We start from the raw sequence: 45,046 nt of genomic DNA, 5'->3' as shown, positions 1-45,046 counted from the left end.
TCGCAGCATGATCGGACAAGGAACGTCTGCCGCCCCGACGGCCGAACCGTGATGGCATCAGATCTGGTTCGCCCGCAGGTCCTCTATTGCGCCGCTGCGAATGCTGACAACGGCCGTGTCCAGCGGGTCGGTCCGACCTTTCGCGAGGCGGTACGCACCTAGCGTCGCCTCGGGGGAGCGGACGACGCGTTCGTTTCGGCCGGCTTGTCCGACGTTTTCTTTCTCTTGCTTCGCAGCCGGCGCGGGGTGCTCTCCAGCGAGGTCGGAAGCCGTCTGAGGTCGTCGCGATCTTTTTTGCGACCTGTCGCCTGCTTGTTCTTCCGAAGCGCAGCGAGTCCGATAACCGGCAAGCGTTCGCCGGCGATCTCGATCGCCAGCGCGTCCACCTGCGCCTCATCGAAGCTGACGCCCGTGATGTCCGAGAGCAGGTCGATGCGCACGGGAGGCGCTCCGAATTGCGTTACCCCCATCGGAGCGGAGAGCTGATCGCGATTGACCACGCTGCCGGGGGCGCCGAAGGCGGCCATGGCCTGCATCAGACGTTCGACATTCTCCGGCGTTGTCCTGTAGAGGAAGTCGATGTCGGCCGTCGCCCGCACGTGCCCATAGAGCCCGACGGCATAGCCACCCACGAGCAGATACTCGACGGCATGGGCGTTCAGCTCGTGGATGAAGTCGCGAAAGTCGCTCGGGAAGTCTTCATCTCCGACGGCATTGGGGCGCCCTTCACCGGCAGGCGTCATCGGATACGGCGCTTTCTGCCGGCCGGTGTTTCGCTCTGGCGCTGATACGCCGCGCGCAGCCCGACCGCGAGCTGCGAAGCGGCGGCGACGGCCGTCAGGCGCTCCGCCAAATGCGGCGAGGGGGCCGGGGGCGATTGTTCCGACAGTGTTGCATACGAACCGCGCCATGTGCGACGCCGGTGGGCAGCCCGGTCTGCACGAGCGGCGGCCTCGTCGGCGACCGGCGGCATTGCCGGGAATACCGGAGCGCCGACACTCTGCAGGAGGCGCATGGCCGTCTCGAGCGAGACATTGGGGCGCTTCCCGCGCTCGAATTCGCTGACCAACCGCGGGCTCACACCGACCTGTGCCGCCAGAGACACCACAGTCACACCACGCGCTTGCCGGTGCGTCCTCAGCAGGGCGGCCAGCCGATTCACGACCTCGTGGGGGGAAGACATGACCGGAATTTACGGCCACGTGACGCTGCCCACCATCCCTTTATGTATGGCCAATCGGACAGAGAACTTGTTTCGCTTGCGTGCTGGGAAGATCGCGATGACACCGAGACCGCTTCCGTCTGGCACCGAAACAAAAGCCCGCCAACGCGCTAAGTCGTTTACGGGCTTCTTATTGCTCCTCCTGGGATCGAACCAGGAACCTTCTGATCCAGAGTCGATCTGAAAAGGTCGAAGGCGCTCAATACTTGGGATTGCGGTCACACTAATCGATCTGACTCCGAAAATCACACGATAGCCAGACGCAATCCCGCCCCCATATTGTGAGATGCGGTCAACAATTTTCTGCCCGCCCGTGTAACGGACTCCTCGCTCACAGCCGCAAGCGCAGCCATAAAAAGGATCAGTTGATACACAATGTCAAATCATGTTGACATCGGAATGAATGGTGCGTATCTTTTGATACACACATCGTCCGGGTGGAACACCCAATGGCTCAGCCGCTGAATTTCGGACCGTTCTATGAGCGACGACGAACCGCCGAAATGCGCGAGCGCACGCCGACAACTCGCGTCGGCGTGCTTGGACCCGAGACGAAGGACCACAGCTTGGTCACCCAGCATCCCTACCGAGTGGCAACCGGTGAACATCGTCAATCCAGACACGATTGGCGACGGCTTGTCTGGCATTGCCTTCACGGAAACGTCAGCTTGGGCATACGTACACGGGTTGCTTGTGGCGGGGTTCCCCTTGGAGGTTGTGCCTCTCGACAAGCCCCCCGATAAAGTGGGCTACGTGATGAAGGTGCCAGTTGGGGGTAGAGTGCTCTACATCAAGCTGATGCTAACAAACGCCGGCGTGCACGGACGCAGCTTTCACTGGAGCGACCGTTGAGCCGACCGAACCTGCGCGAGCTGTACAGCGACGCTGGATCACTCTCGCTGAGCCGGCGATCTCGTTCCTGAGAGAGATATGAGTCACCCAGAAAGAGACCAGACTGAAAGCGACGCGCTCCTCAAGAAGGCGTCTGAAATTGCGCACCAAGTTGAGGACCTGATCGCTAGCAGTGCTCTGGATATCGTCGGAACGCAGATTGACGCTCTCGCGTGCCCCTTATGTGAGGCACGCGCTTCAAGCCGCTGGCAGTCACATTCGTTTGAGTATCTCGACGGGGCGAAGACCGTGCTCCTCTCGGCGGATGTACCGGTGTACACCTGCGAGGAATGCTCTTACGAGTTCTTGGACTGGAGAGCGGAGGTCGCAAAGCACGAGGCCGTTTGCCGCTATCTCTGCGTTTTGACACCTGCGGAGATTAAGAGCGGCAGGAAGCGCCATTACGAGGCGAATCGTGCCATGTACGCGAAACTTACCGGCATCGGCGAGGCCTCTATCGCACGGTACGAGAGCGGGTCGCAAATACAGACTCGTGCCATCGACAGACTAATGCGGCTCTCGTTCGATCCTCACAACGTGAGGGCTCTCCTCAAGCTCTCAAGACTCGACCCCCAGTCTCGCGTGGAAACACGGCGTAGAGCTGTTACTAGGGCACTTGAGAACCCGGACCAGGTACGCGCTTCAGCGTCATTATTCGCTCTGACGATCACCCGCTCCATCACCGTTCCAGCGGCCTAACACCTCATGGAAAACGAGGAAGTCGTCCGCGCACCGAGCTCCAAGCGGGCCAGCTCGATGTACGTGGTCACGTTCTACTCATTCAAAGGGGGCGTGGGTCGAACCATGGCCCTCGTGAATGTCGCGGCGCATCTGGCGAGCATGGGTTCCAGAGTTCTTATCGTCGATTTCGATCTCGAGGCGCCTGGACTCGACACGATTGGCCTCGGTGCTGATGCAGTCACCGTAAGCCGGACTCGTGGCGTAGTCGACTTTGTAACGGAGTATAGAAAGACTGGTGAAGTCCCAGACGTACGGGATTTTGTCTACGATTGTCCTGTACTCGAGAACAATGGCCAGATTTTTGTTATGCCCGCGGGACGCGATGACGATGGCTACGCGGAACGCTTATCTAGCATCAGTTGGTCGACTCTCTACGAGCAGGAAGACGGCTTCGTTCTCTTCGAGGACTTGAAGGCGCAATGGCGCGACGCATTACGTCCAGATTATGTGCTGATTGACTCACGAACGGGCCACACCGACGTCGGAGGCATTTGTACTCGCCAGCTACCTGATGCTGTGGTTGTTGTTTTTATCCCAAATCAGCAGAACCTTCGGGGACTTGAGCGCGTGGTGCAGGACATTCGCCAAGAGGAGAACGGCCCAAGGGAAAAGAAGACCAACCTGCACTTCGTGATATCGAACGTTCCGGATCTGGATGACGAGGAACGCATTCTTGCTGGTCGAATCAATGCTTTCCGTCGCGACCTTCAGATAAGGGAACGGCCTACAATAGTTCACCGCTACGACAGCCTTTCACTTCTTACGCAGTCAATCTTCACAAAGGATCGTCCGAGAAGTCGCTTGGCGAGAGAGTATCGACAGCTTTCATCCGTCATCCAAAGGGCAAATCCGGCCGACCCGCGAGGAGCTATTGACTTCCTAGAGCGAGTCCTTCGCGACCGCACTACGCACGATGTCGCCTCTATCGAAAGCAGACTCGACAAGATTCGAGAGCGTCATGGAGATAACCCAGAGATTCTGCTCCTGCTTGCCGAAGTACGCCAGCGGCAGGGGCGCGCTGAGGAGGCGTTAACACTCCTGCAGCGTCCGGCCGCTTCGCGCGCATCGGCAGCCGAGCGTATTCTCGCTATTGCAGAGGCTCGCAGGAGCCTCGGTGAGTCGGACGCCGCGGCATCCGATGCACTGCGTATCTTCGATCTTGCAGATGTAGATGCATCCACCGTTTCCCGCGCACTGCAGATTCTTCTGACTGCTGACGAAGCTGACGTTTCCGGGATCTCCACGAGTAATGCGCTGAAAGCTATCGTCGATGTCGATGAGCTTTCGTGGATCGCTAGTCAGCTCAACGGCTCGAAGACTGCTCTTGGTGAAGCCAAAGTTCTGCTGGACAAGGCTCGTCAGGTTGCATCCGAAGAAAGAAGCGGCACTTCCGTGCTGCTTCGAATCGAGTACGAGCTCGGCCTAGTTCACATCGGCCTTGGTAAGTTCGAAGATGCCACCAAGATCTTCTCTCCCAGAGCGATGCTTCCGAGCGCGGAGATTTCGGACATGTTCAACTTGGCGATGTCCCGCTGGGGCCGAGACAAGCGACCTGACCCCGAGGCGTTCATCGCAATAGCTCAGAAGGGGGAAACTGAGACGAGCCTGCACGGAGGCGCAAACTTCCACCAATGCATGTTCATTGCTTGGTGGATCGCTGGTCACAGGCAAGCTGCTTTAGCGAACCTTCACGCGGCACACGAAGCGGCTCTTAACCAAGGAGTAGCAGAGTTCAGTTGCTGGCGCTACATGCGCATTGCACTGCCGAAGTTTCTTGAAGATCTCTCTGAGATGAAGACTGCGGCGAGAAGAGAAGAGGCGTTGTATCCGCCATTCATCTACCAACCATAGCGGTCGAACATATACCTAATCGCAATCGACAGAGACGCTTGATCGAGGGCGTGCCGCCCAGCTTCGATGCTAGCTCGCCCGTTACGACGTTCGCACTGCTGCTCGGCTCGTTCCATTTGGACGTTCGCTTGGTTGGCAAAGCCCGTGGGTAATCCCCCCGTTTCTAGGGGGCGTCAGAAGTGGAGCGAGTTAGGCAGCTTGGGCGCGTTTCGTCGTGAGCCGCATCAGCCAGTCAGCGATGACCGCGTTTCATCGCCGTGCTTCGCGTGATAGCGATAACAGGTCTCGCTCACGCCAAACTTCGCGCACGCGTGGCGGATCGTCGTGCGCTGCGCTTGGACCGCGGTTCGGGCCATCGCACGCCGCTGCGATGGCCTCACCATTTTTTTGCGAGGGCTTCCTTCAGCAGGTCGGTACTGAGCTGGGCCTCGGCGTACATCTTCTTCAAGCGCCGATTCTCCTCCTCCAGCTCCTTCATGCGCGGCACCATGGACACGTCCATGGTGCCGAACTTGGCCCGCCATTTGTAAAACGTCGCCGAGCTGATGCTATGTGTCCGACAGAGCTCCGGGACGGGCGTCGCCAGCTCCGCCTCCTTCAACACCGCGATGATCTGACTGTCAGCAGAGCGCGACTTGTTCATGGAATCCTCTTCGAACAAACGGTACGAGAAATTTCCACTTCTGACGACCCCGCTTTTCAGGGGGAATTACCGTTTAAGCTGATCCCAAAACTGATAGGATTGAGAGCGACGACTCGGCGCACGATGGCGGTGTAAGTCTGTCGAACGCCTAGGTGATGTGCCGACGGGGGTATGGTTCTGGTCACGGCGGTAGCTGGCTACCGATTGGCAACGGTAAAGCCCAGACGGTAGGCCGACCGCTTAGTGCGCTGCTGAAATACCGGAGGCCTGACAGTAGGCCCAAAAATGACCAACTCCTTTCCCCGGCGCACTTCGCGAGCAGAATAGCTCAGCTCACTCTCGAGTACCTTTCGAGACCGATAGAGCTCGCGGATTTCATTGCAGGCGTCATATGTAGTGATCCAAGGCTGCCTGTAGGTGTTCAATGCTGAGGCGATCTCCGCATGATCATCCGGCGAATAGAAGTTGAGGTAGAGGTCCTGCCCCTTCACGTAGTATGGAGGGTCCAAATAGGTGAAGGTTGGAGGTGCTTCATTGATCGACCGCAAGAATTCGAGAGCATCTAGGCGCGTAACCGAGACCTTTCGGCGGAATCGCCCCAACACCCTAATGCGTGCTGCGAGCTCCTTCCTGTTGAAGCGGGCGTCCATCTTGTAGGGACCGGACTGGTCGCGGCCGCCGATGACACCACCGTTCATGATACCAGAGCGATTTGTCCGATTGAGATAGAAGAATGCAAACGCTAGATCGATGCCCATATTGGCTTCGAGATAGGTCGTTCGCTGCCGCACCCATTCCGCCACTGTCAAGTTGGCGTTTTCAACCTTCCGCGCGAGCACTTCTGTCTGGGTGAACACCGAACGCCAAAAAGACACGACGGCGCGATCAATGTCATTGAGATGAAAATGTGAGGCGTATCCTTGAATCAAGAGTGCAAGTCCCGCACCTGCTCCGCCGGCGAACGGCTCTGCGTAAGCCGCTTCGATAAGTCGGTTGCTTCGCATGACCTCTACTAGATAGCCGGACATCTTGCTCTTGCCGCCGGGGTATCTCAGCGGAGTGAACGTGCTTGGCATAGGCTACGCGTGCAGATGAGGAAGAACTAGCCGAAGGACTTCCAGAATATGTAGAGTGTGTTGCAGCTGTGGAACCGCGCTCAGCCGATGCACCGCGTCATTCAACTGCGCTGGAACTTGATGCTCATGAATGTGGCGTTTGATGGTATTGCCATCTTTCTGATCGAGTAGCTTCTCGGCGACCATGTTCTCGATAGTCAACCGCAGTCGCTCCTCAAGCGTCAGGGTCGCGTGGTCTGCATATCGATCGAGTGCGCGACTGATAGAATGAGGAATCTGCACTTTCGCCTGATTTGCCGACTTGCGAAATGCCTTCACTTCTTCTTGGACCACAGGATCCTTGTCACCCGCGAAAGTCAACTGTTTGGTTCTGGCGTACGCTTCAACGCTTAGCTCGAGGTAGACACGCAACAGAACGAGTGCGGCATCTGGCATGTCTTGCTTGGCGGCCTTTACCAGCTGATCGACGATCTTCCCTGGTCGCCCGTCTACCCGTTTGGGTAGGAGCGCTCGTATCCCTGTCGCCTTCGGTGCAGGGCGTTCGGGTCTGGGCTCGTCCGCTAATGGACGAGGAACATCTTGTACTGGCGAGGCAGTAAACGGTTCGGACTCGAGTTCCACAGGGGCATCGCGCTCCACTCTATTGACGTAGCCGGCGATTGCATCGCTGTTGTTCAGCGTGCGGGTATTGATGCGCCCCTCCTTCGCCGTCGGCTTGCGCATGTCCCGCAGAATGGTCTCCACCATTGCAAGTGAGCGAGCGCCCTTTGTGAAACGGACAGTCTCCGTATCAATGACGTCGATACCGATCGTTGTGCGAGCATGTGGATTCTCCACTAGGCGCTCCAGCGTTGAGAACCCGCGCGTGTCCGGCAGGATGTCGCGAAACCTTTCAGCGTCTACAGACATCAGGGCGTCGATCAGTGCCTGCGTCAGATTGAGCTTGCCCTGTTGCATCTGTCGGCGCGCTTGGGCGTTGCGATTCCAGCCAATTATGCCAACGCCTCCCTGTTCACCCATGTGCCGCCGATCAATCCAAGCATCGTCACCCGCCGCAACGACTACGGTGAAGTACTTCGGGAGGCTATCCACGCGCGCGTCTGCCGCCAACTTCTTCCATCGACGACGTTCGTCCGATTCTGCGCCCGCCAAGTTTGGGTTGCGGAGCAGCATCAGCGCCACAAGTCGGCGGTTCCCTTCCTTCACGACATACTTCCCATTCACAAATCGTACCATCATCAAATCCGAAGGACTGAGACCTCCCTGTTCCAACACATCCTTGGCCAATCGATAGATGGAGTCGCCCTCCAACTTCAGCATGGCATCGATCGTTTCTCGAGTAGTCTCTTGCTCAGTGATGCGAGGATTAGCCGTGTCTGGCAACATGGAGCTCAGCGGCAGCTTCAGATACCGATTGCCTTTCGCATCCGTGAAGAGCGGTTTGCGCGGAATTAGCGCCATTGCGGTGTCTGAAAATTGGGTTGTGAAGTACGCGGCGCTAACACGCGCGCCGACGCTGCAACATGACGGCCCTACGGACTTAAGCCGACGGTTGTAAGCCTTGCCGATCAAGAATCAGCTTTGCAGGCACCTCCATCAGGAAGTTCCCTCTTGGCAAGTGCAAGTGCATTTCAGACAGTGCGTTTCGAGACCATGAGAGCGTCGCTGAACAGTAGAAGCAGACTCAAGAGATAATGCACCCTCCCCGTCCCGAATCGATAGATCCGGCCACCGCAGCGCTGTGGGGAGCATTCGGCGAAGACCCCGTCATGCAATTCGCATATCTGCGTGAGCCATCCGGTTTCGCGGTGCGGTGGTCCCTCGGCCAGGAGCTACAGGGTCTGCCCGGACGGCGGCCTGGGAGTGATTGTCCCGCGGCGCACCTGTGGCGAATGGAACCCGACGGAAATGCCGGCTGATCGGTTCTTCCGTCATCACGCACCGGACGCGAGCCTCGATCTGCAGGGTGTTGAGGAAGACACGGGCTACATCGGTCGAATCGAAGCACCCAGCGGCGCAGCGCTGAGCGGCTGGTACGCCGCCAGCGAGCTCGAGCACCTGCACCGGAGGCTACACGAGGTGGCTGCGGACCTGCTCGGGCCCATTGGAGATTGGCCTGTCCAGTTTGACGACCAATAGCTGCTCCCGAGCCTTCATCCCATTCCGAAAGTTCCTGCGGCGTTCCTTTGCACAAAACTGAGACGAAACACAGAAGCCCGCCAACGCGCTAAGTCGTTGACGGGCTTCTTATTGCCCCTCCTGGGATCGAACCAGGAACCTTCTGATCCAGAGTCAGACGCTCTGCCAGTTGAGCTAAGGGGCAGCTGGCTTCCCGCACCACAGAGGTGGGGGAGCCCACAAATATAGAGCGTGCCCGACCGGATGGTAGTGGGGCAGCGAATCCACCTCGAACCGAGCGCCGGACCTACCTGATCACCTCAGTCCAGATGGCCGGAAGCTCAAGCGACAGCGGCGCAGCGAGCCCCTCCCGCTCCCAACATACACGCTCCACGCAGATCTCCGGACACTCCGCGTCTGGCGTCCACCGCTCCACGAGCTGCGAGTCGATATCCACCAGCCAGCACTCGATGCCAGCCCGCTGGTAGCGCTGTCGCTTGAGCAAACGATCGTTCCGCGCGGTGTTTGGTGACAACACCTCGACGACCAGAAGCGGCATCGGAGCCAGTGCGTCGCCTCTCAGCACCTCCTGCCCCACCGGTGGCAGTACCAGCACGTCCGGCTGCACCAGCGTACGCGGATCGAGGATCACATCGAATGGTGCAAACAACACCAGCCCCACGTCGTGTGTCTGCACCAGATCGAACAGCGCACGGTACACCGCGGCGACTGCCGCTTGGTGTGGAAGGCGAGGCGCTGGTGTCACCAGCAACTCCCCGTCCACCGTCTCATAACGGTTTCGCGGATCCTCGGGCAGCGCCTGTACCTCTTCGACGCTCCAGCGGCGTTCCTGAATCGCAGGCATACCCATATTGTGCTCGGCTCTCGGCGAATTTCGCAACTCGGCAACATCATGCGCCAACATGCGAAAGGGGTGACGGATCACCGTCACCCCCAGTACGCCGCCATCATCGAAATGGCGCTCAGCCCTTCTTCACTTCCTTCGCCCAGCTGTCCCTGAGCCCCACGATCCGGTTGAACACCCGCTTCTCCGCGGTGCTCCCCTCCGGCTCGGCGTAGAAATAGCCCACCCGCTCGAACTGGTACCGCGATCCCACGGGGTCGCTCAGCACGCTGGGCTCCACCTTGGCGTCCGCGATCACCACCAGCGAGTCCGGGTTGAGCGTGGACAGGAAGTCCTGCCCCTCCGGCACGTCGTCCGGGTCGGCCTGCGAGAACAACCGATCGTACAACCGCACTTCGGCCGACACGGCGTGCGCCGCACTGACCCAGTGAATGGTGCCCTGCACCTTGCGGCCATCGGGCGCCAAGCCGGAGCGCGTGGCCGGATCGTACGTGCAGTGCAGTTCGACCACCTCGCCGGCGTCGTTCTTCACCACATCGGTGCAGGTGATGAGATAGCCGAAGCGCAGACGCACTTCGCGGCCCGGCGCCAGCCGATAGAACTTCTTCGGCGGGTCTTCCATGAAGTCGTCACGATCCACATACAGCTCGCGCGAGAACGGCACCGTGCGCGAGCCCGTCTTGGGCACGTCGTGCGGGTAGTCCTGCGCCTCGAGCTCTTCCACCTGCCCTTCCGGGTAGTTGGTGAGCACGACCTTGAGTGGATTGAGCACACCCATGCGGCGCGGCACTTCCATGTTCAGGTCGTTGCGCACCGCATGCTCGTACGTGGCGTACTCCACGCGCGCATCCTTGCGGGCCACACCGATTGTTTCGGCAAACGCCCGAATGGCCTCCGGGCGCACACCACGACGACGCAGACCCGCAATGGTAGGCATGCGCGGATCATCCCATCCACTCACGTGCCCTTCGTTCACCAGGCGCAGCAGCTTGCGCTTGCTCAGCACCGTGTAGTCGAGCTCCAGACGCGCAAACTCGATCTGCGTGGGCGGATTCACGAAGCCCGCCTCGTGCACCAGCCAGTCGTAGATCTCGCGCGCGTCCTTGAACTCGAGCGTGCACAACGAGCGCGTGATGCCCTCGATGGCGTCGCTCAACCCGTGCGCAAAATCGTACAGCGGGTAGATGCACCAGTCGTTGCCACGACGGTAATGATGTGCGTGACGGATGCGCAGCAGCAGCGGATCGCGCATGACCATGTTGTGATGGCCCATGTCGATCTTCGCGCGCAGCACCCGCGAACCATCGGGGAACTCACCAGCCTTCATGCGACGCAACAGGTCGAGGTTCTCCTCCACCGAACGCTCGCGCCACGGACTCGGCGTGCCCGCCGATGTCACCGTGCCACGATTGGTGCGGATCTGCTCCTCGTTCTGGTCGTCGACGTACGCCTTCCCCTTCTGCACCAGCTGTTCGGCGATCTCGTACAGCTGCTCGAAATAGTCCGACGCGTAGTACAACCCGTTCCACTGAAAACCGAGCCACTGCACGTCGCGCTGAATCGACTCCACGTAGCGCACGTCTTCCGTGGCCGGATTGGTGTCGTCGAAGCGCAGATTGCAGGTCCCCCCAAACTCCTGCGCGATGCCGAAGTTCAGGCAGATCGACTTCGCATGCCCCATGTGCAGGAAGCCGTTCGGCTCGGGGGGGAAACGCGTGGCCGGCCCCCGGCCGAAACGGCCGGTTACCAGGTCATCCGCCACCATTTCGCGAATGAAGTCGCGGCGCGGAGACGGGGTTGTATCGGAGAGCACGGAATCGGACACTGATGTACGGGTAAAGAGGACCTTCAATCTAACCAGGCGGGGTATATATCGGCGTGACCCTACGCCGACTGCTGCCCCTGGCTGTATGTGCTGTTACTCCTCTGGTGAGCGGCTGCCGGGCGGCCGCTCTCGGCGGCGGCTCTGATGCTACGACCGCCCGCTCACACCTCGACGGCGTGGCCTCCGCGTTTGAAGCGCGGTTCACCAACGTCACCCGCACGCCGAAATTCGCCAACGCGCGCATGCGCCTGGGGCGGTACGCGTTCTCGCCCTCCAAGCTGGTGAGCGACACCGCCCTGTGGACGGGGATGCAGTCGACCACCCGCGGTGCCGAACGCGAGCTCGATATCCATGCACAGCTCTCGGGCAACGCCTACCGGTTCGATGCCCGGCCCAACGCCCCCGTGCCCACCCGGCCCGGCGAGCAACGACACACCATTCGCCTCACCCAGCAGGCCGAGAGCGACTGGTTGTGGCACACGGCCGTGCAACACCATGTGGGGACCATGCCGCCGCAAAGCCTCAATGGCATCATGCGCGGCTTGTTGCTGTCTGCGGAACGCCCGGCCACGACGCTGCGCAACGACTATCGCACCACATTGCCCCGCACGACGGCGGCATTCGGACGGGTGGTGTCGCTCGACTCCATTGCCACCACCGCACAGGCTGACGGGTCGACACTGGTCAACCTGAAGTTTCGCGTTGATGCCGATCGCATCAAGGAGACGTTCCCGGCCTACGCGAAGTTCCTGCGCAAGTATGTGGAGTCGTCCAAGTGGCGCTATCGCCTCACGGATCGTACCGGCGCGGAATGGTTCGACGTGCAGTCGGCGAACAAGGTGGTGACCATGCGTTTTCGTTCACATGACGGACGCCTGCAGCCCATCGCGGGCGCCGCGCGTGCCATGCCCGATACGCTGCAGATCACGGCCGACGCGCTCGCCAAATTCGGCCTGTTCACGGTGGGCGCCACCAACTTACGTGGCGATTTCATTCACATCGACACACCGCAGGAACGGGCGTGGCTGCTGCGCTTCACCCATGAACCCGAGTGGCACCTGCCACTCATCGGCGAGCGACTGATGCGCACCCCACTCAAGCACCTGTTTGCGGGCGAGGGCGTGAAGTTCAAACTGGGATTTCGCGCCACGCCCGGGGGCACGCTCAGCGAACGTGCGCTCGACCTGCCGGTACGCGAGAGCGCCATCATGCGCTTTCTGGGCAACCTCGGATTCACCGCGATGAGCGATTTCGCTGGCGCGGTCGAGGAGGAAGAGAACCGCTTCCTGGCCGATACGTTCAAGGCGATGCGGGCGGATCTGGCCGCGCTGCCGCAGGTGCCCTGAGTGCCGGGAAAAAGTGAGCCCCCGCACCGCTTTTCAGCAGCCGGGGGCTCTCAGATGTGCCGCGCTCGCCGTCATTGGAACTCTCCGTCCTACCGATCGGCGGCGGGCTCAGCGTCTTCGTACACTGGACGATGCACCGGGTTCCCGCGTCACGCCAGCGCCGGATCCGTCACGATCCGGTTGTGATTTCGTACACGGGATCCCACGAAGAGTTCCCGAAAGTGGAGCTGAGGGGGCTCGAACCCCTGACCTCTGCAATGCGAATGCAGCGCTCTCCCAGCTGAGCTACAGCCCCAAGTTGTGTTGACCCGATAAAAATAGCCCCGCTCCGTAGCGCGGGGCCGTTCGGGTAACGAACGGGAAGCTAGCGGCCATCTCCTTGCTGTCAAGGCACATGGACGCGCCTGGCGCTTCGCGCACCAACTCCACGATGCCCCTCCCTCCTGCTTCGCGGGAGAATCCGCCAAGATTCCAACGTGCCCCGCCCACACGCCCTCACCGACGACTACGTCCGCGACCAGCTCGTCCCGCGCACCGTCGACCTCAATGGCAAGACGTACCGCCCGGACGGCGAATACGTGCTGTACTGGATGCAGTCGACGCACCGTCTCGACGACAACTGGGGGCTGCGGGCCGCGGTGCGCACGGCAGACCGCCTCAATCTGCCCGTGGTGGTGCATCAGGGACTCGACCCCACCTATCCGCACGCCTCGGCGCGGCACCACACGTTCATCCTGCAAGGCGCTCGCGACACGGCGCGGCAGGCCGAAGCCCTGGGCATTCACTACCAGTTTGTGCTGCGCCCACGTCGCGCCGACGATGCCCGCGTGGTGGACCGACTGGCCGCGCGCGCCTACGTGGTGTTCACCGATCTCTTTCCGACGGCCGGCATTCGTGAGCGGCTCGTGCGATTCGCCGAGCGTGCGTCGTGTCGCGTGCTCGCGGTGGACAGCGTGTGCACCGTGCCCAGTGGCCTGTTCGAGAAAGCGGAGTACGCGGCGCGCACGATCCGGCCCAAGCTGGGGCGACTGCTCGCACATGCCATCGAGCCGGTGAAGGATGTGACGCCGCGCAGATCGGTTTCTGCGGCGTTGGCCAAGTCGCTGCGCGCGGTAGTGCGGGAAGGCGGTGGACTCGAGCCACTGACCATCGCGACGATGGATGACGAAGCCATCGCACGCGCGGTGGCGGCGTGTGAAATCGATCAGCATGTGCGTGCCGTGCCGCTGGCTGGTGGCAGCCGCGCCGCCGATGCGCGATGGACACAGTTTCTGCACGACGGATTGCGTCAGTACGACGAGCGTCGCAATGAGGCGAGTGACGATGATGGAACATCGCGCCTCTCACCCTATCTGCACTTTGGGCAGATCTCATCGGCGCGCGTGGTGCGGGAAGCACAGGCGGGTGGCGTTGGTGCGGCCAATCTCGACGCCTTCGTGCAGCAGATCACGACATGGCGAGAGTTGTCGTACAACTGGTGTGTGCGCACGCCGAACTTCGACCAGATCGCGGCGCTTCCTGCGTGGGTGCAGCGCACGATGCAGGAACACGAGCACGACCCGCGTCCCGTTCTGTATTCGCTGGAACAGCTCGAGCGCGCGCAGACAGGCGATCGCCTCTGGAATGCCGCGCAGACGGAGCTCGTGCAGCAGGGCATCATCCACAACTATCCGCGCATGTTGTGGGGCAAGACGGTGCTCCTCTGGACGCACACCTACGAAGAAGCGCGGAACTGGCTGTTTCACCTCAACGACAAGTACGCGCTCGACGGGCGGGATGCCAACAGTGTGGGGGGCATCATGTGGTGCCTGGGATTGTGGGATCGTCCGTGGGGCAACAAGCCCATATGGGGCGGCCTGCGTCCGATGGCCACCGCGCGCGCCAAGACCAAGTTCGATGTGGAGGGATACATTGCGCGCGTGGGCGGTGATGCCGATTCACCACCGCGCCTGCTCTGACGTTCGTCTCACACCCGGTGACTCATGGCTGCCTTCAATCCGGCTTTCGATCCAACCATCGTTCCCAGCGTCGACGCCGTTCGTGAGGCGGCCCTGAACGTGCGCAGCTTCATGCCAGCCAGCCGGCTCGAGCGCAGCGACGTCCTGACCAACGAGTTGGGTGTGGAGGTCTGGCTCAAGCTCGAGCTCGAGAACCCGACAGGTTCGTTCAAGGTGCGCGGCGCCTTCAATGTGCTGGCCGGACTCTCCGCCGAAGAACGACGTGCGGGTGTGGTGGCCTCGAGCGCGGGGAATCACGGATTGGGCGTGGCGTATGCGGCCAAGGCGTTCGAAACGCCAGCCATGCTGTACGTGCCCCGCACGGCACCACAGGTGAAGAAGGACGGCATTCGTACGCTGGGTGCCATCGTGAACGACGAAGCGCTCGACTACGACGCGGCGATGGTGCTGGCGAAGGCGCACGCCGAGCGACATGGCATCCGGTTCATCAACCCGTGCCTGGGACTGGACTTGCTGGCTGGGCAGGGGACGGTGGCGCTGGAGTTGCTGGAGCAATTGCCCTCAGTGGGCACAGTGCTCATCTGCACCGGTGGTGGTGGCCTGCTGGGCGGCATGGGCGCTGTGCTGCGCATGCTGGCCCCACAGGTACGCATTGTTGGCGTACAGAGCGAGGAGACCGCAGCCATGACCAAGTCCGTGCACGCAGGTCATGTGGTGGACTCCCCGGTGACACCCACACTTGCCGACGGACTGGCCGGACAGATCGACGCCGACGCGCTGCACATTGGACAACAGTGTGCCGACGAGATGCTGCTGGTGACCGAGGCCGAGCTTGGGGAAACCATCGCGTGGCTACACCGCACCCTCGACCTCAAGGTGGAGGGCGCAGGCGCAGTGACCGTGGCGGCGCTGCGGCATGGCCGTGTGCCGTCGCTCAGCGGTCCAGTGGTGGCGGTGGTGAGCGGCCGCAACATCGATGAGTCACGATTGCACACGCTGTTGTCGACGTACTGACGCGTCGCGGCACTGACGCGTCGCGCAGACCGACAGACAAACGACAACCGGCGGAGCACCACCCAGGTGCTCCGCCGGTTTGAGTTTGTGTGTCGATGGGTCAGCGCAGCGAACTTTCGTCGCTTCGCATCGGCATCGTACGCGGACGCTCCATGGGCATCGAGCGCCCATGTTCCGCAGCGTCACGGGACAACATCATCGGCACCTCACGTTCTCCCATGCGAGACACCCGGGCCTGGCGAGCCGCGGCACTGCGCGACTCCCCTCCCTCTCGTCCGATGGCAGCCATGTGGGCCCGATCGCGACTGACGGTCACACCGCCCTTGCGACCCGCTTCCCGCGCTTCGTCAGAAGACCATTCATGTGCAGTGCCCTTTTCATGTGCAGCGCGCCCGCCCTTGCTGGCAATCTCACGCTGACGATTCGGGTCCATCGACGCGAAACCACGTCGGCTCTTTCCGGTCATACGCCCCCCGGCCGTCCGGAAGTTCTTGATTGAGTGCGACAGGCAGTCGGTGAGCGAACCCCTCGACGGATCCGTTACAGCGAGTGCATACCGCGGCGAACCTGGCATACCCTACTGCAAGCGCCGGGCCGCTCATGTGTCTGGTTGGCAAGAAGTCACAAACCCTCTCTCTCTGTAATGAGAGGTTGTCCGTCACGGTGGCGGCATGGCGAGGCCTGACACCGGGATTTCGGCGATCCGGTCTATATTCGGAGCCATGCCGCTTCTCGTACGATTCCTCGGTACCGCTGCCTCCCGCCCCACTGTCGAGCGTGGCGTGAGCGCCATTTCCCTCACCCGGGAGGGGGAAACTCTTCTGTTCGATTGCGGGGAGGGTACCCAGCGCCAGATGATGCGGTACGGGGTCTCCTTTGCGGTGTCCGACGTCTTCTTCACGCATGTGCACTCGGACCACCTGTTGGGGATCACCGGGCTCCTCCGCACCATGGCGTTGCAGGGCCGCACAGAGCCCTTACGGCTGTGGACGCCTCGCAGCACGGGCAAAACGTTGCGTCAGTGCATCAACATTGGTGGCGAACGTACAACATTTCCCGTCGAGATCTGTGAGCTTGAGGCAGGCTCGAGCATAAGGCGTGGAGAGGACTACCGTATCGATACCTTCGCGGTCGACCATCGAGGCACCGCGTCGCTGGGCTACGCGGTGGTCGAAGAGGAGCGGCGCGGGCGATTCAACCCAGACCTCGCCCGTGAGTTGGGCATCCCCGAAGGTCCGATGTGGGGGCGCATCCATCGCGGCGAAGCCATCACGCTCGACGATGGCCGCGTCATCGAATCGTCTGTGCTGGTGGGCGAACGCCGCCGCGGCCGCCGTATTGTCATCACGGGCGACACCCGGCCCTGCGAAGGCACGATCGCCGCGGCGCAGGATGCGGACCTGCTGATCCACGAGTCCACCTTCGCTGACGATGAAGCACCGCGTGCTTTGGAGACCGGCCATTCCACGGCGCGGGAAGCGGCCGAGGTGGCGCTCAAATCTGGCGCCCGCCGCCTGGTGCTCACGCACATCTCGGCGCGGTATTCACGCGACACACGCGAACTGGAACAGCAGGCACGCGCCGTGTTCGCCAATACCATGATTGCCCGCGACGGCACCGAGATCGAGCTCGCACTGACCGAAGAGCTGGCCGAGACGCATACAGAAGCAGCGCAGGCGACGGAAACACAGTCGACGGAAGCGCGGTCATAGGGCTGCGCGTGCGTGGCGTGTTGCGGTGACAGATCCACTTCACCGGCACCACACGCGGAGTCCGTCATGACACCACCAGCATCTCTTCCATCGCGAGCGCCGGCACGGCGTCTGCCCTTACATGCGACCTCACACACGCCGCGCCGCTCCACCATGTGGACATTGGCAGCAGGCCTGATGCTGGGCGCATGTGGCACCGACGGCGGTGAACTCACGTCTCCCACTGACGACAACGGCTCTACCACCGGCACGGGCAACAGCACTACGTTCACCGTATCCAGTCCGAGCTGCAGTGAAGACGCAAAGCTGACCAACGCCTACACCGTGGCATCGGCGATGGCGAAGAACACGGTCGATCACGAAGTCACGAGCGACTACAGCATCGATGGTGTCACGGCGACAACGATCGCACTGAATGGCACGACCGCGACCGTCACCGGCAGCGGCGCCACCGTCAGCGGCAGCACGGTCACGATCGGCTCAGCGGGCACGTATCGTCTCAGCGGTACAATGACAGATGGTCAGGTATTCGTGAGTACTGCCGACACGGGTCTCGTGCGCCTCGTGCTCGATGGCGCGTCGATCTCACGCAGCACGGATGCGCCGCTCTATGTATCCAAGGCCAAGCGCGCGGCGATCGTGCTGGTGAGCGGCACGACCAATGTGCTGCAGGACGGCACGTCGTATCCGACAGGCGCCGAGCAGAATGCGCCGCTCTACAGCAAAGTGAATCTGTCCATCGGCGGCGAAGGCACGCTCAACGTGACGGGCAAGATTGCGCACGGCATCCACTCCAAGGATGGCCTCGTCATTCGGTCAGGGCGCATCACGGTGACGGCCGCCGACGACGGCATTCGTGGCAAGGACTATCTCGTGGTGCGCGGTGGCACAATCGGCGTGACCGCTGGCAGTGACGCGCTCAAGTCCAATGAAGATGGTGATGCCGCGCTGGGCTACGTGCTCATCGCCGGTGGCACATTCACCTTGGCTGCGGGCAATGACGCGGTGCAGGCCGAGACCGATCTATTGATGACGGGCGGCACGATCACCGCGGTCACCCGTGGCGGAAGCTCCACCGTCATTCCCGATACGCTGTCGGCGAAAGGACTCAAGGCCGGTGTGATGTTCGTGGCGGATGGTGGCACGGCCACGCTGAACACGGCCGACGATGGTCTGCACTCGAATGCCAACCTGGTGGTGAACGGCGGTACCTTCACGATCAGCACGGGTGATGACGGTGTGCATGCCGATTCCGCGGTGACCATCAACGGCGGCAGCATCGACGTGACCAAGAGCTATGAAGGCATCGAAGCCGGCAAGGCCGATATGACCTTCAACGGCGGACGGGTGCGTGTCGTGGCCAGCGACGACGGCATCAATCTGTCCGGCGACGGTGATGGCGCGCGTGGCACGGGCAACTACACCATCCGCATCAACGGCGGGCGTATCACCAGTCTGTCGGGTGGCGATGGCATCGACTCCAACTCCGCCATTGCGATGACGGGGGGCTGCCTGCTGGTGGCGGGTCCGCCGAGCGGGCCCAATCCGGCCATCGACTACGACCGCACCTTCGTGATGACGGGTGGCTTCCTCGTGGGTACAGGCACCACCAGTATGGCACAGGCACCGGGCACCGCGTCCACGCAGCCGTCCATCCAGTTCACGTTCGGCACCGCGCGCGCGGCGGGAGGCATCATGCACATCCAGACCAGTGCGGGTGCTGCGGTGTTCGATCTCGCGCCGGTGAAAGGCTATCAGTCGCTGGTGGTGTCCTCACCTCTGCTCACCGTGGGCGGCAGCTACAAACTGTATGCCGGCGGCACGGAATCCGGCACGGCGACCGATGGTCTCTACACCAGCGGTCAGTACACGCTGGGCACGCTGGTGCAGACCTTCACACTCTCGGCAATCACCAACCGTATCACCGTCCCCTGAACACCAACGCGAGCGGGGACACCGCGTTCAGGTGTCCCCGTCCGCCTTGGCTTCGGCCTGCCGTTCTTCGAGCCGACGACGGCGGCGGGCCTGCGCCGCATCATACCGACGCGACTGGTCGTCGTCTTCCGGCTTGACCAGCGCGACCGGCACAGGGCGGCCATTTCGGTCGATGGCCACGAGGGTGAGGTAGCAGGTATTGGTGTGGCGGCGCGCACCGGAAATGAGATCTTCCGCCTCCACCCGCACGCCCACTTCCATGGACGTATTGCCCACGAAGTTCACGGACGCCTTGCAGGTGACCAGATCGCCCACATGAATGGGCTCGCGGAAATCGACGCGATCGATCGACGCCGTCACACACGCGGTGCGTGAATGCCGGAACGCTGCCACGGCCGCGGCCTTGTCCACCATGGCCATGATGGCCCCACCAAAGGCATGCCCGAGAATGTTCGCATCATGCGGCATGATGAGTTCACTCGTTTCATGCTGCGATGCGGACACGGGCCGTATGGCGCGTTCGACTACGGGACGCTCGCTCACGGCGCCATCCTTGGGGAGTTCAGACGATTGGAAGTGAGCCGCCAGCGCATGGCGGCTTCCGGCGCGCGACGCGGTGACGCGCCGCGATAGCGCGCCCGCTGCACCATGCCATCGAGCGCGGTGGACACATCGAATGCCCGCGCCAGCGCCGCACGCGAGGCACTGTCCAGCGGCGGTGTTTCGAGCGCGATGAGCTGATATGCTGGTGCACCTACCGTGGCCACCGGCCATTCGTGCTGACCGCCCATCCCACTGCGCGATGACAGCACCAGCGCGAGCGCATCGCCCTCAGGTGATGGACGCGCGGCAATGCGGTAGCTCGACCGGTCCCACCGCACGATGGAGGAATCCGCACTCCACTCGGGCAGCGTCGACTTGACCGACTTCCACCATACCGGCACGTCCACCGCAATGGGCGGCAGGTGCAGGGCCAGCGCCTCCCCATCGAGCCCATGGCCGGGCACCATGAAGGTCACGGCCGGTTCGCGCGACAAATCGGTGATACCGAACGAGGTCGAATCGAAGGTGAACGTCTCGAGCGTTTCCATGGCGATGGCGGCACGATCATCGCCCCCATTGCCTGCTGTGCGAATCGAGTCGATCAACTGCGTGAGCGACGCACGGGCACGCGTGGCCACATTGGTCGCTTCTTTCGCCCCCAACAGATCGCCCAACCCCATGATGCGTCCCGAGCGCACGTCCACCACATACCGTCGGCCGCTGTGGATGTGTTCGGGTCCACCATCGATATCGACATTGAGCAGGTGCTCGAACGTGAGATACGGCCCGTGCACGTCGAGGATTTCGATGTCGTCCTGCACCACGGTTTGCGGATCATCGATCACGTCTTCATCCGACGGATCGATCTCGGCCTGCTGCGGATGCCGGCGACGCCACGCCACGAGTTCGCGCAGCACCGTGCTGTCTGCGAACAGCAGCGTGCTGTCTTTGGCCTGGAGCGATCGCGCCCACAGCCGCGCGGTCGCAAACGAGGCCTCGGGATACTCGGCGCCGTCGTCCCCGATGAAGATCTCGAAGAGCCGGCCATCCACCTGTGTGAGCAGGATGGGGGCGCTGCGCACGCGCATGCCCTCTCCACCACTGCGCACCCAGTAGGTGGAGTCACCGGCCGCGAACAGGAACTCCGCCCTAGGCAATGCCTGGCGCAGTTCGCCGGGCGCATCACACGCCGCTGCGAGCGCCGTGGTGCCAAGCAGCGTCGCGGCAGCCAGCACCCGCCAACCCTTTCGGACCATGCGCATTCAGGCCGCTCCCCGTACCACGGTCTTCACGCCATCGATGAGTCGTTCGATCTCTTCGGCGGTGGTGTAACACGCACATCCCACGCGCACGAACCCCTCTTCGGCATGTCCGAGGCGCTGCGCCACCGTGGTGGCGTAAAAGTCGCCGTGTGAGACATACGTGCCCTGCGCAACGAGCGCCCGTGCCACGTCTTCACTGGCGTGCCCGTTCACGCGGAACGACAGTGTGGCCGTGCGTGGTGTTCCCGGCGGGGGACCATACAGCGTCACACCATCCACACGCTGTAGTCCCTCCCACAGTTGCACGAACAACGCGTCACCGCGCACCTGCAGCTCCGACATCGCCTGCGCGAGCCGCGCCCTCCGACTGAAGGCCAACGTGTCACCCGGCACCAGTCCGGCCAGAAACTCCACGGCCGCCGCAGCCCCCGCGATGCCCTCGTGATTCTGCGTGCCGGTCTCGAGACATTCAGGCACCCAATCCGGTGCGGGCTCAAGACGCGGCAGATCAAGCGCCGCCGTGGCGTCGGCCCGGCCGTACACCACGCCCACATGCGGACCGTAGAACTTGTACGCGCTGCACAACAGGAAATCGGCGCCGATGGCCTGCACATCGACCAGATGATGCGGCGCGTAGTGCACGGCATCCACCACAGTGATGGCACCCGCCGCGCGGGCCTTCGCGACAATCGAGGTCACATCGCTGATGGTGCCGAGAATGTTCGACGCCGCACCAACCGCCACCACCCTGGTACGGGGGGACAGCAGGCGCTCGAGTGCGCCCTCTTCGTGACGGAAAGTCTTCACATCGAGCGGCAACCAGCGCAGGACGGCGCCACGCTCGCGCGCGACTGCCTGCCACGGCGCGATGTTGGCGTGGTGATCGAGCTCCGTCACGATGATCTCGTCACCTTCCCGCAGCCCGCGGCCAATGGCACGCGCGATGTGAAAGAGCAACGTGGTCATGTTCGCACCGAACGCGATCTGGTCGGCGGTGGTACCCAGAAAGTCGGCGAGCACCGTGCGCGAACGCAGCAGCATCTCGTCCGTCTCCACGCTGGTGGGATAGGCCCAGTGTGTGTTCGCGTTGTGGTACAGCAGGTAGTCGCTCATGGCATTGACCACGCGTTGCGGCACCTGCGTGCCACCGGGCCCATCGAAGTAGGCCACCGCGTGATTGCCTTCGCGACGCTGCAGTGCCGGGAACTGCGCGCGAATTTCGCGCAGACTGGCGATCACTGGCGGCACCGACACCAGCCCGTCCGTTGCACCGATGCTGCTCATGCCTGTCCTGTTCCGGCTTCCGGTTTCCCGCCGATGACCACACCGGCGAGTCGCTCGACCACCTGCACGGCTTCGACGTGATCGGCTTCCTCGCCGAGTTCGCGATGCGCCTGACGGAACAGCTCCGACGTGAGCTGCAACAGCGGCGCGACGATCTTCTGCTCGCGCGCAATCTCCGCTGCAATGCCCACATCCTTGTCGAGCAGCGCCAGGCGAAACGTACGCGGAAAAGCCCGGGTGAGCACGCGCTCCGGGAACAGGTTCATGCTGGCGTTGGAGCGGCCGCTCGAGGTGTTGATCACGTCGAGCGCGACATCGCTGCGCACACCGGCTTTCTCGAGGGCCGACAACCCTTCCGCTGTGCCCCAGATGTGCATGGCCAACAAGGCGTTGTTGACGGCCTTGAGAGCGTCACCGGCACCGATGGCACCACAGTGCACGATGCGCTTGCCGAAACACTCGATGACCGGCCGCACCCACTCGAGCAGCGCCTCATCGCCGCCCACCATCACGGTGAGCGCGCCCTGCACCGCCCCGCTCACGCCGCCCGACACTGGGGCATCGAGAAATCCGATGCCTCGTTCGGCCAGACGAGCGGCCATGCGACGGGAAGTCGCCGGATCGCCCGAGGTGCAGTCCACCAGCACCGATCCCGCCGGCATCGTCGCCAGCAATCCATCGGGTCCGTCGAGCAGGCTTTCGACATCGGACGAGATGGGCAGACAGGTCACGACCACGTCACGATCACGGGCAGCGTCAGCCGGCGTCGCGGCCACCCGCACGCCCTGCTCTGCCCCAAAGTCCGTGGCGCGGGCCGCCGTGCGATTCCAGATCACGAGATCGTGCTCCGGGCGCGCGAGGTGCCGGGCCATGGGCGTTCCGATGGCTCCCAATCCGAGAAAGGCGACGCGAGGCATGCAGCAGGGCGTAGGCTGTGTATTGAGGCGACAGGGTGCCGGCAGTTGAGCGGCGTCTCCCCCTCGTGGAGATTGAAAGATGCCACGCTACCGCGCCTACGTGGAGATCGACGGGCTCATCGCCGTACATGCCGTGCGGGCGGTCTGGACCGCCCTGACGGCCGTACCGGGAATTCTCAGCGCCGAGGTGTCCATGACCGGGGCGGTTCTGGAGCTGGAGGCCCCCGTTGACCGGGACGCTCTGGCCGCCGCATTGGCCATGGCCGGCGTGACCCTGCGTGACGTGCGCCAGGAAAGAGGAACGTTGCCGTTACTACCGGGCGACACCTAGGCCTCCGGGCCAACAGGCCCATGGAGCGGGTTCGCTTTGCGCCCCGCATGGGCCGTACTAACTTGCGCGCCAGACCGCCGCCCCTTCGCCGATGACGCCACGCGCCAACGAAGACCGGCCGCTTGCGGCGCTGATTGTGCCGGACCTGCTCGAACTTCTCGAAGAGCATCCGGAAAGCATCGGCCCGCAAACGGAAGAAATGCATCCGGCCGACCTCGCCGACGTGGCCGAGGCGATGCCGGAGGAGCAGGTGCGCGCGTTCCTCGCGGCGCTCCCGCGGGAGCGCGCGGCCGAGGTCATGGAGTACCTCAACGAGGATCTGCGCACGCAGGTGCTCGAAGAGTTGCCGGTGCAGGAAGCGGCCGAAATCGTCGCTGAGATGACGCCCGACGAGCGCGCAGACGCGCTCGATGAGCTCGACGAAGAAACGGCTGACGAGATCCTGCAGGAACTCGAACCGGCGGACAAGGCCGAAACCGAGCGGCTGCTCCAGTACGATCCGTACACCGCCGGCGGCCTGATGACCACCGAGTTCGTCTCGGTGGAAGAGACGCTGACAGTGGAGGAGTCGCTGCGCGCCGTGCGCGCGATGGCCCGGGCCGGCCGCCGCGAAGCGATGTACACGATTTACACCACTGACGTGAACGGCCGCCTGCGTGGCGTGCTGTCGTTGCGCGAGTTGCTGGCCGCGCCGGAAGGGTCGCGCATCAGCGAACACGCGTGGAGCGACGTGGTGAGTGTGGCACCGGACACACTGCAGGAAGAAGTGTCGCAGGTGACGTCCAACTACGACCTCGTGGCGCTGCCCGTGGTCGATCAGGACCATCGCCTGCTGGGCGTGGTCACCGTCGACGACGTCATCGACGTCATCCAGGACGAGCAGACCGAGGACGCGCAGAAGTTCGGCGGCATGGAAGCGCTCGAAGAGCCCTACATGCAGATCAGTCTCTGGCAGAACGTGCGCAAGCGCGCCGGCTGGTTGTCCGTACTCGCGATCAGCGAGATGTTCACCGCCTCGGCGATGGCGCACTACCAGACCGACATCGACCGTGCGACGATGCTCGCCCAGTTCGTGCCACTGATCATCAGCTCGGGCGGCAACTCGGGATCACAGGCCACCTCACTGATCATCCGTGCCATGGCGCTCGGCGAAGTGCGGCTCAAGGACTGGTGGCGTATCGTGCTGCGCGAACTGCCCGCAGGCCTGATGCTGGGCATCATTCTTGGCCTGCTCGCTGTGGGGCGTATTCTCACGTGGCAGAAGCTCAGTCTGTACGACTACGGCACGCACCACCTGCTGATCGCGCTCACCGTGGGTGTGTCGCTGGTGGGTATCGTCGCATTCGGCTCACTCACGGGCTCTATGCTGCCGTTCATTCTGCGTCGTCTTGGGTTCGACCCGGCGAGTGCTTCGGCGCCGTTCGTGGCGACGCTGGTGGACGTCGCCGGCATCAGCATCTATTTCAGCGTCGCCTACATGGTGCTGAGCGGCACGCTGTTGTGAGTTCAGCGGCCCACCGCGCGCCAGCTGCAAACGGGCACGAGAGCCATGAACGTGCCGAGCGTCTCAAGGGCACGCTGGCGGTGGTGATCAGCGCCTGCTGCTTCGGTTCCATTTCGCCGCTGACGGTGATCGCCACCGAGCGTGGCATGGCGCTCGAAAGTGTGCAGACCTGGCGGTACATCACCACCGCATTGCTGTTGGTGATCTGGGGGTTGGTACGACCCACCGACGCAAGCGCCGCTGACGCACCGACCACGAAGCCTGCTCACCCATGGTACGCACCGCGCATCCTGGCGCAGGCCGGGATTGGTCAGGCGTCGGTGGCCACGCTGGCGTTGCTGGCCCTGCGATGGCTGCCCGCCGCCACGGCGTCTTTCCTGTTCTACACGTATCCCGCGTGGGTGGCGATCTTCGCCGCCGTGCGGGGCACGGACCATCTTGATCGCACGCGGGTGGTGGCGTTGGTGCTGTCATTGTTGGGATTGGGCGCGATGGTGGGTGCCCCGAGTGCCGAGTCGCTGGCACCCATGGGCGTGCTGGTGATCCTCGCCGCAGCCATCGTGTACGCCCTGTACATCCCGCTCTTGGCGCGCCTGCAAACGGGACGCGACCCGCTGGATGTGGCGCGCGCCATCGCCGTGGGCGGATCGGTGTGTTTCCTGACGTGGTCACTGTCCAGCGGCGCGCTGCTTTCCATACCGGCACCGGTGGCGCTTCTGGCAAGTATCACACAGGGCGTGCTATCTGCCGGCGCGTTTCTGGGGTTCCTGGTGGGGCTGCGGATGCTCGGCTCGGTGCGCACGGCTATCACGTCCACGGTGGAGCCCTTCTGGACCACCTTGCTGGGCATCGCGCTGCTTGGTCAGGGCGTGGGCATCGGCACGGTGGTGGGCGGTGTGGCCATCATGGGCGCCGTGCTTCTGCTGCAGCGGCCTCCGATGGTGCGGAGCGTGCCAGAGTAGGGTCATTGATCGTCCAATGAGACTGCCCTGCCGCGAACGGACTCGCGACGGAGCATCAGGCATTTTCCCGAGTTTTCGAATACCATGGCCAAGATCCTCGTGACCGGCGCGGCCGGCTTCATCGGCTACAACACCAGTGAGCGCCTGCTGGCGCGCGGCGATGAAGTCGTGGGCCTCGACAACGTCAACGACTACTACGACCCCACGCTCAAGGAAGCGCGTCTTGCGCGTCTGTCACGTCACCCGGGCTTCCGGCTGGTGCGCATGGAGTTGGGCGACCGCGCGGGCGTGGAGCGTGTGTTTCGCGAGGAACGCTTCGACCGCGTGATTCATCTCGCGGCGCAGGCCGGCGTGCGGTACTCGATCACCAATCCGCACACGTACATCGACAGCAACCTCGTCGGCTTCCTGCACATCCTCGAGGGGTGCCGCCATCATGGCGTGCAGCACCTCACATATGCCTCGTCATCGAGCGTGTACGGCGCCAACACGGCGATGCCGTTCTCGGTGCACCAGAATGTCGACCACCCGGTCTCGCTCTACGCGGCCACCAAGAAGGCCAATGAGCTGATGGCGCACACGTACAGCCACCTGTACGGCCTGCCCACCACGGGCCTGCGTTTCTTCACCGTGTATGGCCCGTGGGGCCGCCCGGACATGGCGATGTTCCTGTTCACCAAGGCCATTCTGGAAGGGCGCCCCATCGACGTGTTCAATCACGGCAAGATGCAGCGTGACTTCACGTACATCGACGACATCGTCGAGGGCGTGATCCGCACGAGCGACCACGTGGCAGCACCGAACCCGGACTGGGATTCCGGCAAGCCCGACCCGGCGACGAGCAAGGCCCCGTACCGAATTTACAATATCGGTAACAACAACCCGGTCGAATTGATGCATCTCATCACGACGTTGGAGCAGGCGCTGGGGCGGACGGCAGAGAAGAACATGCTGCCGATTCAACCAGGTGACGTGCCCGCGACGTATGCCGATGTGGAAGCACTCGTGCAAGACGTGGGTTTCGCGCCCCGCACCTCCATCGAGACCGGTGTAGCGAACTTCGTGGCCTGGTACCGCGACTACTACCGCGTCGGAGCCTGAGATGACACGCGGGGTGGCATGCGGATCGCCATGGTGGGGAGTGGATATGTAGGTCTCGTATCGGGGGCCTGCTTCGCGGAGTTCGGTCCCAGTGTCACCTGTGTGGATGTGTCGGAGGCGCGCATCGAGCGCCTCCGACGGGGCGAAATCCCCATTTACGAGCCCGGGCTCGACGAGCTCGTGAGCAAAGGACTGCGTTCAGGTCGGTTGACGTTCACCACCGACCTCGCCGTAGCGGTCGCCGCGGCCGACGCAGTGTTCATCGCCGTGGGCACGCCGTCCCGACGTGGTGACGGACACGCCGACCTGCGCTACGTGGAAGCCGCCGCCGCCGATATCGCGCGGCACCTCACGGGCTACACGGTCGTCGTCACCAAAAGCACCGTGCCCGTGGGCACCGGCCGACGGGTCGCCGAGATCATTCGCGCCACCAATCCCGATGCGGACTTCGACATGGTGTCGAATCCGGAGTTCCTGCGCGAAGGCTCGGCTATTGGCGACTTCATGCGCCCTGATCGTGTGGTGATCGGCGCCAAGTCGCCGCGCGCTGCCGACGTGATGCGCGAGGTCTATCGCCCGCTATACCTGCTCGAAACGCCGATGGTGGTGACCACACTCGAGACAGCCGAGCTCACCAAGTATGCGGCCAACGCGTTCCTCGCCACGAAGATCACATTCATCAATGAGATGGCGGATCTGTGCGAGAAGGTTGGCGCCAATGTGCAGGATGTGGCCCAGGCGATGGGGCTGGATGGGCGCATCGGCCGCACGTTCCTGCACGCGGGACCGGGCTTTGGTGGATCGTGTTTCCCGAAGGACACTGTGGCGCTGGTGCGTACGGCCCAGGAGTACGGTACACCCGCACGGCTGGTGGAAGCGGTCGTGCAGGTGAACGACACCCGCAAGGGCGCGATGGCGTCGCGGGTGATCGCGGCGTGCGGTGGATCGGTGCGCGGCAAGACGATTGGCGTGCTGGGCGTGGCATTCAAACCCAACACCGACGACATGCGTGCGGCACCAAGCCTCGCCATCATCCCGGCCCTGCAGGACGCGGGTGCGACGATCCGGGCCTATGACCCTGCGGCCATGCACGAAGCCACATCATTGCTTCCCGATGTGGAGTGGTGTGGACACGCCTACGAGGTGGCCACCGATTGTGATGCGGTCGTGCTGATCACCGAGTGGAATGAGTTCCGCGCACTCGATCTCGACCAGCTGGGCAGTGTGATGCGCTCACGTGTGCTGGTGGACCTGCGCAACGTGTATCGCCCGCAGGATGCGCAGGCGCACGGCTTCGCGTATACGGGCATTGGTCGTGGACAGCAGGTGGCGATGCCCCTGGTAGACGTACCAGCCGAAGCGATGACCGAGATTTTACCGCTTGCCGCGACGTCCGCGCACAAAGGCGACGAAACCCACGAGGAATACCGTGGCGAACCCGAACCACTGGAAGGCGTACGACTTGTGGGGGCCTTCGCTGAGTGACGGCGGCGGGATGCGTGCGGGGCGCGTGACATCGCGCACCAGCGTATCGCCGAGTGCGAGCAGCAGAAACGGCGCCAGCGGGCGTCCCACGATGCGGGACAGCGAGTCGTGATCGAGCAACCGTACCGCGCGCGGATTGGACGGCAGAGTGACCCGTTCGGCGCGCGCGGGCGGATACGACAACACCAGTGCATCGAGCGAGAGCGTATCCGCTTCGCGTGCCTTGTCGTGATCGATGGTGCGCGCATCAGCGGAGTACACGTAGCCGCGCACCAGCAGAATGGCGGTGTCGCCCCAGCTGCCGTCGATGGCCGTGATGGGTGTCAGCAGGTGTACACCCGGCGATCCCCCCTGCGAGCGCGTGGCATGCACGGCTTCGTGGGCGTAGTCGGCCACCGCCTCCACTTTCACGTGTCGCCAGTGCGTGACCACGGTGTCCTGACCGCGCAGCGCGGCCAGTGACAACGGGGCCATGGCCCCACGCTCGCTGACCACGCGGTTCTGCAAGCGGCGCTCCTGCGAGCGATCGAGCTGCCAGATCCCCAGTCGTACGCACACCGACACGGCGATCATCGCCAGCAGGCCGAACAACCACAACTTCCCACGCGTCATGCCGGTCGATCCTTCTTCGGGGCTTTGGTGTTCCGGGTGCGCTTCGGCGCGGTCGCCTTGGCCGGTTCTGCAGTGGGCTGGTCAGCTTTCGGTTTCGCGGCCGCTGGCTTGACGACTGATTTGCCCGCGGGCTTGGCAGCTGGTTGGACTGCCGCCTTTGGCTGGCTGACCTTCGGCCTGCTGACCTTCGGCTTGCCTGGCTTGGGCTTGGCCTTGGGCGCTTTGCGGTCCGCGGATGGTTGTGAAACCGGCACCATCACGTCTTCGACTGGCGGTACCACCAGCGGTGGAGCGACGGGCCCTTCCGGCAGCAGCACCAGCATGGCCAGCGGTGGCAGGGACAGCACAATGGACGCATCGAACCCGTGATACGGCGTAGGCTCGGCGTTCACTTCCTCGTACACCGGATAGTTGCTGCCACCGAATGCCGCCGCGTCCGAGTTGAGCAACAAGCGATAGCGACCAGCGCGCGGCACACCCAGGCGATACTGGTCACGCGGCACCGGCGTGAGGTTCAGCACCACCAGGGCGTGCGCGTCGCCATCGAAGCGCGCATACGACAGCACGGACTGCTCACGATCGGTCACATCGATCCAGCGAAAACCGGACGGCTCATGGTCGGCACGCCAGAAGCACGAGTGTGCCCGGTAGGCATGCTGCAACGCCTGCATGAAATCCGACAGACCGCGACGGCGCGGGTCTTCCAGCAGTTCCCACTCGAGACTCACATCGTGGTTCCACTCACCATGTGGTGCGAGTTCGGTGCCCATGAAGAACAGCGACTTGCCCGGGCGTGTGACAGAGTAGCCGATCAGCGCGCGCAGGTTCGCGAACTTCTGCCACAGATCGCCCGGCATCTTTTCGAGCAGCGACCGCTTGAGATGCACCACTTCGTCGTGCGACAGCGGATTCATGAAGCGTTCGCTGTACTCGTACCAGATGGCGAACGTCAGCTTCTCGTGTGCGCCCTTTCGAAAGAACGGGTCGACACGGAAGTAGTCCAGCGTGTCGTGCATCCACCCCATGTTCCACTTGAGCGTGAAACCGAGGCCACCTTCCCGGATGGGCGCCGTCACCTTGGGCCACGAGGTGCTCTCTTCCGCGATGGTCACCACGCCCGGATGCAATGACTGCATGGCGTGATTGAGCTGCTTGAGAAACGCGACGGCCTCCAGGTTTTCGCGTCCCCCAAAACGGTTGCGCAACCACTGCCCTGCCTCGCGGCCGTAGTCGAGATACAACATCGACGCCACGGCATCCACACGCAGGCCGTCGATGTGGAACTCCTCGATCCAGTACAGCGCGTTCGCCACGAGGAAGTTGCGCACCTCATGCCGGGCGTAGTTGAAGATGTGCGTCCCCCACTCGGGGTGATCGCCGAGCCGAGGATCTTCGTGCTCGTAGCACGCGGTGCCATCGAAGCGGCGCAGCGCCCAATCGTCCTTGGGGAAGTGCGCGGGCACCCAGTCGAGCAACACGCCGATACCGGCTTCGTGCAACGTATCCACCAGATAGCGGAAATCATCGGGCGAACCGTGGCGTGAGTTGGGCGCAAAGTATCCGCCCACCTGATAGCCCCATGAGCCACCAAACGGGTGCTCCTGGACAGGGAGCAATTCCACGTGCGTGAAGCCCAGTGTGCTCACATGGGCGGCGAGACGCGGCGCAATCTCGCGATAGGACAGCAAACGGTTGTCCTCACCACGCATCCACGAGCCCAGATGCACCTCGTAGACGAGCATCGGCTCCTTGCGGAGATCCATCTCCGCACGCTCGGCCATCCACTGGCCATCGCGCCACGGATATCGACTGCGCGCCTGCACGATAGAGGCGTGTCCCGGCCCCTGCTCCATCTTGGCCGCAAACGGATCGGTCTTCACACGCAGGGCACCCGTACGCGTGAGGATCTCGTACTTGTACAGCGACTCGGCACCAACACCGGGGATGAACAGTTCGAACACCCCGCTGGCGCCGAGTCGACGCATGGTGTGCGCTCGTCCGTCCCAGCGATTGAAGTCACCGGACACCGATACGCGTGCGGCATTGGGTGCCCACACTGTGAAGGCGGTGCCCGACACGCCATCCATTGTGCGCAGATGCGCACCCATCTTCTCCCACAAGCGAAGGTGCCGCCCCTCGTTGAAGAGGTGCAGGTCCACATCACCAATGGTGGGCAGAAAACGGTACGGGTCGTCGAACGTATGCACTCGCGCGTCATCGTCCGTCATTTCGAAGCGATATCGCAGCGGCAATCGGCGATCTGGCAGGAACACCGTGTGCAGCCCCGACGCCTCACGCTGCATGCCCACCCGCTGTTCGCCCACCAGCACCTCGATGCTGCGCGCGCGCGGTTGCCACGCCCGGACGATCACACCCACCACACCATCGAGAGTGGCCGGATGCGCGCCAAGGACGTCATGGGGGCTGACCGACTCGCCACGAACCAGGCGATGCGCCGCGTCCTCAGGCGCCGGCGGTGGAGTGAGCGCAGGCATGAATGAAGTATAGGGCCGTGGCGGTGGCTGGGCCGCTCCCGGCCTTTTCCCCTGCCCAGGGCTCCGAATGTCCCCCCGGCGTGCGACAGATGCCGTTGGTCACACCGCCACGCTGACTGCCCCACCGGTGAATCTTCAGAGAGAGAAACTCCGTCAAAGGGGATACAGGCGGATCGACGGCCTGTTTTTCCCCACCCGGTTTCGCGGAGTCGTCCCATGTTGACACTCGTCCTTACGGCACTCACGGCCCTTCAGGTCGCGGCCCCCGCTCCTTCCCGCCTCGCATCGACCCCGGTCGCGGCAGTGGCTTCCATGCCCCTCCCCCCGGTCGACGCGCCTGCTGACGAGTACCTCGCGCGCGCGCGCAAGGCATTCGACGCCGGCGACTTTGGCGTGGCCCGCCGTGAATTCGTGATCGCCGCCGCGCTCGAGCGCGACGCAGGTCGCCTGCCAGTCGCCGCATCGTTCGGCCTGTCGCGTGTGCTCTTCGCGCAGTCCAACAACAAGGAAGCCGCTCAGGTGCTGTCGGAACTCGCGCGTGATGCCGCCGCGAAGGGTGACGACAACACTGAAGCGCGCGCCCTCGCCGATGCGATCTGGCTGAACCGCGAGTCCAACCAGCGTGCGGATGTGCGCAATGAAGCGGCGCGCCTGCTGACCCTGATGCGTGGCACTTCGCTGTCGGCTGAGACCCGTCGCCTGATCCGCGAGACGACCACGACGTCCTGATGGCGGACGCTTGGTAGCGACCGAGCTATTTCTTTCGGGGGCGTGGCCGCGTGGATGCGGTCGCGCCCTCGCTGGCGTCGGTCCCTGTCACCGGCTCCACGTGCACCTGTGCGGCGAGTCCGGTGCCAACCGCCTGCTCCTGATTGCCGATGCGCAACGTGATCGGTCCATCGAACGGCGCCTTGGCCACCAGCGTCACCAACGCGCCGGGCTGCAGCGAAATCTCGGCGAGGTAGCGCAGTAGCGACGGGTTCTTGTCACTCACCCGCACCATGCACGCCGACTCGCCGACGTTCAGATCGGCCAGTGTGCGATGTGTGCGCTCGTCCACCACGCCGTCGGCCGTGGGAATGGGTGCACCGTGCGGATCCGCTTCGGGATGGCCCAGCGCGGCGGACATGCGATCGATCAGGTCATCTGATGCCGCATGTTCGAGACGCTCGGCTTCGTCATGGACCTTGTCCCACGGATAGCCCAGCACACGCGTGAGATAAGTCTCGAGGATGCGGTGCCGACGAATGGTGCGCAACGCGGCGCTACGGCCCAGCGGGGTCAGCTGCACGCCGCGATACGGCTCATGATCGACAAAGCCCTGCGCGGCCAACCGGCGAATCATCCCGGTCACGGAAGCCGGCGCCACGTTCAGCGCCTGCGCCACATCCGACGTGGCCGCCGCACCCGCACGGGTTTCCAGTTCGTAGATCGCCTTGAGGTAATCCTCGACCGGTTCGGTGAGAGGCGGCGGAGCGACGGAGCGGGAAGGCATGACGGAAATCTAGTGTCCGTGGCGCGATCGGCGGAGAGCCGATGGGCGCGAGAACGATCAGCGAGAACGATCAGCGAGCACGATCAACGCGGACGTCCGCCACGCAGCCCTGCGGGTCCCCGCACCATGAGCACCGGCACCATCGTGCGGTGACGAACCGTGTTGGCGGTGGTGCCGTAGATGACATCCTGCAGACCACGATGCCCATGCACCGCCATGGCGATCAGGTCACAACGCTCGCGCTCGGCCGCCGATGCGATCTCCGAGGCGGGATCACCGCCGGCCAGCAGCGAGTCGGCCTCGAAACCCTCGCCCCGCAGCGTGGCACACCACCCTTCGATGTACTCACGATCGACACGCATCTCCTCCGACTCGCGGAGCTGCAGCGACTTTTGGTGACGGGCCGCCCAGCCGTCCGCGACATGCATGAGCAACAAGGACGACTTGCACAGCGTGGCCAACTGGCGCACGTGCGCGATGATCACGTCGTCGTACGGGGAATGCTCGAGTGGCACGAGAATGCGGCGATACATCAGGTGATCCACTCCCGGACGGTCTGGAAAAGCAGCCAGACGTTGAGCACGGCGATGAGCACGGCCACGGTATACGCAGCGATGCGCAGCGGCGTGGAGTTCACGAAGCTGCCCATCTTCACGCGATCGGACGTGAAGCGCACCAACGGGAACACGGCAAACGACAACTGGAACGACAGAATGACCTGGCTGAACACCAGCAGCTTGGCCGTGCCACTCTCCCCGTAAAATATCGCCACGATGGCCGCCGGCACGATGGCAATCGCGCGCGTGATCAGGCGGCGTAACCACGGGCGGATGCGCAGATTGAGGAAACCCTCCATCACGATCTGTCCCGCCAGTGTGCCGGTCAGGGTCGAATTCTGACCTGACGCCAGCAGCGCGAGGGCAAACACGGCGCTCGCACCGCTCACGCCCAGCAGTGGCGTGAGCAGTTGATGCGCATCCTGAATCTCCGCCACTTGCGTATTGCCCGTGCGATGGAACGTGGCCGCGGCGACAATCAGGATGGCGGCATTGATGAACAGCGCAAACGTGAGCGCGATGGTGGAATCGGCAAACGCAAAACGCACCGCCTCGCGCTTGCCCTCGGCGTTCTCCGCATACTTGCGCGTCTGCACGATGGACGAGTGCAGGTAGAGATTGTGCGGCATCACCGTGGCGCCCAGAATGCCGATGGCGATGTACAGCATTTCAGGGTTGCGCACGATCTCGGTGGTGGGCACAAAGCCGCGCGCCACCTCGCCGATGTCCGGGCGCGAGATGATGAGCTCGAACAGGAAACAGCCACCCACCACCGCCACGAGTGCGATCACCAGCGCCTCGAGCATGCGGAAACCCTTGTTCTGCAGGTACAGCACCAGCAGTACATCGAGCGCGGTCAGCGCGATGCCCCAGGGCAGTGAGATACCGAACAGCAGATTGAGGGCGATCGCAGAACCAATCACTTCTGCGAGGTCACACGCCGCAATCGCGATTTCGCACAGCACCCACAGCATGAAGGCCACGCCGGGGCTGTAGTGATCGCGGCAGGCCTGCGCGAGGTCGCGTCCGGTGACGATGCCGAGCTTGGACGAAAGCCCCTGCAGCAGCACGGCCATCAGGTTGGACAGCAGAATCACCGACAGCAGCGCGTAGCCGAATCGCGAACCACCGGCGAGGTCGGTGGCCCAATTGCCGGGGTCCATGTAGCCCACGGCCACCAGGTATCCGGGGCCGGCAAAGGCCAGCAGCTTCCGGAACCAGGAGGCGCCGTGCACCTCCACAGACCGGTGCACCTCCGAAAGCGACGGCGCGAGCCGCGCGCGGCGCCACCCCCCTTCGCCCGGCATTTCCCACGCCGAATCGAGGGGAGCAGCGCCCAATGGCGCTCCGTCGTCGGGCGTGCCGGGCAATTCCGTGTTCTGTGTAGCCATACCGAAAGTTTAGGCTACACTAAAAATAATTCAAGCCTCAGCAGCCGAATGGTTCGGGCGATCAGTGTCCGGCGGCCACTCCGTCGCGACGCGGGTCCGCCACGCCGATCCGCCGGCCGTCCGGTGCCACGTAGACCGCGTGCACGCCACCGAAGGTGATGTCGGCAACACGGCTCACCGGGCGGTAGCCCCGCAGCACGAGAGCCTGGTACACGGGCGTGGTGAATCCGGCCTCCACTTCCACTTCTTTCTGCGCGGCAGCCGCGTAAATGCGCGGGGCTGCGATGGCCACCCACGGGTCTTCCCCAAAGGCGAGCATGCGCAGCGTCACCTGCGTGATGGCTGGCTGGATGTACTGCGAACCGGCCGCGCCGATGACGAGGCGCACCTTGTCACCCTGCAGCAGCATGGTGGGCGACATCGTGGAGTTGGCGTAGCGATGCGTGCCACGGGTACGCGCGTCGAAATTGCTGCCCGACGAATTGAGAAAGAACCCATCGGTGTACACACCCGAGCCAAACAGCACGCCCACGGTGGTCGTCGCCGAAACGGCACTGCCGTCAGCGTCCACCACGGAGAGGTGCGACGTGAAGCTCTGCATGTGCTGCTCATCGTACGCCACGGCGTGCTGCATATCGTGCTGCGCATCGTCGCCCGGTGCGGCCTGCGTCGCGGGCACGGCGGGGTACGGATCGAAGCGCGTGCAGGCGCCCGGCACGGAGGCAGAATCGAATGCCCAGGCGTCGCCCGCGACGGCGGTGTCGGGCAGTGCGCCACCAACCAGTCCCGCGCGCTGCTTCGCAAAGCCCGCGTTGGCCACACCACGCGCCGGTACGCGCATCACCTGTGGGTCGCCGCGCCAACGGTTCGCGTCCGCTCCGGCGATGCGCAGGATGTCGGCCATCTTCACCACCGATTCCGGTGTGTTGGTGAAGGTGCCGGCCACACCCGACTGCTCGGCCATCTGCAGCATTTCCAACACCGCCGAACCACCCATCGGCGGCGGCGCACCCAGCACCGTGTACCCATGCCATGTGGCACACAGCGGCCGCATGGCGAGCACCGGGTAGCTGTTCATATCGGCCACATTGATGAGCCCCCCCAGCGACTTCACCTTGGCCGACAAACGCTCCGCAACGCCACCACGGTAAAACCCATCACGTCCCTCGTTCTGGACGCGTTCGAGGGTGGACGCGAGTTCCGGCTGCACGAGGCGATCGCCCGGACGCAGCGCTTCACCACGCGGCATGAAGCGCGCCATGGCCAGCGAGTCGGCTGACAGCTTCGTGCGCGAAGACACGATGGTGCGGGCCAGCAACGGCGAGACGATGAACCCATCGCGCGCGAGCCGAATGGCCGGTGCCATCACCTGCGCGCGCGTGAGCTTGCCCCACTTGCCGTGCGCCTCGAGCAAGCCCGCCACCATGCCCGGCGTGGCCGCCGCACGGCCCATCGCACGGCCGCGCGAGGTGTCAGCCTGGCCCCAGGCCGCATCGCCGCCCGTGCGCGGATAGAACGACAGATGTTCGACGCGCTTCGTCTTGGCATCGTAATAGGTCATTGCACCACCGCCGCCCAGACCCGTCTGCGATACGTCGGTCACCGACAGCGCAAACGCGGTCGCCACAAATGCGTCGACGGCATTGCCACCCTGACGCAACACTTCATCGCCCGCCGCGGCGGCATCGGGATGCGACGCGGCGACCATGCCACTCCGACCTTCCACGCGCTTGCCGGCCATTGGCGCCACGGCACCTTCACCAGCAGGCTTGGCACAGGCAGAGATGAGAGCGCCGGCGCTCAGCGCGAGCGAAAGGATGCGTCGGGACATGGTGGGATGCCTCAGGGGTCGAACAGGGGAAGCAGCTGGGTGACGATGCGTTCCGTCAGCCCCCATACGATATACTGATCCACGCGAAATCCGGGAAATCGGGCCCGCGCGCCATTGATCGTCATGACATGCTCGGCCTGTGCATCCGGATGACGCAGCATGGCCAGTGGCACCCAGTAGGTGGCCGCGACTTCGACATTGGGCACGAACGTCACATCCGCCGGCACGAGGGCCACGAACGGCCGGATCATGATGGGTGGCAGCGAGGGGCTGCGCGGCGCCAGATCGTCGAGACGCCCCAGCATGACGCCCTGCATGAGATCCAGCGACAGCTCTTCGGAGGTCTCGCGAATGGCCGTCATCTCGAGCGAAGCATCGCTGGGCTCACGGCGGCCACCGGGGAACGCCATGTGCCCGCTCCACGGATCGCCATCACGATCGGCGCGCTTGATGAACAGCAACTCGGGCCCCGACTCCACCACGCGGAGCACGGCCGCCACGGCCGCGAAGCGCATGTTCGGCAACTGCTCCGCGTCCTGGGGCTCTCGCGTGGCCAGATGGTGCGCGAGGCGCGCGATGTCACGGTGGCGGAGAGCGCCCCTCAGCGCTTCCGACAATCCCGCACGATCGGTGACACCCACCTCAGGTTCTGACGCAGGTGCCACCGGATGTCCTGCCTGATGATCCACGGCGCTCAGCCGGCGACCTCGCCGCCGGTGGAGACCCAGTCACGAAATCCGCCCGCCAGCGAGGCCACGTTGCTGTACCCCATCTCCTGCAGCGTCTTGGCTGCCAACGCCGAGCGGTTGCCGCTGGCGCAGATGAGCACGACGCGCGCATCACGCGGCACCTTCGATTCGATCTGGCTTTCGAGCACTCCGCGTCCGATGTACTGCGCGGGCTTGGCGTGCCCAAGGCTCCACTCGTTCTGTTCGCGGATATCGATCAACTCCAGCGCTTCACCGCGTGCCAGCGCATCCTGCACTTCACGCGCCGTGACTTCGGTGACCTGCGCCTTGGCTTCGGCGATCAACTGCTGGGCGGTCTTCATCTTGTATGCTCCTCTATCCCGGTGACTGTCCGGGTCTGGTCAGGGTGACGTTGGACCGACGCGATGGATCGTCAGCGTGGCGGCATCCGCATCGAGCGTCGCGAGCGCGCCCAATGGCAGCGTCCACTGGTCTTCAATATGGCCTACGGGGATGCCCGACAGGGTGGGCACCTGCAACGCGTCCGCAACATCCTGCACGACGTGCATCAACGATCGTGTGCCATCGCTGGTGGTGTCGGGACAGTTGGTGAACTGCCCAAAGGCCAATCCGGCGCAACCATCAAATACGCCGGCCAGCCGGAGTTGCGTCAGCATGCGATCGATGCGATACGTGGCTTCATCGATATCCTCGAGGATGACGATCGCGCCGCGAAAGTCCATCGCCCAAGGTGTACCACAGAGAGATGCCACAAGTGCCAGGTTTCCACCAATCAGTCGGCCTGTTGCTGAACCACCGACGACGGTGATCGCATCCGATGCGTGCAGCGTGGTGGAGGCCGGCACGTCCTGCACGGCCGACACGAACGCTTCACGCGTGAACGACGTGAGCGTGGCCCGTGCGGTGGGGCCGTGATAGCTCGTCAACCCAGCGCGTTGCCACGCGGCATGCAACGCGGTGATGTCGGAATAGCCGATCAGCGCCTGCGGGTGTGCACGCACTTGCGTGCGATCGAGCGCGTCCTGCACGCGTGGCAACAGCCGCATCGCGCCATAGCCACCACGCAGGCACCAGATCGCATCGATGGTGTCATCGAGCATGGCCGCCACGAGATCATCACCGCGATCGGCGTCGGGGCCGGCAAAGTATCCGTCCCGCGCCAGCGCGTGTTGCCCCACGCTGACGCGCCACCCCAGCGCCTGCGCCGAGTCGACGGCGTGTTCCAGCTCGTGCGGACCGGCCAGTGGTCCCGAGGGAGACACCAGCGCCACGTGCGATCCGGCCTGCAGTGGCCGCGGCTCCCGCAGGGCAGTCACCACCACCTCACGCCGTCGTCAGACGGCGCGCACGATCGAGATAGGCGTTCCGCAGGCGCTGCGTGACCGGGCCAGGCTGCCCATTGCCCACGACCGCACCATCGATGCGCGTGATCGGCAAAACGAAGCTCGTGGCGCTCGTCAGGAAACATTCATCGGCGGCAACAGCCTGATCCACGGTGAACGCCCGCTGCACCAGTGGGATGCTCACGTCGATGGCCAGCGCGATCGCCACATCACGTGTGATGCCGGCCAGAATGTCGCTCGACAACGGCCGCGTGTACGTGATCCCGTCCTTCACGATCCACAGCGTGCTCGAGCCGCCCTCGGTCACGAGGCCGTCTTCCTGCATCATCGCCTCGAACGTGCCGGCGGCACGCGCCGCCTGCTTGGCCAGCACCTGCGCCAGCATCGACGTGGACTTGATGTCGCAGCGTGCCCATCGCAGATCCGGCACGACGTGCACGGCCACACCACTCGCGTTCGGGTCGTCGCTCAGCTTCTTGGGCCGCGCATACGCGAACACGCTGGGCTTCACGTTGGCAGGGAACGGAAAATCACGTTCAGCCTCGCCACGCGTCACCTGCAGATACACCAGCCCTTCGTCGATGCCGTTCTTCGTGGCAACCTCCTGCATCACCTCGAGCAACGTGTCATTGCTCGCCGGCGCGGGCATGCCAATTTCGCCCAGCGATCGCGTCAGGCGTGCGAGGTGCAGATCCGCGTCCAGCAATCGCCCCTGAAACACAGCCGCCACTTCGTACACACCATCACCGAAGAGCACGCCGCGGTCGAAGATGGACAGCTTGGCTTCTGACTCGGGGACAAACTGGCCGTTGATCCAGCAGGTACGCATGACGGGGACCGGAGAGATGACGATGAATGAGGCCGCCAACAATCGTCGACGGGATCCTGAAAAGATAACGGATCGCCCCCCGCCCCTGCGTTCCCACGACCATGCCCGCACGATTCGGATGACACACCTTCCGCCACACGCCCCCATCGTGGCGCCGTGCTCACCCTCCGCGCCGCCGCGCTCCTCCTCGCCCGCGCCGACTCCCACTCGGCGTTGCGCCCTCTGGCGCCCCTGCTGGGCTTCTCCGCCCCGCCCATTCCCGTGCCAGCTGCCATCCGCCGAGACCTGGGCCTGCAGGGCCTGGTCCAGCGCGCGGAGCTCTGCGAAGGCCCCGGCGCCCTCAGACTGCTCACCGCGCAGCTGACGCCGCCCGACTCGATCGGTGACACCAATGACCTGCGCGAGCACACCCGCAAGGTCGCCGCCGCACTGGCCCGACACGCGCCCACCAGGCAGTGGGTGCTCTGCACCATCGACGCCCAGGGCCACGCCCTCTGTCTTGCCACTGTCAACGACACCGGTGCCGGCACCCGCGTGGCGGCGCTCCGCATCGACCGGCGTCGCGTCCTCGACTCCGACGCCGACACGTTCCGCACCCTCGCCGCGGCGGCCAACGACGATCATCTCCTGCGCCACGCCCGCTTCACGGACATCCTCCGCCGCGATGCGCTGTCCCTCCGCTTCTATCGCGCCATCGAGCAGGCCGTCGACACCCTCGCGCAGTCCCTCGCGCCGTCGGGGCGCGCCCGAAGCCGAACCACAGCAGCTCACACACTCACCCCAGCCCAACGCCGCGAACTCGCGCTGCTCTGCATCTCCCGGTGCCTCTTTCTGGGCTTCCTCGAAGCCAAGGGCTGGCTCGACCATCGTCGCGATTTTCTCCTGCACCACACCCTGCGCGTGCTCGAGAGTGGGGGATCGCTGCACGAGCGTCTGCTCCGTCCTCTCTTTTTCGGCACGCTCAACACGCCGCGGCGAGCACGGGCGGCCACCGCACGTCTGTTCGGACGCGTGCCCTTTTTGAATGGCGGCCTCTTCTCCCCCACCGCCCTGGAACGACGCGCCCGCTCCCTCCAGTTCAGCGACGATGCGCTCACCGCCCTCATCACCGGCGTGCTTGATCGCTACCGCTTCACAGCCCACGAAGACTCGGCCGCCTGGTCCGAGGCGGCCGTCGATCCCGAAATGCTGGGCCGCGCCTTCGAAAGCCTCATGGCCGCCGACGAACGCCGCCGATCCGGCGCGTTTTACACACCGCCACATCTCGTCGACACGGCGATATCAGAAGGCCTGACAGCTCTGCTGCCGACCGTACCAGCAACGGTACTCGAACAAGCCGCCGATGCCCCGCTCGCGCCCGACGTCGCACTCACCATCACTCACCGACTCACCACGCTGCGCGTACTCGACCCGGCATGCGGCTCCGGTGCGTTCCTGGTGCGTACCCTCGAACGGCTCGATGCACTGCTCCGACGCGCGGGTGACCAGCGTCCCACACATGAGCGGCGACGAGCCCTGCTCACTCACAACATCTTCGGCGTCGACCGCGATCCCATGGCGGTCTGGCTCTGCGAACTTCGGCTCTGGCTCGCCGTGGTCATCGAATGCGACGACCCCGATATCGAACGCATCGCGCCGCTGCCGAATCTCGATCACCATATCCGCGTTGGTGATTCCCTCGCCGGTGGCTCCTTCCGATTTGCGCCACCCAGCGGTCGCGCCCTGTCCACCCTCCGCGCCCGCTACAGTCGCGCCAGCGGCGCACGGAAAGTCACCATCGCCTCAGCGCTCGATCTCGAGGAACGCCGACGCAGCGTCGCCGAACTGTCCTCGCGCCTCGATGCCGTGGGTCAGGAACGCCGACAACTGCTCCTCGCACTGCGTAGCCGAGATCTCTTCGGCCAACGCACGCGCGCTACCCGCTCCGACCGTGCACGCCTCACCACCCTTCGCACAACCTCACGAGAGCTCTCCTCACACCGCAGTCGCCTCCAGCTCGGTGCCGCACTACCGTTTCGCTTTGGTGCCATGTTCGCCGATGTCGGTGCCGCTCAGGGGTTCGGAATGGTTGTGGGCAACCCGCCCTGGGTGCGCCCGCATGCCATGCCCGAACGCGAACGCCAATGGCTGCGCCAGGAGTTCCGCGCCATGCGTCACGCCGGCTGGCGCGCGGGAGCCACACGCGCGGGCGCTGGTGCTGGCTTCGCCGCGCAAGCCGATCTCGCCGTCGCGTTTGTCGAACGCAGCATCCAACTCCTGGCGCCCAACGGCATCCTCGCCCTGCTCGTGCCCGCCAAACTCTGGCGCACACTCGCTGGTGGTGGCATCCGTCGCCTGCTGCAACAGGAAACGCACCTCAAGTCCATCCACGACTGGAGTGATGCGCCGGCACAGTTCGATGCGGCCACCTACCCGTCGCTGGTCGTCGCCGAACGCCGCACCAGCATCGCACGACACGATCCGGCCCGCTTCGCCGAAATGGCTCCACGTGACGTTGCCAACGAACAGCCAGTCCGCATCACCCTCGTCCGGGAATCACCATACCGCTTCCAGGTTGCAGCACCAGCCCTCTCGCTCGATGGTGATCCCGACGCGCCGTGGCTCCTCCTCCCGTCCGACGCCCACTCGGCGTTCCAACGTATCCGCGATGCCGGCACGCCGCTCGCCCTCTCTCAACTCGGACGCCCACTACTCGGCGTGAAATGCGGATGCAACGCAGCCTTTCTGGTGCACGCCCTCGAACACGATGATCACTCCGCCACCGTCACCGCCCTCACGACGGCCCTGCCACGCCAAGGCGTGATCGAGCGGCAATTGCTCCGCCCCGCCCTGCGGGGTGAATCCGTGCGCGACCCGTTCCGCGCGCACGCTGACGACTCCGCGGAGTCTGCTGATCTACGGATCATCTGGACGCACGGCCTCGATGGTTCCGCCCTCCCTGCCCTTCCCACTGCCACACATCGCTGGCTCGCCCAATGGCGCCCACGCCTGCACGCCCGCCGCGATGCCAGACACACCACACCCTGGTGGGCGCTGTTCAGAACGGAGTCCGCACGCTCCGATGCTCCGCGCGTCGTCTGGGCCGACATCGGCAAACGACTCCGCACACAGGTGCTGCTCGCCGGTGATCCCACCGTGCCACTGAACAGCTGCTACGTCATGCGCGTGCGATCAGAAGCCGATGCGTTCGCACTGCATGCCCTGCTGCAATCCACCATCGCAGCCGCCTGGCTCGACCCACTCGCCGAGCCTGCACGCGGCGGCTTCCGACGGTTCCTCGGTTGGACCGTGGCTTCGCTTCCACTCCCCGCCAACTGGCCCACCGCACGCCGGCTGCTCGCCCCGCTGGGCCAACGCCTGCACAACGGGCAGCTCGAATCGCTGCCACAACCCGCTGCACTCGATGCAACGGTCGCCGCAGCCTACGGGCTCACCGTGGATCAACTCCAGCCATTGCTGGACTGGTACCGTCATGCGTAGCAGCGCGCGTCTGGAGCATCCGCTGCCGCCAATAGTTGCGCTGGCGGATACGCAACGACAGATCGCCGATGCCCTGCACACGCACGAGACAGTGTCCGCAGGACAGCCGGTAGCATCTCTCCAACTCGGCGCTGTCTCGCTGCATCCACAGCAACGCGCCACAGCCCAACACCTGCGCACCATCATCGCCCGTCACGGCGGTGCACTGCTCGCCGATGATGTGGGCACCGGCAAGACATTCGTGGCCCTCGACGTCGCCAGCGAGTACGACATGGTGCACGTCATCGCACCCGCCACCCTGCTCCCCATGTGGCGCAGCGCGATCCAGCGCACAATCGGCCGTCGAGCCCACCTGCACTCCCTCCAACGGTTCTCCCGCACTCCACGACACCGCATCGCCGAAGGGCCAGGCACCCTCGTCATCATCGATGAAGCACACCAACTGCGGAACACCAATACCACGCGCTATCGCACCATCGCACACGCCATCGCCGGAGCACACACGCTGCTGCTCTCCGCCACGCCTCTGCACAACAACAGCGACGAATTGCGCACACTCTGTGCGCTGTTCACGCACAACCTGCACAACGACCTCATCGTACGACGAACGCTGGCGCAGCCCACTCAGGCCCCGCGACCAGCGGGCCTGCCAGGCAAGCCTGTTGTCCGCGAGCATCGGAGCGCAGGAGCACCACAGGATTCGCGCACACTGGAACTGATCCTTTCACTTCCAGCTCCCCTGCCCACTCACGAAGGTGCCGCCGCCAGCGCACTGATTCGGCTCGGCCTGCTTCGCGCCTGGTGTTCGAGTGATGCCGCGCTGGCCGGTGCCCTACGCCAACGCCAACTGCGAGGGCAAGCCATGCAAGACGCCCTGCAGACCGGACGTCACCCCACGTCCCGGGAGCTGCAGTCGTGGATCGTTGGCGATTCCGGAGGGCAACTGGGTTTTCCGGAATTGCTGGCCACGCACCACGCAGACTGCGACGCGCTGATTCCCACCCTCGAGCGTCATCTCGATGCGATCGCCGAGCTCGCACGCCACCACGCGCGATCTGCGACCGGTGACGCATGCCGCGCCGCGCTCCTGAAGCGCATCATGCGCAAACACCACGACGTGCCGGTCATTGCGTTCTCGCAGTTCGAGCGCACCGCCGTCGCACTCCATCGCGCCCTCCGCAACACACCGGGCATAGGCCTGCTGACGAGCACCCAGGGTCGGATCGCCAGCGGCCCCATCGCTCGGGAGGAACTCCTCGCGCTGTTCGCTCCGCGAGCACAGGGCAAACCACCGCCCCCGCCACACCAAGCCGTACGGCTGCTGCTCGCCACCGACCTGTTGGCTGAAGGCGTGAACCTGCAGGACGCGGGCGTGGTGGTACATCTCGACCTGCCCTGGACGGACGCCCTGCTGCGCCAGCGCGTGGGGCGCAGCGCCCGACTCGGCTCCCCACATCACACCGTGCATGTCTATCGGCTGCGTGCCTCTGTTGCCGCTTCTCGGGCCCTACGCGCTGAAGCGCGTATCGCCGAGAAGGCACGCCTCGCCATCCGGCATGTGACCGGTACGCGCCATAGGCCTGGCCGAGCAGACACCGTCGCGCGCCTGTTGGACGCCACGATCTCCTGGAGTCATGCAGACAGCGACACCCGCGGGCCGCTCCCGGCGAGTCATTCCGGCGATCAACCAATGACGCTCTCGGTGTGCCATCGCCTG

At 64.0% G+C, this 45,046-nt stretch carries 38 protein-coding genes, 2 tRNA genes and 1 pseudogene; 17 read left to right on the top strand and 24 right to left on the bottom strand.

Annotated features, from left to right (window positions below):
* Positions 1–158: 158 nt before the first annotated feature.
* Together VGE27_RS04340 and VGE27_RS04335 are read right to left on the bottom strand one after the other, a co-directional pair.
* A complete protein-coding gene (locus tag VGE27_RS04340; RefSeq protein ID WP_331048405.1) occupies positions 159–743 on the bottom strand; it encodes a nucleotidyltransferase in 585 nt (194 codons plus the stop codon).
* Entirely contained in the window at positions 740–1,183 is a 444-nt protein-coding gene (locus VGE27_RS04335; RefSeq protein ID WP_331048404.1) for a helix-turn-helix transcriptional regulator, read from the bottom strand. The genes VGE27_RS04340 and VGE27_RS04335 overlap by 4 nt, the downstream gene beginning before the upstream one ends.
* A 639-nt stretch (positions 1,184–1,822) precedes the next feature.
* On the opposite strand from VGE27_RS04335, the gene VGE27_RS04330 reads away from it, so the two are divergent.
* The 3 genes from VGE27_RS04330 to VGE27_RS04320 all read left to right on the top strand — a co-directional run bounded on the left by VGE27_RS04330 (position 1,823) and on the right by VGE27_RS04320 (position 4,705).
* Positions 1,823–2,074, top strand: a complete 252-nt coding sequence (locus tag VGE27_RS04330; protein WP_331048403.1) for a hypothetical protein — start codon at positions 1,823–1,825, stop codon at positions 2,072–2,074.
* Between the two features lie 78 nt (positions 2,075–2,152).
* Positions 2,153–2,812, top strand: a complete 660-nt coding sequence (locus VGE27_RS04325) for a hypothetical protein (RefSeq protein WP_331048402.1) — start codon at positions 2,153–2,155, stop codon at positions 2,810–2,812.
* Between the two features lie 6 nt (positions 2,813–2,818).
* Positions 2,819–4,705 (top strand): ParA family protein, encoded by a 1,887-nt coding sequence (locus VGE27_RS04320; protein WP_331048401.1) that lies wholly within the window; start codon positions 2,819–2,821, stop codon positions 4,703–4,705.
* 210 nt (positions 4,706–4,915) lie between these two features.
* Here VGE27_RS04320 and VGE27_RS04315 read toward each other — a convergent pair.
* The 3 genes and pseudogenes from VGE27_RS04315 to VGE27_RS04305 form a co-directional block, all read right to left on the bottom strand.
* Positions 4,916–5,348 (bottom strand): annotated as a pseudogene (locus VGE27_RS04315) (transposase); the annotation flags it as partial.
* Positions 5,349–5,545: 197 nt separating this feature from the next.
* A complete protein-coding gene (locus VGE27_RS04310) occupies positions 5,546–6,424 on the bottom strand; it encodes a DNA adenine methylase (protein ID WP_331048400.1) in 879 nt (292 codons plus the stop codon).
* A gap of 3 nt (positions 6,425–6,427) precedes the next feature.
* A complete protein-coding gene (locus VGE27_RS04305) occupies positions 6,428–7,885 on the bottom strand; it encodes a hypothetical protein (protein ID WP_331048399.1) in 1,458 nt (485 codons plus the stop codon).
* Between the two features lie 447 nt (positions 7,886–8,332).
* Between VGE27_RS04305 and VGE27_RS04300 the strand changes: the two genes are divergently transcribed.
* Entirely contained in the window at positions 8,333–8,563 is a 231-nt protein-coding gene (locus VGE27_RS04300; RefSeq protein WP_331048398.1) for a hypothetical protein, read from the top strand.
* A gap of 111 nt (positions 8,564–8,674) precedes the next feature.
* On the opposite strand, the gene VGE27_RS04295 is transcribed toward VGE27_RS04300, so the two are convergent.
* The 3 genes from VGE27_RS04295 to VGE27_RS04285 form a co-directional block, all read right to left on the bottom strand.
* Positions 8,675–8,747: transfer RNA gene (locus VGE27_RS04295), tRNA-Gln, on the bottom strand.
* A 102-nt stretch (positions 8,748–8,849) separates the two neighbouring features.
* Positions 8,850–9,413 carry a Uma2 family endonuclease gene (locus VGE27_RS04290; RefSeq protein ID WP_331048397.1) on the bottom strand — a complete coding sequence of 188 codons (564 nt, stop codon included), beginning with the start codon at positions 9,411–9,413 and terminating at the stop codon, positions 8,850–8,852.
* A 112-nt stretch (positions 9,414–9,525) separates the two neighbouring features.
* The gene (locus VGE27_RS04285) at positions 9,526–11,232 is read right to left on the bottom strand and encodes a glutamine--tRNA ligase/YqeY domain fusion protein (protein ID WP_331048396.1); all 1,707 of its coding nucleotides are present in this window, start codon (positions 11,230–11,232) and stop codon (positions 9,526–9,528) included.
* A gap of 176 nt (positions 11,233–11,408) precedes the next feature.
* On the opposite strand from VGE27_RS04285, the gene VGE27_RS04280 reads away from it, so the two are divergent.
* Positions 11,409–12,578, top strand: coding sequence for a hypothetical protein (locus VGE27_RS04280; protein ID WP_331048395.1), 1,170 nt, complete (start codon positions 11,409–11,411; stop codon positions 12,576–12,578).
* 222 nt (positions 12,579–12,800) lie between these two features.
* On the opposite strand, the gene VGE27_RS04275 is transcribed toward VGE27_RS04280, so the two are convergent.
* Positions 12,801–12,873: transfer RNA gene (locus VGE27_RS04275), tRNA-Ala, on the bottom strand.
* 181 nt (positions 12,874–13,054) lie between these two features.
* Between VGE27_RS04275 and VGE27_RS04270 the strand changes: the two genes are divergently transcribed.
* Entirely contained in the window at positions 13,055–14,536 is a 1,482-nt protein-coding gene (locus VGE27_RS04270) for a deoxyribodipyrimidine photo-lyase (protein WP_331048394.1), read from the top strand.
* Between the two features lie 24 nt (positions 14,537–14,560).
* Positions 14,561–15,550: a threonine ammonia-lyase gene (locus VGE27_RS04265; protein WP_331048393.1), complete on the top strand. Its 990-nt coding sequence runs from the start codon at positions 14,561–14,563 to the stop codon at positions 15,548–15,550.
* A gap of 100 nt (positions 15,551–15,650) precedes the next feature.
* Here VGE27_RS04265 and VGE27_RS04260 read toward each other — a convergent pair whose 3' ends face one another.
* Complete coding sequence (locus tag VGE27_RS04260) at positions 15,651–16,016, bottom strand: KGG domain-containing protein (RefSeq protein ID WP_331048392.1); 366 nt, start codon at positions 16,014–16,016, stop codon at positions 15,651–15,653.
* A gap of 256 nt (positions 16,017–16,272) precedes the next feature.
* Here VGE27_RS04260 and rnz point away from each other — a divergent pair, with 256 nt between their 5' ends.
* Both rnz and VGE27_RS04250 read left to right on the top strand, forming a co-directional pair.
* Positions 16,273–17,262 (top strand): ribonuclease Z, encoded by a 990-nt coding sequence (gene rnz / locus VGE27_RS04255; protein WP_331048391.1) that lies wholly within the window; start codon positions 16,273–16,275, stop codon positions 17,260–17,262.
* 153 nt (positions 17,263–17,415) lie between these two features.
* The gene (locus tag VGE27_RS04250) at positions 17,416–19,197 is read left to right on the top strand and encodes a carbohydrate-binding domain-containing protein (RefSeq protein ID WP_331048390.1); all 1,782 of its coding nucleotides are present in this window, start codon (positions 17,416–17,418) and stop codon (positions 19,195–19,197) included.
* 27 nt (positions 19,198–19,224) lie between these two features.
* Here the strand turns inward: VGE27_RS04250 and VGE27_RS04245 are convergent, their stop codons facing one another.
* The 4 genes from VGE27_RS04245 to VGE27_RS04230 are packed head-to-tail and all read right to left on the bottom strand — an operon-like array spanning position 19,225 to position 23,203.
* On the bottom strand, positions 19,225–19,740 hold the full coding sequence (locus tag VGE27_RS04245) for an acyl-CoA thioesterase (RefSeq protein WP_331048389.1): 516 nt from the start codon (positions 19,738–19,740) through the stop codon (positions 19,225–19,227).
* A complete protein-coding gene (locus VGE27_RS04240) occupies positions 19,737–21,002 on the bottom strand; it encodes a hypothetical protein (protein ID WP_331048388.1) in 1,266 nt (421 codons plus the stop codon). The genes VGE27_RS04245 and VGE27_RS04240 overlap by 4 nt, the downstream gene beginning before the upstream one ends.
* A complete protein-coding gene (locus VGE27_RS04235; protein WP_331048387.1) occupies positions 21,003–22,286 on the bottom strand; it encodes a cysteine desulfurase-like protein in 1,284 nt (427 codons plus the stop codon).
* Entirely contained in the window at positions 22,283–23,203 is a 921-nt protein-coding gene (locus tag VGE27_RS04230; RefSeq protein WP_331048386.1) for an NAD(P)-dependent oxidoreductase, read from the bottom strand. Before VGE27_RS04230 ends, VGE27_RS04235 begins: the two co-directional genes overlap by 4 nt.
* Before the next feature lie 79 nt (positions 23,204–23,282).
* Here VGE27_RS04230 and VGE27_RS04225 point away from each other — a divergent pair, with 79 nt between their 5' ends.
* The 5 genes from VGE27_RS04225 to VGE27_RS04205 all read left to right on the top strand — a co-directional run bounded on the left by VGE27_RS04225 (position 23,283) and on the right by VGE27_RS04205 (position 28,586).
* Positions 23,283–23,534 (top strand): hypothetical protein, encoded by a 252-nt coding sequence (locus VGE27_RS04225; RefSeq protein WP_331048385.1) that lies wholly within the window; start codon positions 23,283–23,285, stop codon positions 23,532–23,534.
* A 91-nt stretch (positions 23,535–23,625) separates the two neighbouring features.
* On the top strand, positions 23,626–25,038 hold the full coding sequence (gene mgtE / locus VGE27_RS04220; RefSeq protein ID WP_331048384.1) for a magnesium transporter: 1,413 nt from the start codon (positions 23,626–23,628) through the stop codon (positions 25,036–25,038).
* Positions 25,035–26,000: a DMT family transporter gene (locus VGE27_RS04215; protein ID WP_331048383.1), complete on the top strand. Its 966-nt coding sequence runs from the start codon at positions 25,035–25,037 to the stop codon at positions 25,998–26,000. The genes mgtE and VGE27_RS04215 overlap by 4 nt, the downstream gene beginning before the upstream one ends.
* Positions 26,001–26,084: 84 nt before the next feature.
* Entirely contained in the window at positions 26,085–27,101 is a 1,017-nt protein-coding gene (locus tag VGE27_RS04210) for an NAD-dependent epimerase (RefSeq protein WP_331048382.1), read from the top strand.
* Between the two features lie 18 nt (positions 27,102–27,119).
* Positions 27,120–28,586 carry a UDP-glucose/GDP-mannose dehydrogenase family protein gene (locus tag VGE27_RS04205; RefSeq protein ID WP_331048381.1) on the top strand — a complete coding sequence of 489 codons (1,467 nt, stop codon included), beginning with the start codon at positions 27,120–27,122 and terminating at the stop codon, positions 28,584–28,586.
* Here VGE27_RS04205 and VGE27_RS04200 read toward each other — a convergent pair.
* Together VGE27_RS04200 and glgB are read right to left on the bottom strand one after the other, a co-directional pair.
* Complete coding sequence (locus VGE27_RS04200) at positions 28,476–29,198, bottom strand: SURF1 family protein (protein WP_331048380.1); 723 nt, start codon at positions 29,196–29,198, stop codon at positions 28,476–28,478. The genes VGE27_RS04205 and VGE27_RS04200 overlap by 111 nt on opposite strands.
* A complete protein-coding gene (gene glgB, locus VGE27_RS04195) occupies positions 29,195–31,693 on the bottom strand; it encodes a 1,4-alpha-glucan branching protein GlgB (RefSeq protein WP_331048379.1) in 2,499 nt (832 codons plus the stop codon). Before glgB ends, VGE27_RS04200 begins: the two co-directional genes overlap by 4 nt.
* Before the next feature lie 312 nt (positions 31,694–32,005).
* Here glgB and VGE27_RS04190 point away from each other — a divergent pair, with 312 nt between their 5' ends.
* Entirely contained in the window at positions 32,006–32,422 is a 417-nt protein-coding gene (locus tag VGE27_RS04190) for a hypothetical protein (protein ID WP_331048378.1), read from the top strand.
* A 25-nt stretch (positions 32,423–32,447) separates the two neighbouring features.
* On the opposite strand, the gene VGE27_RS04185 is transcribed toward VGE27_RS04190, so the two are convergent.
* The 8 genes from VGE27_RS04185 to VGE27_RS04150 form a co-directional block, all read right to left on the bottom strand.
* The gene (locus VGE27_RS04185; RefSeq protein ID WP_331048377.1) at positions 32,448–33,188 is read right to left on the bottom strand and encodes a metal-dependent transcriptional regulator; all 741 of its coding nucleotides are present in this window, start codon (positions 33,186–33,188) and stop codon (positions 32,448–32,450) included.
* Positions 33,189–33,271: 83 nt separating this feature from the next.
* Entirely contained in the window at positions 33,272–33,721 is a 450-nt protein-coding gene (locus VGE27_RS04180) for a universal stress protein (protein WP_331048376.1), read from the bottom strand.
* Positions 33,721–35,052 (bottom strand): Nramp family divalent metal transporter, encoded by a 1,332-nt coding sequence (locus VGE27_RS04175; protein WP_345787982.1) that lies wholly within the window; start codon positions 35,050–35,052, stop codon positions 33,721–33,723. Before VGE27_RS04175 ends, VGE27_RS04180 begins: the two co-directional genes overlap by 1 nt.
* Before the next feature lie 145 nt (positions 35,053–35,197).
* Complete coding sequence (locus VGE27_RS04170; protein WP_331048374.1) at positions 35,198–36,967, bottom strand: gamma-glutamyltransferase family protein; 1,770 nt, start codon at positions 36,965–36,967, stop codon at positions 35,198–35,200.
* 11 nt (positions 36,968–36,978) lie between these two features.
* On the bottom strand, positions 36,979–37,632 hold the full coding sequence (locus VGE27_RS04165) for a CoA pyrophosphatase (protein WP_331048373.1): 654 nt from the start codon (positions 37,630–37,632) through the stop codon (positions 36,979–36,981).
* 29 nt (positions 37,633–37,661) lie between these two features.
* Positions 37,662–38,018 carry a rhodanese-like domain-containing protein gene (locus VGE27_RS04160; RefSeq protein WP_331048372.1) on the bottom strand — a complete coding sequence of 119 codons (357 nt, stop codon included), beginning with the start codon at positions 38,016–38,018 and terminating at the stop codon, positions 37,662–37,664.
* A 39-nt stretch (positions 38,019–38,057) separates the two neighbouring features.
* Positions 38,058–38,993: an LD-carboxypeptidase gene (locus tag VGE27_RS04155; protein WP_331048371.1), complete on the bottom strand. Its 936-nt coding sequence runs from the start codon at positions 38,991–38,993 to the stop codon at positions 38,058–38,060.
* 7 nt (positions 38,994–39,000) lie between these two features.
* On the bottom strand, positions 39,001–39,849 hold the full coding sequence (locus VGE27_RS04150) for a D-amino-acid transaminase (protein ID WP_331048370.1): 849 nt from the start codon (positions 39,847–39,849) through the stop codon (positions 39,001–39,003).
* 156 nt (positions 39,850–40,005) lie between these two features.
* On the opposite strand from VGE27_RS04150, the gene VGE27_RS04145 reads away from it, so the two are divergent.
* Entirely contained in the window at positions 40,006–43,329 is a 3,324-nt protein-coding gene (locus VGE27_RS04145) for an Eco57I restriction-modification methylase domain-containing protein (protein WP_331048369.1), read from the top strand.
* On the top strand, positions 43,322–45,046 hold a 1,725-nt coding region (locus tag VGE27_RS04140), incomplete at its 3' end, for a DEAD/DEAH box helicase (protein ID WP_331048368.1). The genes VGE27_RS04145 and VGE27_RS04140, both read left to right, overlap by 8 nt.

Origin of the sequence: Gemmatimonas sp. (assembly GCF_036405635.1) — a bacterium.
Classification (GTDB): Bacteria; Gemmatimonadota; Gemmatimonadetes; order Gemmatimonadales; family Gemmatimonadaceae; genus Gemmatimonas.
The sequence above is the reverse complement of the archived record's forward strand: the minus strand, read 5'-3'. Positions and strand labels throughout refer to the sequence as shown.

Bases quoted from the DNA above. Each gene is read 5' to 3' on its own strand.
- VGE27_RS04340 (WP_331048405.1), bottom strand. From the start codon at position 743: ATGACGCCTGCCGGTGAAGGGCGCCCCAATGCCGTCGGAGATGAAGAC.
- VGE27_RS04335 (WP_331048404.1), bottom strand. From the start codon at position 1,183: ATGTCTTCCCCCCACGAGGTCGTGAATCGGCTGGCCGCCCTGCTGAGG.
- VGE27_RS04325 (WP_331048402.1), top strand. From the start codon at position 2,153: ATGAGTCACCCAGAAAGAGACCAGACTGAAAGCGACGCGCTCCTCAAG.
- VGE27_RS04320 (WP_331048401.1), top strand. From the start codon at position 2,819: ATGGAAAACGAGGAAGTCGTCCGCGCACCGAGCTCCAAGCGGGCCAGC.
- VGE27_RS04310 (WP_331048400.1), bottom strand. From the start codon at position 6,424: ATGCCAAGCACGTTCACTCCGCTGAGATACCCCGGCGGCAAGAGCAAG.
- VGE27_RS04305 (WP_331048399.1), bottom strand. From the start codon at position 7,885: ATGGCGCTAATTCCGCGCAAACCGCTCTTCACGGATGCGAAAGGCAAT.
- VGE27_RS04300 (WP_331048398.1), top strand. From the start codon at position 8,333: ATGCCGGCTGATCGGTTCTTCCGTCATCACGCACCGGACGCGAGCCTC.
- VGE27_RS04290 (WP_331048397.1), bottom strand. From the start codon at position 9,413: ATGGGTATGCCTGCGATTCAGGAACGCCGCTGGAGCGTCGAAGAGGTA.
- VGE27_RS04265 (WP_331048393.1), top strand. From the start codon at position 14,561: ATGGCTGCCTTCAATCCGGCTTTCGATCCAACCATCGTTCCCAGCGTC.
- VGE27_RS04260 (WP_331048392.1), bottom strand. From the start codon at position 16,016: ATGACCGGAAAGAGCCGACGTGGTTTCGCGTCGATGGACCCGAATCGT.
- rnz (WP_331048391.1), top strand. From the start codon at position 16,273: ATGCCGCTTCTCGTACGATTCCTCGGTACCGCTGCCTCCCGCCCCACT.
- VGE27_RS04250 (WP_331048390.1), top strand. From the start codon at position 17,416: ATGTGGACATTGGCAGCAGGCCTGATGCTGGGCGCATGTGGCACCGAC.
- VGE27_RS04240 (WP_331048388.1), bottom strand. From the start codon at position 21,002: ATGCGCATGGTCCGAAAGGGTTGGCGGGTGCTGGCTGCCGCGACGCTG.
- VGE27_RS04235 (WP_331048387.1), bottom strand. From the start codon at position 22,286: ATGAGCAGCATCGGTGCAACGGACGGGCTGGTGTCGGTGCCGCCAGTG.
- VGE27_RS04230 (WP_331048386.1), bottom strand. From the start codon at position 23,203: ATGCCTCGCGTCGCCTTTCTCGGATTGGGAGCCATCGGAACGCCCATG.
- VGE27_RS04225 (WP_331048385.1), top strand. From the start codon at position 23,283: ATGCCACGCTACCGCGCCTACGTGGAGATCGACGGGCTCATCGCCGTA.
- mgtE (WP_331048384.1), top strand. From the start codon at position 23,626: ATGACGCCACGCGCCAACGAAGACCGGCCGCTTGCGGCGCTGATTGTG.
- VGE27_RS04210 (WP_331048382.1), top strand. From the start codon at position 26,085: ATGGCCAAGATCCTCGTGACCGGCGCGGCCGGCTTCATCGGCTACAAC.
- VGE27_RS04205 (WP_331048381.1), top strand. From the start codon at position 27,120: ATGCGGATCGCCATGGTGGGGAGTGGATATGTAGGTCTCGTATCGGGG.
- VGE27_RS04200 (WP_331048380.1), bottom strand. From the start codon at position 29,198: ATGACGCGTGGGAAGTTGTGGTTGTTCGGCCTGCTGGCGATGATCGCC.
- glgB (WP_331048379.1), bottom strand. From the start codon at position 31,693: ATGCCTGCGCTCACTCCACCGCCGGCGCCTGAGGACGCGGCGCATCGC.
- VGE27_RS04190 (WP_331048378.1), top strand. From the start codon at position 32,006: ATGCCCCTCCCCCCGGTCGACGCGCCTGCTGACGAGTACCTCGCGCGC.
- VGE27_RS04185 (WP_331048377.1), bottom strand. From the start codon at position 33,188: ATGCCTTCCCGCTCCGTCGCTCCGCCGCCTCTCACCGAACCGGTCGAG.
- VGE27_RS04180 (WP_331048376.1), bottom strand. From the start codon at position 33,721: ATGTATCGCCGCATTCTCGTGCCACTCGAGCATTCCCCGTACGACGAC.
- VGE27_RS04175 (WP_345787982.1), bottom strand. From the start codon at position 35,052: ATGCCGGGCGAAGGGGGGTGGCGCCGCGCGCGGCTCGCGCCGTCGCTT.
- VGE27_RS04170 (WP_331048374.1), bottom strand. From the start codon at position 36,967: ATGTCCCGACGCATCCTTTCGCTCGCGCTGAGCGCCGGCGCTCTCATC.
- VGE27_RS04160 (WP_331048372.1), bottom strand. From the start codon at position 38,018: ATGAAGACCGCCCAGCAGTTGATCGCCGAAGCCAAGGCGCAGGTCACC.
- VGE27_RS04150 (WP_331048370.1), bottom strand. From the start codon at position 39,849: ATGCGTACCTGCTGGATCAACGGCCAGTTTGTCCCCGAGTCAGAAGCC.